Below are 57,316 nucleotides of genomic sequence, written 5' to 3'. Positions count from 1 at the left end.
AAAAATAAAATGAGTGTTTTAAATGCCGTGAGAAACAAAATAATCCATCGAGTTTTTGCGGTAATAAAAAACCAAACCTTTTATGAAAAAGATTTGGTTTTATCATAGAAATCAGGATGACAAAAAAGCGAACATAAATCTGCTTAATCTGTAAAATCTGCGAGATTAAAAAAACTTCGTGTCTTTGTGCCTTTGTGGCAAAACCTTAGTAAGTTTGTAATATGAAAAATTTCGACTTAAGAACAGTAAACGTCATGCGATATATAGCGCCACTGCGCGAAGGCGGTTCTTTACCCGCTTTGGCAGAAGCCGATGACGATTTTAAATATGTATTAAAATTTAGAGGAGCCGGACACGGCGTAAAAGCCTTAATAGCCGAATTAGTTGGCGGACAAATAGCAAAAGCCTTAAAATTACAATTACCAGAATTAGTATTCGCTAATCTTGACGAAGCTTTCGGAAGAACCGAAGCCGATGAAGAAATCCAGGATTTACTGCAAGGAAGCCAAGGATTAAATCTGGCACTTCATTTCTTATCTGGCGCCATTACTTTTGATCCTGCTGTAACCACTGTAGATGCTAAATTAGCTTCACAAATTGTTTGGCTAGACGCTTATATTACAAACGTAGACAGAACTTTCAAAAATACCAATATGCTGATTTGGCATAAAGAATTATGGCTGATTGATCACGGTGCATGTTTGTATTTTCATCATTCTTGGAACAATTGGGAACAGCATGCCAAAAGTCCGTTTGCGCTGATAAAAGATCACGTTTTATTGCCACAAGCTTCACTTTTAAAAGAAGTTGATGCAGAGTTTAAAGCGATTCTTACGCCAGAAATTTTAGAAGAAATTGTCAATACAATTCCAGTAGATTGGCTGCAATGGGAAGACGCAGACGAAACTCCAGAAGGATTGCGAAATGTTTATTTGCAGTTTTTAAAAACAAGATTAGAGAATTCAGAAATATTTGTAAATCAGGCTCAAAATGCAAGATAATCACCTATACGAATATGCTGTGATTCGTGTTGTGCCAAGGGTAGAACGCGAAGAATTCCTGAATATCGGAATCATTTTGTTTTGCAAAAAAGCCAAATTTATAAAGGTTCTTTTTCATTTAAATAAAGAAAAAATACAAGCCCTTTCTTCTGATTTTGACATCGAACAATTAGAATGTAATCTGACTTCGTTAGTAAAAATCGCCAACGGAGCAAAAGACGGCGGTCCAATTGCTGAGTTTGAGATTCCAGAGCGTTTTAGATGGTTAACCGCCATTAGAAGCTCGGCCATTCAAACCTCAAGACCTCATCCTGGTTTAAGTCAGGATTTGGAGAAAACCATTCAGCGTTTGTTTGAGGAGTTGGTGCTTTAGGGAAAGGTTCAAAGTTGCAGAGGTTCAAAGTTACAAAGTTTTTTCTGTAGAGAAGCACTGCAGTGCGTCTATTTGTTTGCCACAGATTAATAGGATTAAAATGATTTTTGTTTCACGCAGATTTTGCAGATTCACGCAGATTTGATTTAATTAATAATCTAATTTTAAATCTGCTTCAATCTTTTTAAATCTGCGTGAAAAATCTTTTCATCTTCCCTGCAAACACTTATAAAGATTACGAGATTAAAAAAAACTTTGTGCCTTTGTGTCTTCGTGGCAAAATAAAAAAATAAAAAACCACGAACTGCATCGCTGCAATCCGTGGTTCTAACTAAAAACTAACTTACTTTTTATTCTAATTCAATTTAAAAAGAGCCACAAACATTCCCACCTAAAGTAGGTCCTGCATTTGCAGAAATATCAGCTTTAACCGCAGTTTTATTCAATTTTACGATGGAGTAAGGCGGAGTAAAAGCAGTACCACTTCCAGCCTGAGTTCCTGTTACATTCGTAAATACGTTATCAGTAGAAGTAACGGCAGTAAAACCAGACATTAAATCGATTGGATTTTTTACACCTTCAAAAACATTGCTTTCTACGCGAATATTAGCTTCAAAACCTGCAGCAACACATTTGTTACTTACGGTGCTGTTAAATAAACTGTTTACAATATGCACTTTTCCAAAACGAACTCTTGGCATTCTTTCTTTACAGCCTGGAGCCCACCAGCATCTTGCAAAAGTAATTCTCAATTTACCGCGATCACCAGTTGCACCATCACTTGAACCAATTAAATTTGAATATCTATGATCATCTGATCCTCCAGAACCGCCTGCTTTAGGAGGTTTTAGGTAGTGGAATTTAGAATACGTAACCGAGATATAATCTGATTTGTTTTTGATGTCGAAGTTTCCATCAACACCATCTCTAAATTCGCAGTGATCTACCCAAACGTTTGTACATTCGTCAAGGATTGCATTATCCCATCCGTCAGTGTCATAAGCGCCTGGACCTTCAAAAATCAAGTTTCTGATGATGATGTTTTTACATCTTTTAATGTTGATGATTCCAGAACCATCTTTGGTTTGATTTGTCGAAACCAATTTTGCTCCACTTGCGCCATAAATTGTTTTCCCAGTTTGATCTTGAAAAGACAATCTTGTTGTAATTGTAATGGTTCCAGAGACTTTAATCACCTTTACAGATGTGTTCTCAATAGCCGATTTTAACTGAGCATAAGTAGTAACTGTAGTTTCGGCAGCAGAGCCACCACCAGTTGTACCTCCGTTTTGAGAAGCCCATCCTGGAACCTCAGCGCAGTTTCCAATTTTACCCGTCGGGTTGGTTGCAGCTGTTTCAACGGTTGTTTCATTGCTTTGAATCCCTGCTTCAGTGTTTGAAGCGATTTCTTCAGAATTACATGCTGTAAATCCGAAAATCAATGTTGCAGCGAACATTGAAAGTTTTGATTTTAAGTTCATATACGTTTGGTTATTTAAAAAAGTTTAACAGCGCAAAACTCAGTATTATTTGTAGGAAAAAAGTTGAACAAGTTCAAACTTTTACAAAAAAATCTACGAAATGTGTTTTTTTAACACTTGTAAATTTACAAAAATGCACAAATAGCGTATTTTTACGTAATCGATTACATTGGTTAAGCCCCTAATTAATGATGAATCGAAAAACAAACTTATTCCTTAAACAAAAACCACAAAAAAATGTACAACCTACTAAGAAAAAACATTGAAAGGAAAATTCCGCTCACGGATGAAGAATGGGACATTATTGTCTCTAAAGCCGAATTGATAAAGCTGAAAAAGAATCAGTTTTTGCAAATTCAAAATTCTCAGAATAGTTATGAGGGTTTCATTTTAAAAGGATCATTTAAAACCTACATTCTAAACGAAAACGGAACAGAAACGGTTATTTTCTTTTCTTTCGAAAACGAATGGATGTGTGATCTGGAAAGTTTTTATCATCAAAAGCCGACAACGTACAACATCAAAGCTATTGAAGACAGTGAAATAGTGGTCATCAATAAAATGCAAAAAGCGTATTTGTTTGCCGTAATTCCGAAACTCATTAAGTTTCATGTCCTGATGATTGAACGCGCTAATGTCGCCATTCAGCAACGGCTTTTAGATGTGCTCAACAAAACCTCCAAACAGCGTTATTTGGATTTTAAAGAACGTTATCCGCAAAAGGTAAGTTCTATAAACAATAAGAATCTTTCGTCGTATTTGGGCGTTTCGCACGAGTTTTTATCGAAGATAAAGAGAACGGTTTCTTGATTTTTTTAGGTTCAAAGATGCAGAGTAACAAAGTGACAAAGGTTTTTCTGTATAGACGCACTGCGGTGCGTCTAGGTATTTGCCACAGATTAAAGAGATTAAAATGATTTTTGTTTCACGCAGATTTTGCAGATTAAGCAGATTTAATTTAATAAATGATCTATTTTAAATCTGCTTAAATCTTTTTAAATCTGCGTGAAAAATCTTTGCGCCTCTGCTCTTAATAGCTATCAGAATTGCGCGATTAAAAAACTTCGAGTCTTTGTGCCTTCGTGGCAAGTATTAAAAATTCAACACTCCAAAAAGACATTCAGTAGAAAAATGAAGCCTTACATTTTCCTTTTCTTCATTTTCAATAACCAATACATCATAAGGTTCTACATGATACGGCTTTTCATTGATTGTAATAACGGTTGTATCTAAAGAAAATACAATTACGACTTCAGCATTACAATTCTGGTTACTATTAATTACTTCCAGTTTATGATGGGATATTTTTTCAGAAACCATCCAATTAAAATCAGTGCCTTTTGTGAAAGAAGTTACTTCATCATCCGAATTAAATTCCATGATTTCATATTTCTCGTATGCCTTTTTTTCTTTGTTTACCTCAACATTTAAGACATTATCAAGCATAACCAGATATCGATAATAACCTTTAAATTTGGTAAACTCTGAAGGCACTTCCTCTATTGTAGCACTGCTTATCCTGAACCCAAAATCTCTATCGGCATAAATGGCTGTTTTTGGATAAATCATATATTCGTATGTCAATCCGCCACTCCAAATAGAGGGTTTAGTTTTTTTTTTAGAGACAAGCTGTATGTTCATTTATTGAATATTTTAAAAATTTTATTCTCTTTTTTTGTCCTCCTGAGCGAAGTCGAAGGATTATAAGTAGCTCGACAAAGAAAAAAAACTTTGCTGAATAGTTTGGCGATCCTTCGACTTCGCTCAGGAAGACAAACCGTATAAAAAAAAAACTTCGCATCTCTGCTCCCGATAGCTATCGGGATTGCGAGATTAAAAAAAATTAGCGAATCTCTGCGTAGTTCTTTGCGAATCTTTGTGGTATAACCCTACAACACTTTCTCCAAATAAATAAACTCCAAAGGTTCAGCAGAAACAGTAGTATGAATTTCACTCTCAGGAAAAGCTTCACGTTTTCCAGTATCCACATAACCATGACGTTTGTACCACGCCACAAGCTCTTCGCGAACTGAAATTACCGTCATAATAATACTCGTTAATCCCAAAGATTTTGCATGATTTTCGGCTTCTGCCAAAAGCTTTTTCCCGATGCCGCTGTTTTGAAGTTCTGGCGAAACGGTAAGCATTCCTAAATACAATTGATGACCTTTCTCAACCAATAAAACCGAACCAATAATCTTGTCATTTTCTGTAAATTTTAGAATCGTATTTTTGGGATCAAGAAATATTTCAGTCATTTCTTGTTCGTCGGTTCTTTTTCCTTCTAGTAAATGCGCTTCGGTTGTCCAGCCTTTTTTAGAAGTTTCACCTCTGTATGCTGAATTTATTAAGATGGTTAATGCAGGAATGTCTTGTAGTAATGCTTTTGTAATCACGAGTAATATATTCTGAAATTAATTTTTCAAAGATAAAAAAAGCTGCAAAATTATAATTGCAGCTTTTAGTATATAATAAATGGTTGCTATAATTATCTAAGCGAATATGCTGCGATGGTTTTCTTGAAAAGAGAAGGGACATAGACTATTTTTTTCTCCTTGTCGAGTCCTATATCGGCTGTGTAATATTCTTCTTTTCTGGTATCTGAAAGGATTTCTTTTGAGCCATCTTTATGTACGTAATAAATAACTCCAGTCCAGCAGCTCACAATAAACGCATTGTCTGTTATTGGCTCAATTCCATCTGTGTTTTCATCCATGCCTTCTGCCAAAAGCTGTTTATTCTTTTTAGGATCTATTTTGTATAATGATCCGCTGTCTAAAAAATACAAATCGGTATCGATAGCTTTTAGGCCATTAGGCTTGTTTAGGTTTTCTAAGTAAACAGTTGCAATATCATTTTCTAATTTGAAAATTTTACCCACTTTTGGGTCAGACACATAAACAACACCTTTTTTATCAACAGTCACATCGTTTAATATTTTGGCAGCATCAACGGTTATTTTTTTCAGTATTTTTTGTTGTTTGATATCTATAATTACAATTTCTGTAAGGTCGGCTACAAATAACTTATTATTGAATTTTGCCATTCCTTTTGGAGCATTTAAACCTGATATCCAATTTAAATTAATGATTTTTCCATCGACAGTTAATTTTCCTATGCTTCCTTTCCCGTCACGTTCAGCTGGCGAACCATCCATTAAAGAGGTATATAAAATCTGATCTGCTTTGTCGAATAATACCGATTCAGGAATTGGTAAAATGCTATCGGTTATCCAAATTCTATTTAAAGAATGTTGAGCAATACTCGAAAAACTTATTGTAAATAGCACTAAAACATAATAAACTTTTTTTTTCATTTTGATTGGCTTTTGAATTTCTTTGTGTTCACGAATTGGATGCTCGCGCTAGCGAGAGGAAACTAAAAATTAGGAATTGGTAGTAACTCGTCTGTAAGGAAATAATTCATTTGCTCATTAGTTAGATTACAAATTTGTCTGCATGTTTCAATGTCATTTGGAGCAGGTTGATTTGGGAAGAAATATTCTTTATCGTACGTACTTGCAAAATTAAACTCAATTTCAGTTAAATTACCGTCTTCATTGTATGAAGCGCTAAAGACTTGAAAATCTTTGTCGAGAATTGTACCATCTTCTAAATTTGGAACACAATAATTATTGTAAATATTTTCACTATAGAAATATTTAACCGAGCCATCATGTAAAGGTTGGTTGCTAATGATGTCAATTTGATTATATGCTATTACTCTTCCTCGATTATCCCTTAACAGAGTGTTTTTTAATTCTAGAATCCCATCTTCAATATAATCTTCATTTTCTATAGTAAAATTATTTGAATTTTGTCTAGTTCTAATTCTAAAAACATTTGTGTCAGGATATTCTTTAGACAGATTTTCTAAAATATTATTTTCATTACTCTCTTTATAATAAGTAACATAAAGTTTTCCGCTTGCATAATTAGTTTCTATTTTCTTAACAATGTTATTAGCATGAAACTCTTTCTTATAAGCATTCATTTTTAATGCCTGATTTTCTGAAATTGATTCATTAAGAAAATTCTTGTATATAATTACCATAATTATTTTGTTTTTATTGTTAAAACCATTTGTAGTCACTGGCTAGCACTAGCGAAAAAGTTAAGATATGCTTGGCTCTATTTATCTTTTAAAATTAATTATAATATTATTGTTGTCTGTAATTCTTGACTCGTCAAGCCAATTTAAATTCATTCCCCTTGCTAGCGCGAGCGTCCCGCTCGTGCCCGTTCCAATTGGTTTTTGAATTTCTTTGTGTTCACGAACGTGACGCTCGAATTAGCGCGGGAGGTTGTTTATTTTTAATTAATAACTTAGGGTATTTTGTTTGACTTTTTCAATTAAGCTATTTTCTTTTTCGATTAATTTTTCAAATGGAGCTTTATTTGGAAGATGTTGCTTTTGATATTGTTCAATTAGCGGAATCGTTAAAACAATCTTTAAGGTGTTATAATAATCACTGATTTCAGTTCTTTTTTGATTGATCGTTTTGGTTAAATTCTCTACATTAGATTTTTGAATGCTATATTTTTCTTCACTTTTTGCAATCAGATTTGAGATTTTCTGCTTCATTACACTATCTCGTATACTATTAATATGTCTGTTTGCCGATGCATAATAATCTTCAGATTTTTGATTATAATTATAAAAAATATCTGTTGTATCTCTTGTTTTCAGTTCTTTTAATTCATTTTCTAGATTTTTCAGTTCAGGAGATTTGTCTACAAGTTCCTGAAACAAGTCTTCAACTAAATCATTACCACTTTTAAGTCTTCCTAAATCAATAGATTTTTCTTCGAAAGCTTTTGGTTCTTCATTATTTCTATGAACGGTTTCATTTTTTTGACAAGATATCAAGAGAATTAATGAAAGGGAAGCGATTTTTTTGAGCATAGTTTTAAATATCAAGTTGAACGAAAACGAAGCTACAAAAAAAGGACTCATTTCTAATTTATATTTGTAAGGAATTTTTGGTTGAAGAAATGTATAAATTGCATTATAAAATAGCTTTAACCTAATATTTTGTGTTTTTTGACTAAATTTGATTTTGTAAATTCGTACAAATTCCTAAAAAAGTATCTTACAAAAATGCTTTTGTTTTTTACAAGAATTTATTTTTGTTTAAGAATTTTAAATATCTTTGAATTATGAGTACAGCAACAAAACCAAAACATATCGGCAGAAATATAAGCCGTATCAGAGAGCTTAAAGATATGAAACAGGATGCCCTGGCACTGGCTTTAGGCATAAGCCAGCAGATGGTTTCGAATATTGAAAACAGCGAAACGGTTGACGAGCAAAGATTAATTGAGATTGCAAAAGCCCTTGGAGTTTCTGTTGAAGCAATTAAAAACTTTTCGGAAGAAGCGGTTTTTAATATTATTGGAAATACTTTCCAAGATCACGGTACTATTCCTATTATTACAACAGGTGATTACAATTGTACTTTTAATCCTTTAGATAAAGTTGTTGAACTTTACGAACGTTTGGTGCAAGCTGAAAAAGATAAAGTGGAATATTTGGAGAAATTATTGAATGGGAAATAAACGTTTGAAGATATATTAAATTGAGAAGAGACCTTTGATGAGGTCTCTTTTTTTTGTTCTATTGCTATTACAAGTACTGCGCTTGTGTTAACTGGAAGTTAAATAAAATGGAATACTACTTAAGGTTGTATTTTAATTTTGAAAAATAAGCAAATTTATTAAACTTCTTCTTCTATATTTTTGACATTAGAATATTTTTCCATATATCTAGATAGTTCTTTAAAAGCTAAAGGATATTTTCTTTTTCTTTCTTCTAAAGAAAATGGTATAATTACATCGTCTCCAATATATTTTTGGAAGAGATTATTTAAGATTTGATCTCCTTCATATAAACAATCAATTTCATATTCTCTAATAAAATGTATATTATTGGAATATTTGTTCAAAAAATCATCTTTTATTAAGCTTTCGATAGGATTGTCTAAATGTAAGCAAATGAAACCATTTCTCTCATTTTGGATTTTGCACTTGTTTTTTAACCACGTTGGTGCTCTTTTAATTTTGGAATTAAATAGAAAATTATATTTTTCTGACTTTATGAATATTCTTGAATTATAGGGAAGACTTTCGTAGGTCTCATCATTCCATGATCTAGCCTCTATTGCAGCTAAATAATCTGGAATTGAATTAGTTTTATTTTCTGAGAACAATGCAAATCTATCATCTAAGTCTAATTCTAAACCATCATCAGGTATCGAATCAAATTGAATCAATACAGCATTAATTTTATTTAATTTTTTAATGAAATAATTATAGTTTAATATAAAACCTTTTTTAGAAATAAGTATTGTGTTTAGAAATTCTTTTAATGAATAACTTTCATCAGTATATTGCAAAGTGCCGTATGACGCTTCATTTAATACTGATGTATTATATTCAATTGCACTTGGATGATTTAATTTCGAACTGTGTAAAAAGAGTTTACCATCATTTATATAGCTGTTATTGTTGAAAACTAATAAATATGCAATAAAATCTTTATAAACATCAACCAGTAAGTCATAATTAAAGCTAAGTCTTTCTGAAATTGAGTTACGATCAAGAGTTAGTGGTAAGATAGCATTATTATCAAAAACACTTACATGTGGAACGCTAAACAATAAATTTAAATACAATCCACTATTGCTATATGATCTAGATGGTATCAAAATTCCATTGCAAGTAAATTTTACATTAGCAAAACTTTTATCATATGTCCAAAGAATTTTATTATATCCTAATGAATCGATTGAATTCCATTCTATAGGCAAAAGATCATTATTTTCTGGATTTGTCTTTTTGTAGGGAATTAATTTTTTATTAAATAATGAATATTTAATTTCTGGCTTTGATAGAGTATACCATTTAGTCCATTCATGTCCTTTTTTTATAAATTCTTTTATTTTATTTTCATCAATTTTTATTTTTATAAATGTACCTTCAGTAATATTTGGATCTTTTAAAACATTAATCAATTCAGTATTAAGATTTGCGCTAAATTTATAACCTTGATGGCTTTCATTCTTTTTTGTTTCTATGTATATTTCTTTGCCAATTAAAAATGCAGAAAGAATACCAACCCCGAATCTACCACTCCTTCTGATTTTAGCCTTTCCTTCTTCGTCTAAAAATTCTTTTCTCCATTCTAGGCTTTTTCTATATGATGCACCCGCACTTAAGAAATAGTTCTTTATTATTTCTATATCCATTCCCAGACCATTGTCTGTTATTTTGAAATATGTAAAACCATCTTTTTCTTTTTGGATGTCAACAGTAATTAAAGATTTATATTTGGAATTACCTTTTTTCTCCTCAATAAATTCTCGTTCTTGACAAGCGTCTATTGAGTTTTGTAATAATTCTCTAACTCCGAAAGAAATATTATCTCCATATAATGGTGCAACTAAAAGTTTAATAATTTCATCATTAGTCTTAAAAAGAAAACTATCGGCAACGTAAACTTGTTTATTTATAAAATTAATTGTCTCTAAATTAGAAGTAATGCGCCTAAATTTTATTTTCGGTTTATCTCTTCCTTCTGAATTGCCATATAGTTCACCAAGTACTGCCCAAGAAATGTCAAATTCATATTGAATATCCTTAAAAAGTTTTTTCAATTTTATAAACATTTTACTGTCTTCAGGAGATGCAGTTACAAAAATTCTTTCAGGATCATCATGCCATTTATCATCAACATTGTCTATAGAATAATGCGCATAATTTTCCATTTTAGAAATAGGGCTTGAAAAAGTTTTAGACTTTAGAAGAACTTTTGAGATTCGTGAACTATCTATTTGAATATAATCGGCAATTCTTAAAATAATCATTAAATATGTTGCGTGAATTCCATTTGGAAACCTTTTACTTTCCCTTCCAAACGTATTTTCTATGTAATCTAAACATTTTCGAAGATTCATCCCATGGCTTCTTGCAATTAAGCCAATGATTGAGCGTGTTTTTAAGTTTAACGAATTTGCAAAATTAATCGAGTTAGGTTTTGCAGGAAAACCTTTGATAGCAATTTCATGTGCAATTCTTGCATGGTGCCTTCTAATAAATTCTCCAATAAGTCTTTTATCATTTTCAGTAATTTCACCGGGTTTTGAAAAGGGAGGCATACGTATAATTGTATCCTCATCTCCAAAAATTGAAATTAGTTGTTTACCACTAAACTTCCGAGCTTCATTAACGTAGTCTAACCATAAATCAGACCATTTTTGAGAGTCTAATTCTGTTATTAAAATGTCATCATGTTCCCCATTTATAAGGCATTTAAAACCTTCCAAATCTAAATGCATCCCAATATCATGAAGTATTACAGATAAAATATAATAGCCAATATCATTTACGCTTAATACATTTGAAAAAGTTTCATCTGTAATTAAATTGTCGGATGAAGCTAAAACATCCTCAATATGTTTAATCCCATGATTAGTATATTCATAAAAAAAGAATAGTTTGTTTTCTTTTAATATTTCACCAAAAGTAGCAAGTGTTGTTTTTATAATTCCATCTAACTCTTGATTCTTGTCAAGTACATTTTTAAATCTTTCAGGTAATTTTATATTAGCCATTAATTTGTATTATTTTGATTGGTTATTTCTGATTTTTTTGGTTATTTCAAACATAATAATTTATCTTACAAAAAACTAATTCCAATTAAAAAGAAAACCACAGATTAATACTAAAATGATTAGTATTAATCTGTGGTTTTCTTTTATAAGAAGTAAATAGATTACCTCAAGAAAGCTTTCAACTCCTCGTAAGTCCCAATCTTTACACTAACTTTCTCCTCATTAATAACACTCTCAATTTGAGCAGGAATAGGAAGTGTAATTCCTAGCGCCGGTTCAACAACATCTAAGAATTTAATAGGATGTGCTGTTTCTAAGAAAATACCAATTGCGTTGGGGTGTTTCTCTAGTTCTTTTTTCAAACCTAAATAACCAACAGCACCGTGTGGCTCTGCGATATAACCGTCTGTGTTGTAGATTTTCTTTAGCGCTTCAAGTGTTTCTTCGTCAGTATAACTATAAGAAGAAAAGTCTTTTTCGAAAGCTTTTAGGTCATTATTGTATAATTCCTGAATCCTAATAAAGTTACTTGGGTTTCCAACGTCCATAGCGTTAGAAATTGTCGCTTTAGAAGGTTTCGGGTCGTATTTTCCGTTTTCTAAGAATCTTGGCACCGTATCGTTTACGTTTGTAGAAGCTACAAAATGCTCAATTGGCAAACCTAATTTCTTTGCCATAATTCCGGCGCAGATATTCCCGAAGTTTCCGCTTGGGCAAGAGAAAACTAAAGGTTTGTTTTGGCTTTTTAATGCTTTGTAAGCAAAGAAGAAATAAAACATTTGCGGTAACCAGCGCGCAATATTAATAGAGTTGGCCGAAGTCAGGTTTTTGTGCGCCAAAGTTTCATCAAGAAACGCTTTTTTCACCATATCCTGACAATCGTCAAAAACACCGTCAACTTCAAGCGCTTTAATGTTTTGTCCTAAAGTAGTCAATTGTTTTTCCTGAATATCGCTCACTTTTCCTGACGGATATAAAATAACAACATCAACGCCGTCAACGCCAAGAAATCCGCTGGCAACGGCTCCGCCCGTATCTCCAGAAGTCGCAACTAAAACGGTGTTTTTAGCGTCTTTTTTGTCTTTATTGAAATAGCCCAAACAACGCGACATAAAACGCGCTCCAACGTCTTTAAAAGCCATTGTTGGTCCGTGAAATAATTCTAGCGAATAGATTCCGTTTTCGACTTTCACCACCGGAAAATCAAAAACTAAAGTTTCAGCAATGATTTCTTTTAGTTTGTCTGCTGGGATTTCGTCACCAACAAATTGTTTGATCGCTTCAAAAGCAATTTCTTCGTGGCTTAAACTTTCGATTTTATCAAAAAAGGAAGGATCAAGCGGTGTTATGCTTTCTGGGAAATATAATCCTTTGTCAGTTGCTAATCCTTGTATAACAGCTTCTTGAAAAGAAACTTTTGGGGCATTATGGTTTAAACTGTAGTATTTCATTTCTAAATTTTAGATTTTAGATTTTAGATTTTAGATTTTTTGGAGAGTAAATTCCAATACTAAAAAACCAAATTCCAATGGTTTGTGTTTATTTAACCGCAAAGAGCGCAAGGAATTGGTTTCTTTTGAAAACGCAGAGTTCGCAAAGCTTTGTGGTTATATTTTTTTATTTCAATAATTTATGTTTTCAATGATGTATTATTTCTGTCAGGCTGAGCGGAGTCGAAGCCCCGCAATGTATAGACATAAAGTATAAACGCACTATTTGTCATTTCGACGTAAGGAGAAATCTTCGCAAGTAACGTTATTCCAATCTTTGTCGAGCTTCTCGCGGAGATTTGCTTCGCCTGTTCGCTATCGCTCGGGTCTCCTCCGTCGAAATGACAAACTGCATGGTTATGCTTTGTGTTTGTACTTTGTCGAGCTCCTCGTGTGATCCTTCGTTCCTCAGGATGACAAACTGTGCGTGCAATACTTTGCGGGGCTTCGACGGAGTTTATCCTGAGGAACGAAGGGCTCAGCCTGGCAGACGTCTCGTATAAATCTTAATTCTTAATACTTAATACTTAATACTCTTCTACAAAATTCTTACACCATCAGGGTTTATCTTCGAAACATGAATTTCATACGGTAAATTCATTTTTTCGTAAACGTCGCTCATGGCTTTTGCGATTTGGTCGGCGGTTTCTTTTCCTCGGCTTAAAGCGAAGATTGATGGGCCAGAACCTGAAATTCCAGAACCTAAAGCGCCGTTTTCGTAAGCCGTTTGTTTGATTTGATCGAAACCTGGAATTAAAACACTTCTTAAAGGTTCTACAATTTCGTCATGAAGCGAACGACCGATTAATTCGTAATCTTTGGTGTAAAGACCTGCAACCAATCCGCCGACATTTCCCCATTGCATAATGGCGCTTTTTAGGGAAACGTTTTGTTTTAAAACCGAACGTGCGTCAGAAGTTTTCAATTCAATTTGCGGGTGAACCACCGTTGCGTACAATTCTTCTGGACTATCAATTCTGATAATATCAAGCGGAGCGTAACTTCTTACCAAAGTAAATCCGCCTAAAAGGGCAGGAGCAACGTTATCAGCATGCGCGTTTCCGCTGGCCAATTTCTCGCCCTGCATCGCAAACTGAACCAAATCTTTACGAGAATACGGTCTTCCTAATAATTCATTAATTCCGAAAACCGCTCCGGCAGAACTTGCCGCACTGCTTCCGATTCCGCTTCCGGCTTTTATGTTTTTATAAATTTCGATTTCAAATCCAAAATCTAGTTCGTCCAAAGTTTCAAGCATTGCCAAAGCCGCCACTCCAGAAACGTTTTTCTCGGTTTCTAAAGGCAAATCGGCACCAACAATTTTAGTGATTCGAACTCCTTTTTGATCGACTTTTCGAACAATCATTTCATCGCCCGCATTGTCTAAGCAAAGTCCGAGTACGTCAAATCCGCATGAGAGGTTGGCAATTGTAGCGGGACAGAATAATTTTATTTCTTTCATTTTTGGTTGGTTTTGCCACGAAGGCACAAAGTCACAAAGTTTTATTTTTTAATGCTTTGGTCTTTTTGCCACGAAGGCGCTAAGGCACAAAGTTTATTTTTATAGTTTCTGAGATACTAAGTTTCTAAGATGCTAAGTATAAAAAAAACTTAGGAACTTAGCGTCTTAGTGCCTTAGCGGCTAAACATTCCCAATACGAATAACGTCAGCAAAAATTCCTGATGCTGTAACAGCTGCTCCAGCTCCGGCTCCTTTGATCAATAAAGGCTGATCTACGTAACGATCTGTGTAGAACAATACGATATTGTCTTTTCCTTCTAGATTGTAGAAAGGATGATCTTTTGGGATGAATTGCAGACCTACGCTTGCTTTTCCGTTTTCGAATTGTGCAACGTATTTCAATCTTGAATCTTTGGCTAAAGCTTCTTTATAAATGCCTTCAAAATGAGCAGCGTGTTTGATTAACGATGCAAAAAAGTCTTCGTTGTTTGTTGTGGCTAAACATTCTGCAGGCAGGAACGATTCGTTTGCAATGGCGTCGATATCCATTTCGTAACCGCTTTCGCGAATTAAGATTAAGATTTTACGAGCTACGTCGATTCCGCTTAAGTCAATTTTTGGATCTGGTTCTGTGAAACCTTGAACTCCAGCTTCTTTTACCACGTCGTGGAAAGAGTTTTTTTCGTCAAAATTGTTGAAAATAAAGTTCAAACTTCCAGATAAAACCGCTTGAATTTTATGCACTTTATCTCCAGATGCAATCAGATTTTTTACCGTATCGATAATTGGCAATCCCGCACCAACATTCGTTTCAAACAAAAATGGAGCGTTGTATTGGCGAGATAAGCTTTTTAGTTTTTTATAATTATCGTAAGCAGAAGAACAAGCAATTTTATTACAAGTTACAACGGCAATACTTTCTTTTAAGAATTTCTCGTAAGCTTCAGAAACCGTTGCATTTGCTGTAATATCCACAAAAATACTGTTGCGTAAATTCAGTTCTTTTGCCTTTTTTATAAATTCTTCAATGCTTGCTGGTTCACCTTCGCTTAAAGCGGCATCCCAATTTTTTAATGAAATTCCGTCTTCATCAAATACCATTTTTCTAGAATTAGACAAAGCAATAACACGAACGTTGATCTTTAAATTATCTTTTAAGAACTTTCTCTGATTGTGAATCTGCTCAATGAATTTTTCTCCCACATTTCCAACTCCCATTACGAACAAGTTCAGCTGTTTTGTGTTTTCTTCGAAGAAATTCTCGTGTAAAGTATTCAATGCTTTTTTGACGTCTCTTTCGTTAATTACAGTCGAGATATTTCTCTCTGAAGCACCTTGCGCAATGGCACGAATGTTTACGTTGTTTTTTCCTAAAGTAGAGAACATTCTTCCGCTTAAACCTTGGTGGTTTTTCATGTTTTCACCCACCAAAGCAATAATGCAAAGATCTTTTTCTACATAACAAGGATCGATTTTGTTCTGCGAAATTTCGATTTCAAAAGCTCTATTAATCGCAATTTCAGCATTATCAGCATCCGAATTTAAAATTCCGATACAAATTGAATGCTCAGAAGAAGCTTGCGTAATAAAAATTACGTTGATTTTTTCTTGAGATAATACTTCAAACAAACGTCTAGAAGAACCCGCAACTCCAATCATTCCTGGACCTTCAAGAGTTAAAAGCGAAATATGATCGATATGGCTAATTCCTTTAACTACAGTGTCTTTAGATTGAATATGGCTAGAAATTAAAGTCCCTTCGGCTTCTGGCTCAAAAGTATTTTTGATTAAAATTGGAATGTTTTTTCTTAAAACAGGCTGAATGGTTGGCGGATACAACACTTTTGCACCAAAATGCGATAATTCCATCGCTTCTTGATATGAAATGTTTGCAATTGGCTGTGCTTGTTTTACAATTTTCGGGTTTGCAGTAAACATTCCGTTTACGTCTGTCCAGATTTCTAGTTGTTCAGCATCGATTGCACCAGCGATAATGGCTGCAGTATAATCTGATCCACCGCGCCCTAGAGTCGAAGTGATTCCGTCTAAAGTCTGCGCAATAAATCCTGGAAGTATATTGATTTTTGATTCATTCGAAGCAAAATATTCCTGAATTAATTGATTGGAAACTTCAAAGTTTACCACAGCTTTTCCGAAGTTACTATCCGTTTTAATCAATTCACGGCTATCTTTGTAAACCGCATCTTTTTCAGTTTGCTGAAATGCTTGAGCAATGATAAAGGAAGAAAGCAATTCTCCAAAACTTAAAATGGTATCGGCAGTTCTTGGAGATAGTTCGCCTAATAAGAAACAGCCGTCTAATAAAGTTTCTAAATGGTTGATGATTCTTTTTACATGACTCAACAAACTGCTTTGTTCGCTTACCGGAATAAGTTCTTTTAATGTATCAAGGTGTTTTTTCTCGATTTCGGCAACAACTTCTCTAAAGCTTTCATCGTTTGCTGCTGCTTTTGCCGCTGCCAATTGCAGTAAATCGGTCACTTTGCTAAGCGCAGAAACTACAACAACAAGTTTGTCATTTTTAGCTTTTTGGTTAACAATTTCGAGAACGAGTTTTATATTTTGAGCATTGGCAACCGAAGTTCCGCCAAATTTTAATACTTTCATTTTGTTTGATATTTTTTAATAAGGTGCAAAGATTTTGAGTGACAAAGGTTCAAAGGTTATCAACTGTGAACTGAAACTGAAAACTGCGACTATTTTTTTTGTAAATGTTTTTTATGTATCCAATAACTCTCTTCTTTCAAGAAAAAAGTATAGGTAACCTAGGATGATATGTAAAAATGTATACCCCTAAGGGGTAGTAGTTGTTGTAGTAGAAATAATGGTAGCAGCAATTGCAACTCTTGTTTGAGCTGTAATAATTGTAGATTGATATTTTATGCTGTTACTTTTCATTTTTGATTTTTCAAAAGTACAGCTTTTTATAAGAGTTAAAAACTTAAAAGGCTTTTTTACGAATATTTTAATAATTCAAATCTCTATAAATCAATATTGAGTATTTGTTAAAATTGAAGATGTTAAATTGATGTTTTAATATATTTAGGACAGCGTTTTTTTAAGATTTAACCCGCGCAAGAGATTGATGTTTAGCCCAAAAAGGCATGAAAAATGGGTAAAAATGAAATTTTCTGGTTCGAAAAGCAATTAAATGTATGTTAAGAGTTCTTATAGAAATTTTAATTATTGTGATAAAATGTTGCTTTTTAATATTGATTTGTTGAATTTTGGCGTTTAAAATTTACAATCATCATGAGAGAAATCCATTATATAAGTTCAGAAACCATCACTTTAGAAACGTTACAAGAAATCTTAAGTCAGAATAAAAAACTTGAATTATCTGAAGAAGCTAAAGTAAATGTTCAGAAATGCCGTGATTATTTAGATAAAAAAATGGCATCGCATACGGCGCCAATTTACGGAATCAATACAGGTTTTGGATCTTTATATAGTGTGAAAATCTCAAATGAAAACTTATCTAAGCTTCAAGAGAATTTAGTAAAATCACACGCCTGCGGAACAGGAGAGGAAGTTCCTGCAGAGATTGTGAAAATGATGCTTTTACTGAAAATTCAATCATTAAGTTATGGGCATTCTGGAATTCAGCTATTAACTTTAGAGCGTTTGGTTGATTTTTACAATAATGATATTTTGCCTATTATTTATACGCAAGGTTCGCTTGGGGCTTCTGGAGATTTAGCGCCGCTGGCACATTTGTCTTTGCCTTTAATTGGAGAAGGAGTTGTATTATTTGAAGGAAAAAAAGTGGCTTCTGCTGAAGTTTTAAAGCATTTTAACTGGGAACCAATTGTTTTGCAGTCAAAAGAAGGTTTGGCTTTACTAAACGGAACTCAGTTTATGAGTGCTTATGGAGCGCATATTTTAATTAAAGCATATAAATATTCGTATTTGGCAGATTTAATTGGAACTATTTCTCTAGAAGGTTTTGATGGAAGAATTGAGCCATTCAACGAATTGATACATTATATACGTCCGCACAAAGGACAAATCGTAACCGCACAAAGAATTACAGAATTTTTGGACGGAAGCGAAATCATTACTCAAGAAAAGAAACACGTTCAAGATCCGTATTCTTTCCGTTGTATGCCACAGGTTCACGGAGCTTCAAAAGATGCGATCGATTATGTTCGAAAAGTATTCAAAACAGAAATCAACTCGGTTACCGATAATCCAAATATATTTATAGAAGCCGATCAGATTATTTCTGGTGGAAATTTCCACGGACAGCCTTTAGCTTTAGCTTTAGACTTTATGGCAATTGCTTTGGCAGAATTAGGAAGTATTTCTGAAAGAAGAACGTATCAGTTAATTTCAGGATTACGTAATCTTCCAGCGTTTTTGGTTGATAATCCAGGATTGAATTCAGGTTTTATGATTCCGCAATATACTGCGGCAAGTATTGCAAGTCAGAACAAGCAATTAGCGACACCTGCTAGTATCGATAGTATTGTTTCTAGCAACGGTCAAGAAGACCACGTGAGCATGGGAGCAAACGGTGCTACAAAAGCCTTACGTATTTTAGATAATTTAGAGCGTATTTTGGCAATCGAATTATTAAATGCATCTCAGGCAATTGCCTACAGAGAGCCTTTAAAATCAAGTGATTTTATCGAAATGTTCTTAAACAGTTATAGAGAAGTGGTGCCTTTGGTAAAAGAAGACAGAATCTTACATAATGACATAGAAAACACGGTGTTATTCCTTGAGAGTTTTCAAATTGAAAACGATTTGTTAACAATGGCTTAACACTGAAACGTGTTATTGAAGGTAATTTTGCGCTATCAAAAATAAAACAATGTCAATAAACAGTATTTTCCAATTTTTAGTGCCGAAAGACAAAAAATTCTTTCCACTTTTTGAAGAAGCTTCAAGCAATTTAATTGAATTAGCTTCTAACTTACACGAAGCTGTAAATTTACCATTAAAAGAAAGAGAAATTCTTTTTCAAAAGATTGACGAATTAGAACAAAAAGGAGAAGACATTACACGTCAGACCAACCTTGAGTTAAGCAGAAACTTTATTACTCCATTTGATAGAGAAGACATTCACACCTTAATTACTTCAATTGACAACGTTGCCGATTACCTTCATGGTGCATCTAGCCGTATGAGATTGTATCAAGTTGATAAGATTACAAAATCTATCAGAAAGATGACAGAAATCAACCTTGAAGCTTGTCAAAACATTGACAGTGCGGTAAAAGAGTTGAGAAACTTACAAAACTTTAAAGTTATTAAAGACGCTTGTGCTAGAATCAACAAACTAGAAAACAAGTCTGATAACGTATATAACAAAGCAGTTTTTGAAATTTTTGAAAACGAAACAGACGCTAAAAATATTATTAAATATAAAGAGGTGTTATCTGTTTTAGAATCAGCAACAGACAAATGTAAGAGTGTTGCGAACATACTAGAATCTATTTCTGTAAAACATTCTTAATTCAATTTTTCAATCTGAAGTTATAATTTTATGACGCTACTTATATTAATTATAGTATTAGCCTTAATTTTTGATTACATCAATGGTTTTCATGATGCGGCAAATGCTATAGCGACTGTTGTTGCAACAAAGGTTTTGACACCTTTTCAGGCGGTTGTCTGGGCAGCATTTTTTAACTTTCTGGCTTATTGGGTTTTTGGATTTGGTGTTGCGGATACTGTTGCTAAAACAGCGCACACAATGGAAATTAACCTTGTTGTTATCCTAGCCGGAGTAATTGCAGCAATCTGTTGGAATTTATTGACTTGGTGGTTAGGAATTCCTTCAAGTTCTTCACATACCTTAATTGGAGGTTTCGCAGGAGCAGCTGTAGCGCACGCTATTGCAGTTCATGGTTTCTCTGGTTATGTTGGAGAAGATGGAGCAACTCACTACTGGTACGAAATTGTAAGCTGGTATAAGGCTGGTAAAGATGGTGGAATGCCCTCGGGAGTCCTCATTATTATTGCATTTATTGTATTGGCACCACTTTTAGGAGTTATTGCTTCTTATTTAATTTCTATTTGGCTGTTAAATGCTTCACGTAAAAGTATCGGACCGAAAATCTTTACTGTAGCTTTAATGCTTGCAACGATTTGGTTTGTTTACGTTCAAATGGTTTCTTATGAAGAAATTGTAGAGCACGGAAAACCTCGTTTCGAATCTCATTTTTGGAGCGTTGTATTCGATTCTCATAATATTAAATGGTTCTTAGTAGCCTTTATTATCTTGACAGTAAGCGCATTCTGTTTAATATTCAGCAGTTTGAATCTTCATCAGGCAGATGCAGCTTTAAAGAAAATGCAGTTATTATCTTCTGCGGCATTTAGTTTAGGTCACGGAGGAAACGATTCTCAAAAAGTAATGGGTATTATTGCTGCTGCTGTAGCGGTTTACATCAATACAAATCCTGGAGTTCATATGGATGCTTGGTTAGATGTTGTGCTTCCAAACGATGACGCAGGAATTAAAGGAGTAATGCCAAGCTGGATTCCGTTAGCGTGTTATTCTGCTATTGCGGCAGGAACTTTAAGTGGTGGATGGAAAATTGTAAAAACAATGGGGTCTAAGATCACTAAAGTAAGTTCGTTTGAAGGAGTTGCAGCAGAAACTGCAGGAGCTTTGACGCTTTACTTTACAGAGCACTTAAAAATTCCGGTAAGTACAACGCATACCATTACAGGATCTATTATTGGTGTTGGATTGACAAAACGTGTATCTGCAGTTCGCTGGGGAGTTACCGTAAGTTTAATCTGGGCATGGATCTTAACTATTCCAATTTCGGCTTTACTAGCTGGTTTGGTTTACTTTATTCTAAGCGTATTTATTTAGTGAAACGATTATTGTAAAATGTAAGATGTAAATTGCATTTTATTTAAATATTTAAAAAGCCGATTTCAAATTGAAATCGGCTTTTTTTATGGGGTTAAATTGATAGTTGATTATTGTCTTAAAGTGCAATTTTAAAAACTTTTCCGGCTCATTTTTATTGTTTTTGATGCTGACCTTTGCAAAAAATTTGGTAATAAACAATTATCAACAGTAACAGGTTTAAAAAGAAAATAATGAAAGGTGTTTTTGACAAGCCATTAATTCTTGATGGCGGAAAAGGAAATGTAGTATTACTATATTCTACTTATATAGTTGATGATGTTTCAAAAGAAGAAGCGGACTATATTATAAAAAAAATTGACAGCGATACGTTTAACACAGGTAATTATGAACTGGTTATTAACGTAAAAAATGTTTTTGAATACGAATTAGAATTGGATCATGACGCCTATATCACATTTGGCGTGAACAATGATGCAGAAACTCATTATAAAACTATTGATTTTAAAGACCCTGAAACTGCAAAAGAAGCTGAACAATTAATAAAAGAACAGTTTAAAAACTTAGGGCTTACCCGAAAAGAAGAGCAGATGTCGCCAATAAGTGCCGCAATTGTACCTCTAATAATTACTGGAGTTACGGCAATTATAGGAGGTTTGATAACCTGGTCTTCTTATGGTTTTCAGGACTGGGAGCCAAGTCGTACTCAAATTGTAAAATGGTATGTTTATTTATTTGTAAAAATTTCAAAAACTGTTGGATATCTTCCGTTTTTAATTGTATCAGTGCTTGCGGTTCTTTTTTGTTTATACAAAACATTTAAAAGAATGGTAAATCCACCATTTAAAGTTACTGCTTCGAAATAGGTGTAATTCCAAATAAAGAACCAGTTAAATAATCAAATTAAAGCTTCTTTTAAATTTATTTTTTAAATAAGATTATTGTACAAAATAATCGCTTTCGAACTGCCCCAATTAGTCTAACTTTTTGGGGCAGTTTAGTTTTAGATTAGGCTTTTTTACTGAATGTATAATTATGTCTTAAAATACAAGTTTAAAAATGTTTGCGGGTAATTGATTCTATTTAAAAATAAGATTTTCATGCATTATTTAACTAGAAATTTTATCAATGAAAAGTAGAATCGTTGTTGTTTGGTCTTGCCTTGTCTTTTTTGCAATTGCTTGTAATAAGAAGAAACCTATTACAAAGGATGAAAAGCCTACAACTGTTAAAAGTGAAACTTCAGACGTGCAGGAAGATTGCAATCAATCGCGAAAGGAAAAAATTATGTATGGAGCCATTGATAAATATGGTAAAGAAATAATACCTGTAATATATGATAATGATATGCATTTTTATAAGGGATATGCAACAGTTGAAAAAGACAAAAAATATGGGGTTATTGATTCGACGGGTAAAATAATCATACCTGTTATATATGATGAGTACTACGGTCTTTCATTTGAAGGAAATCTGGCGTGCGCAAAAACTAATGGAAAATATGCTCTTTTTAATAAAGCAGGAAAGCAGTTAACTCCTTTTAAATACGATGATTTATCCTATTTGGGAGAAGGGCTTTATAGTGGAGCATTCAAGGGTGAGTATAGTATTGTTAATGAAATGGGCAAGGAGATAACATCAATGAAATATCCGAAGCTAGTGTCAGGTTCACCTTTCTGGAGCTCTAGTGAAGGAATTACAATTGTTATTTTTCGTAAGAAATTGGGTTTTATAGATTCAAATGGAAAAGAAATTTGCCCGATAAAATATGATTTTTGGGGTACAGACAATTTTTATAATGGAATTGCAAAAATATGTATAAATGGTAAACGCGGTTTGCTTGATAAACGCGGGAAAGAGATTGTTCCGCCAATATATAGGGTATTACTGCGTCTGGATAATGGCCTTGCATATGTAGGTAATTATGATGCGAACCATATTATGAAATGGGGTGTAATTAATGTGCAAACAGGAAAAATAGTAATGCCTCTAATATATGATCCCTTAATTGCTTTTTCAGATTATATGGAAGAGCGTTTTTTAGATGAGCATGAAGATTTTGTTGACAAAGTGGCATTAGTTAAAAAAAACGAAAAATATGGTTTAGTTAATGAAAATGGAAAGTTTATTATACCATTAATATATGATAATATTTGCTCATTAGGTGAAACTTATTTAGTCATAAAAAATAAAAAATACGGATTTATAGACAGATTTGGAAAAATTATTATTCCGTTAAAATACAAATGTGAATCTAAATATTCAGATTATTATATGAGAAGCGATTTTACAATAAATAGCCCATTGTTATTGTTAAAATCTAATGGTAAATATGGTTTTGCAAATAGACAAGGCAAGTTAGTAACTCCAATAAAATATAATGAAATAACCCGTCTTGACACGGGAGGAATAATTGTATCGAACAATAAAAAATATGGTTTTGTAAATAAAAAAGGGGAGGAAATTATATCTGTCAAGTGTGATAGTATACTTACTGTCGATAATTCTCTCACTGGTTCTGATGTTGTAGGAATTGCAAATGAAATTATAGTTTTTAGTTTAAATAATAAATGGGGAGCAACAGATGTTAACGGAAGAAAGATAGCTCCTCCTATATATGATTCTATGACAGACTTTAGCGATGGTTTTGCGATTGCAGAAAAGGGTAAAAAAGTATTTATAATCAACGAAGATGGCAAAGTGACCAGAAGAAAAATTGAATCTGTTGGAAAATATGACCATGTAAGTAGTTTTTATGAGGGTCGTGCAATTGTAAGTATAAAGAGTTGGGAGTACTAAATGGAAAAGTCTCTTTTTTGATCTAGATATTTCATTTTAATAAATTATGTCTTAAAATAGAAGTTTAAAAATGTTTAGGAGTAATTAATAATGTTTAGTGAGACTATTTTTAGAGATTATTTAACTAGAAAATCCATCATGATAAAAAAACTTTTCCTGATAAGTTTCTATTGTTTACTTATCAGTTTCAATTACGTCAATGCACAACAAAAAATCTCTAAGAAACAAAAACGCTCCAATCAATTATTCATTGTTGTAAAAGATGATCTTTATGGTATTATTGATCAAAATCAAAGAGTAGTTCAGCCTATAAAATATTTTTATATAGAACACAGTGAAGGACTTTTTATTACAGAATTAAATCATGAAGAGTATGGTCTTCTGGATCGGACAGGTAAAATGATAATACCTTTTAAATATGACTACTTAAGTTCCATCCATACAGACTTATTTCGTTTAAAATTAAATGAAAAATGGGGTCTTATAGATGCAGAAGGTAAAGAAGTATTACCTATGATTTATGATGATATCAGCAATTTTTCAGAAGGTTTGATCTGTGTGCGGTTAAATAATAAATATGGATACACAGATAAAAACGGTAAAGAAATAATTTCATTTCGATTTGATAAAGCTTCAGATTTTTCAGAAGGATTAGCTTCTGTAAAATTAAATGGCAAATGTGGATTTATTGATAATAAAGGTAAACAAGTAATCCCATTTGAATTTGATGAGGCATCAGATTTTTCAGAAGGTCTGGCCTCTGTGGGATCAAATGACAAATGCGGAGTTATTGATAAAAAAGGTAAACAAGTTATCCCTTTTTTATACGATTATACAATTGATTTTCAAGAAAGAAAAGCGATAGTAAAGCAGAATAGTAAGGACGTGATTTTAAATAAAAAAGGAGAAGCCATTCTGTTGAAACAGCATTATGATTTTATTTTTCCCTTTTCTGAAAAAAGAGCAGCTGTACTTCAAAACAATAAATGGGGCTATATTGATGAAACGGGAAAAGAGATTGTCCCGCCTAAGTATGGTGACTTTGGAGAAGATTTTCAATCTAATTTTAAAGAAGGAAAAGCAGTTGTGGTTGATAGTATTGGTAAATGGGGTTTTATTGATAGGAACGGGAAAGAAATTATTTCTTTTAAATATGATTACGCACTACCTTTTTCTAAAGGAAAAGCATTGGTAACAATTGATTATGAGCGGTTTTATATTAATAAAAAAGGAAAAAGAATAAAGAATCCAAATTATAGTTTTAATGGATTTTTTCTCATACAAGTAGGTAAGAAGTGGGGAGTTGTAAACAAAAAAAATGAAATTATTATTCCTGCTGTTTACGATAATATTATTCAGGTTCAATAAATCAAATAATGAAAAAAAGATTTTTAATTTTAGGATGCTTTCTTATTGTGTTATCAGGTGAATTTACACATTCTCAAAAGCAAATTGATTCCCATAAAGTATCAGAGAATAAAATAGATAATAGCGATCAATTGTATATAGTCAGCGATAAAGATCGTTATGGAATTATTAATGGCGAAAATAAAATCGTTGTCGATTTGATTTACGACTATATGCACAAGAGTACTGAAAATCTAATACTTGTGGAGCTAAATGGAAAAAGAGGTCTCATAGATAAAAAAGGTAAAGAAATAGTACCTCCTATATACATAGATATTTATGATTTCATAAATGACAGAGCGTTAATAAGAACAGAAGAAAAATATGGTTTTATAAATACAAAAGGAATTTTTAAAGTGCCATTAAAGTATGACTGGGCTGATGATTTTTCAGATGGCAGGGCAATAGTAAGAGTAAATGAAAAATTAGGGTTTATAGACACAACCGGAACAGAAGTTATAAAACCAAATTATCTGGAAGCTATGAATTTTTCAGAAGGATTGGCAGCTGTAAAAATAAGGAAGCATTGGGGTTTCATTGATAAAACAGGAAAAGTAATTGTTTCTCCAATTTATGACTTTGATAGCTACGATGCGGTATTTGTTTTTTTGGAAGGTTTAGCCAGAGTTGTAGTTGATGATAAATGGGGTTACATCGATAAGACGGGTAAATATGTGATACCGCTTAGATATTCCTTTGCATACAATTTTATAGACGGTAAAGCTTATGTAGTATCAGAAAAGGGTGAGTCGCTATTTATTGATAAAACTGGAAAAATAGTAAGGTCAGGTGATGAATTATTTCCTGCTAAAGAGGCTGAGCCGTCTGAAGGTATGATTAAAATAGAAGTTAATGATAAATGGGGATTCAGCAATGAGAATGGTGACACAGTAATAACGGCAATTTATGACGATGTAAATGATTTTAAAAATGGAGTAGCCTGTGTCAAAATGAATGGAAAATGGGGGGTAATAAATAAAACGGGTGAAGTAATTATTCCCATTCAATATGAAATCATTATTCCAATTTATAACTAATTAACTTTAAAACTGCTTTTGCAGATTTTTACGATTATGCTTGCGCTTGTAATGCGTCTGCTTAAGCTGTTTCTGATCTTTCGAAATGATGCTTATAGTTCCGTCAATTTCTAGCATGGCGAGTTTAATATCAGTTAAATGCTCTAAACCATGTTCACGCGCAGCTTCTTTTAATTCTTCGTGCGAAACATCTAATCGGCTCAAAGTTTTAAAATCTAACACACCATCGTAAATTAATATTTCAGGTTTGTCAAGTAATAAGTCACCTAGAGTTTTGAATCTCTTTGTCAGTTTTTTGATGGCAAAGTTTATGGTAAACAAAACTAAAGCTGCAACTAGACCTCCAATAAGACTGGTGTCAGGACCAACCATTGCATTTTGAACGGAGTTGCTGATTAATAAAATCAAAATAATGTCGGCAGTGTTTAATTGCGAAAGTTCTTTTTTGCCAAAAACACGAAGCGCAATCGTCATGAAAAAATAAACAGCAACGCTTCTGATAATAATATCTAAATATGGAAAATGCATTTTTTTTATTTTAAAGTTAAATAAAAAAGCTTTGCCAAAGTTTTAAACTTTGACAAAGCTGCTAAATTATTTATAGGGAATTAAGTTTAAATGAACTTAATTATAATTTGAAATTCTTTTCAATCGCTCTAATCATTTCTCCAGCCACATCTTTGTTAGTTGCACCTTCAATTCCTTCTAAACCAGGAGAAGAGTTTACTTCAAGCAATAGCGGTCCTTTAGACGAACGGATAATATCAACTCCAGCCACTTTCAAATCCATTGCTTTTGCGGCTTTAATGGCGATTTTTTTCTCTTCGGCAGTTACTTTTATTACAGATGCTGTTCCGCCCAAATGAATATTAGCTCTAAACTCGCCAGGCATAGCTTCACGTTGGATTGCAGCAACCACTTTTCCGTCAATTACAAAACAACGAATATCTTTTCCGTTGGCTTCCTTGATAAATTCTTGAACCAAGATGTTGGCATTTAAACTTTTAAAAGCATTGATTACACTTTCTGCCGCTTTTTTAGTTTCAGCCAAGACCACGCCTTTTCCTTGCGTTCCTTCCAATAATTTTACAATTAGTGGCGAACCGCCAACCATTTTAATTAAATTGTCTGTATCAAGCGGAGAATTGGCAAATCCGGTAGTTGGAATATCTATTCCGCTATTCAGTAATAGTTGTAACGAATATAGTTTATCTCGAGATTGCGTTATGGCTGTAGCCGAATTTAATACAAAGACTTTTAACGCTTCAAATTGACGTGTCAAAGCACAGCCATAAAAAGTGATGCTTGGTCGAATTCTCGGAATAATAGCATCAAATTCATTTAAGATTTTCCCGCCTCGGTAATGAATTTCAGGTTTTTTAGCATCCAGTTTCATGTAGCATTCCTTGATATTTAAGAAATGCATTTCGTGCCCGCGCATTTCGCCGGCTTCCATAATTCTTTTATTGCTGTACAATTCTGGATTGCTGGCTAAAAGACCAATTCGTAAACCTGTAGTTGCTTTTTCTGAATTTTGATATAATTCTTTTAAAGATTCTGCTGTAGGCTGTCCTAAAAGATATTTTTGCTCAGGATCAACTAAAACCCTGCCGCTCATAGCTTCGCGTCCTAAAAGCATTCTAAAACCCATAGAATCGCGATTGGTCAAAGTCATTTCGATTGGCCATTTGGCATCACCAATTTTTAAGTTGGTTTGGATCACATAGCGATGTTCTCTAAATCCGCTCGAACTTTTTACAATTCGTTTATCAACCAAAGGCGCTTCACAATGAATAATGGTTTTGATATTATTCTGAATTGGATTAATATCGAATTTAACCCAATTGGCATCATTTTTTATAAAAGGAGCTATGTTTAAAGCGTGCATTGCCGAAGTTTTGGCACCAGAATCGACACGAGCTTTAATTGTCGGGATTCCAAGTTCTGGAAATGAGCACCATTCTTCGCTACCTAAAATGACTTTGTTTTGAAGCATATTTTGTTTTTTATTATAGAATTTAAATTCAAAAATAGCTATTTGCTTTTACTAAAGATAGTGATTTTTGATAAAAAAAATACCCGTTATGTTATGAAAACGTAACGGGCATATTATGAATGTTATAAATTTTGACTAATTTATTGATTCGTTGGCTCTTCGGCTTTATGAATCTCAACTGATAATTCTTGAGAATCTTCTTTTAAGTCCATCATAATTTCATCACCAGAATGTATTTTTGAAGTGATGATTTCTTCAGCCAGCAAATCTTCAACGTATTTCTGAATCGCTCTTTTCAGCGGTCTTGCTCCAAATTGTTTGTCAAAACCTTTTTCAGCGATAAACGCTTTTGCTTTATCAGTTAAGCTCAATTTGTAGCCTAACTCTGCAATGCGAGAATACAGTTTTTTCAATTCGATTTCAATAATCAAATCAATATCAGCTTTTTCTAATGCATTAAATACAATTACATCATCTATTCTGTTTAAGAATTCAGGAGCAAAAGTTTTCTTCAAAGCGTTTTCGATAATGCTTTTTGAGTTTTCATCGGCCTGAGCTGTTCTTGCGGCAGTACCAAATCCAACACCTTGTCCGAAATCTTTCAACTGACGAGCACCAACGTTAGAGGTCATGATAATGATAGTGTTTTTAAAGTCAATTTTACGACCTAAACTATCTGTTAAATATCCGTCATCTAAAACTTGAAGCATCATATTGAATACATCTGGGTGCGCTTTTTCGATCTCATCTAAAAGAACTACACAGTACGGTTTTCTACGAACTTTCTCCGTCAATTGACCACCTTCTTCGTATCCAACGTATCCTGGAGGCGCTCCAACTAAACGAGAAATCGCAAATTTCTCCATGTATTCACTCATATCGATACGAACTAAAGCATCTTCAGAATCAAATAATTCTTTTGCTAATACTTTAGCCAACTGTGTTTTACCAACACCAGTCTGGCCTAAGAAAATGAATGAACCAATTGGTTTGTTCGGATCTTTAAGTCCAGCTCTGTTACGCTGAATAGAACGAGCGATTTTTAAAACAGCTTCATTTTGACCAATTACTTTATTCTGAATCAATTCAGGCAATTGCGCCAATTTGTTGCTTTCTGTTTGAGCAATTCTGTTAACAGGAATTCCAGTCATCATAGAAACAACATCGGCTACATTATCTTCTGTAACTTCAATTCTGTTGTTTTTAGAATCTTCTTCCCATTGCTCTTGTGCTGTAGCAAGATCTTTTTCGATACGTTTTTCATCATCGCGAAGTTTGGCTGCTTCTTCATATTTTTGTTTTTTAACAACCATATTTTTCATCTCGCGAACTTCTTCTAACTGACGTTCTAAATCCAAAATTTGTTTTGGAACATCGATGTTAGTAATGTGTACACGTGAACCTGCTTCGTCCATTGCATCGATAGCTTTGTCTGGTAAGAAACGCTCAGACATATATCTGTTTGTTAGCTTAACACAAGCTTCAATAGCTTCTGGAGTGTAAGTTACGTTGTGGTGATCTTCATATTTATCTTTTACGTTGTTCAAAATTGCGATTGTTTCTTCAACAGAAGTTGGTTCTACAATTACTTTTTGAAAACGTCTTTCTAAAGCACCGTCTTTTTCAATATACTGTCTGTACTCATCAAGAGTAGTAGCACCAATACATTGAATTTCTCCTCTTGCTAAAGCAGGTTTGAACATGTTTGAAGCATCAAGCGAACCTGTTGCTCCACCAGCGCCTACAATAGTGTGGATTTCGTCAATAAAAAGAATAATATCGTCATTTTTCTCCAGCTCGTTCATTACGGCTTTCATTCTTTCCTCAAACTGTCCTCTGTATTTCGTTCCAGCAACTAAACTTGCTAGATCAAGAGTTACAACACGTTTGTGGAAAAGAATACGCGATACTTTCTTTTGGATAATACGTAGCGCCAGTCCTTCTGCAATTGCAGATTTACCAACTCCAGGTTCTCCAATAAGAAGCGGATTGTTCTTTTTTCTACGGCTTAAAATTTGCGATACACGCTCAATTTCTTTTTCACGTCCTACAACAGGGTCTAATTTTCCTTCTTCGGCCATTTCTGTTAAATCTCTCCCAAAATTATCTAAAACCGGAGTCTTAGATTTTTTGTTTGACTTATTGGCGGGATTATTAAAACTGCTTTCTTTAAGACTGTCATCTTGTCCTGAATCATCATTATATGATTCGTTTCTTGGCAAGTTTTCTAAGAATTCTTCTTCGTTTGGAGTCATATTTAAATACTGTTCTTTAGCTACATCATAATCTATTTTTAGTTTATTCAATAGCTTGGTTGTTGGATCGTTTTCGTTTCTCAAGATACATAACAGCAAATGTGCCGTGCTTATCGATGAACTTTGAAATACTTTTGCTTCAAGAAAAGTGGTCTTCAGGGCTCTTTCTGCCTGTCGGGTAAGATGAAGGTTTTTCTTTTCTGCATTTACTTCAACGCTCAAGTTGGCAGGGCTAAGCACTTCTACTTTTCTGCGTAAATGATCTAAATCGACAGCTAGGTTATTAAGTATATGAATAGCTTTTCCGTTACCATCTCTTAAAATACCTAGCATAAGATGTTCTGTACCAATAAAGTCGTGCCCTAAACGAAGAGCTTCTTCCTTACTGTACGTAATTACATCTTTTACTCTTGGTGAAAAATTATCATCCATAATATATAATTGGTATTGTAAATTTAGTGAATTACTGTTTTAAAAACAAAAACCGTACCTTCAAGAACTACTGTCAGCTAATAGACGAAAAAAAAGAGAATAAAAGAGTTAAAAAACGCTTAATTTATTAACTAAAAGCGGAAATAAAGTTGTTAATAAATCATTTAAATAAGTGTAAGGAAATAGCTGAAAAAATTTTAAAAAAACGTATCTTGGCACGCTTTGAAACTAATGTAATTATTAAAACATAACAACTTATGTCTGAAGGAGAAAAGTTAATTCCTATTAACATTGAAGATGAAATGAAATCAGCTTACATCGATTATTCGATGTCAGTAATTGTATCGAGAGCGCTTCCTGATGTTAGAGATGGCTTGAAACCAGTGCATCGAAGAGTTCTTTACGGAATGTATGATTTAGGTGTAACATCAAGATCTGCCCACAAAAAGTCTGCGAGAATTGTAGGGGAGGTTCTGGGTAAGTACCACCCGCACGGAGATACTTCTGTATATGATGCAATGGTACGTATGGCTCAGGAATGGAGTATGCGTTATTTATTAGTTGATGGTCAGGGTAACTTTGGTTCTGTCGATGGAGACAGTCCTGCAGCAATGCGTTATACTGAGGCCAGAATGCGTAAAATCTCAGAAGATATTATGGCAGATATCGAAAAAGAAACAGTTGATTTTCAGCTGAACTTTGACGATACTTTATATGAGCCAAAAGTAATGCCTACACGAGTTCCTACTTTATTAGTAAATGGAGCAACTGGTATTGCGGTTGGTATGGCGACTAATATGCCACCACACAATTTAACAGAGGTTATCAATGGTACTTTAGCATACTTAGATAATAATGATATTGAGGTTGATGAATTAATGACACATATTAAAGCTCCTGATTTTCCAACGGGAGGTGTGATATATGGTTATGAAGGCGTTCGTGAAGCTTTTAAAACAGGTAGAGGACGTATCGTAATGCGTGCTAAAGTTGGTTTTGAAGAAGTGGACGGAAGAGAGTGTATCATTGTTACTGAAATTCCATATCAGGTTAACAAAGCCGAAATGATCAAACGTACGGCTGATTTGGTTAACGAGAAAAAAATTGAAGGTATTGCGAACATTCGTGACGAATCTGATAGAAATGGTATGCGTATCGTTTATATCTTGAAACGAGATGCTACGCCAAACGTGGTTTTAAATACCTTATATAAATATACTTCATTACAATCTTCTTTTAGTGTAAATAATATTGCATTAGTAAAAGGGCGTCCGCAAATGTTGAATCTGAAAGATATGATTCATTATTTTATTGAGCACCGCCACGAAGTTGTAGTTAGAAGAACACAGTTTGAATTACGTAAGGCAGAAGAGAGGGCCCATATCTTAGAAGGGTTAATTATTGCTTCTGACAATATCGATGAAGTAATTGCGTTAATTAGAGGTTCTAAAAACACAGATGAAGCTAGAGAAAAATTAATCGAAAGATTTAAATTATCAGATATTCAAGCTCGTGCTATTGTTGAGATGCGTTTACGTCAGTTAACAGGTCTGGAGCAAGATAAATTAAGAGCTGAGTTTGAAGAATTAATGAAGTTAATTGAGCATTTGAAAGCTTTATTAGCAGATGTTAATTTGAGAACAGATTTGATTAAAGAAGAGCTTACAGAAATTCGTGATAAATATGGTGATGAAAGACGTTCTCAAATTGAATATTCTGGAGGAGATGTGAGTATTGAAGATTTAATTGCTGACGAAAATGTGGTTATTACAATTTCGCACGCAGGTTACATCAAACGTACAAACCTTACAGAATACAAAACGCAAAATAGAGGAGGGGTTGGACAGAAAAGTGCCGGAACAAGAGATCAAGATTTCTTAGAGCACATGTTTGTGGCAACAAACCACCAATATATGATGTTCTTTACCCAAAAAGGAAAATGTTTTTGGATGCGTGTTTACGAAATTCCAGAAGGAAGTAAAACAGCAAAAGGTAGAGCAATTCAGAACTTGGTAAACATTGAAAGTGATGATAAAGTAAAAGCTTTCATTTGTACACAAGATTTAAAAGACAAAGATTATATCAATACGCATAATCTTGTAATGGTTACCAAACAAGGTCAGGTGAAGAAAACTTCTTTAGAGAAATATTCTAAACCAAGAGCAAATGGAGTTGCTGCCATTACAATTAAAGAAGGAGATGAGTTAATTGGAGCTCAGTTGACAAACGGAGAAAGCCAAATTATCTTAGCGGTTAAATCTGGTAAATTAGTTCGTTTTGAAGAAACGAAAACACGTCCGATGGGAAGAACAGCCTCTGGAGTTCGTGGAATTACCTTAAAAGATGAAACTGACGAGGTAATCGGAATGGTTACGGTTGATAAAAACGATATTTCTACCTCTCAAATCTTAGTTGTAACTGAAAATGGATACGGAAAACGTACTAAATTGGTTGACGACGACGGAGAAGACGTGTACAGAATTACAAACCGTGGAGGTAAAGGGGTTAAGACACTTAATATCACGGATAAAACAGGTAAATTGATCTCGATCAACGCTGTTACTGATGCAGATGACTTAATGATTATTAATAAATCTGGATTAACAATTAGAATGGCAATCGAAGATTTACGTGTTATGGGACGTGCAACTCAAGGTGTTCGATTAATTAATCTTAAAGGAAAAGATTCTATCGCTGCAGTAACAACTGTAATGAAAGATGATGCGGAAGAAGTAGAATTGGATGAAGATGGAAATGTAATCGGTGCAATTGAGAGAGTTAAACCAGATTTGGAGGTTCTAGAAGATGACGGATCTGTAGAAGAGGAAGACGACTCTGATGATGAAGTAGAAGAGGAAGACGATGCTGAAGCAGAAGATGAAGAGTCTGAAGAATAATTGAAAAACAGAAAATTAAATACAAACAAATACCATTATGAAAAGTAAATATGTAATACTTGCATCAGCATTACTGATCTCTGTAGCTACGTTTGCTCAGAAAGATCAAATTAAGAATGCTGAAAAGGCATTAAAAGGCGGAGACGCGCAAGGCGCTATTGCTCAATTGAAAGATGCAGAGAACTTAATTGCAAATGCTAAAGATACAGAACAAGCACAATACTATTTCGTTCAAGGAAATGCTTTTCTTGACCTTGCAAACAAAAAGGTTGAAGAAGGTAAAAACTTATTAGCAGCAGCAGATAGCTACAAGAAATTAATTGATGTAGAAAAAGCTTCAGGAAAACAAAAATATTCTACACAAGCAGCAGCGTCAATTACTAACATTAAAGGATTGTTAATTAATTCTGCAATTGCTGACACGCAAGTAAACAAACATGCTGAAGGTGCAAAGAAATTGTATGAAGCATATGAGTTAGACAAGAAAGATACAATCAACTTGTATTATGCGGCTTCTACAGCTGTGAATTCACAAGATTATGATCTTGCTTTACCAATGTATGAAGAGTTGAAAAAATTAAACTTTTCTGGAAAAGGAACTTTGTACTTAGCTGTAAACAAAGCTAACGGAAGCGAAGATAACTTTGCTAATGCTAAAGAAAGAGATTTAGCTATTAAATTAGGAACTCACGAAAAACCTAAAACAGAGGCTATTCCTTCTAAAAGAGGTGAAATCTACAAAAACTTAGCCTTAATTTTAGTTCAAAAAGGACGTACTGAAGATGCTAAAAAAGCAATCTCTGATGCTAGAAAAGCAAACCCAGAAGATTCTTCTTTAATTCTAACGGAAGCAAATTTATACTTAGAAAGTAAAGATTACGAGACATACAAAAAATTAGTTGGTGAAGCTTTAGAAAAAGATCCAAAAAATGCTGATTTAGTATTCAATTTAGGAGTAATTAGCTCTGGAGCTAAAAACACTGCTGACGCAGAGAAATATTACTTAAAAGCAATTGAAATCAATCCTGAGTATACAAATGCTTACTTGAATCTTGCTGCTTTAAAATTAGAAGCTGAAAAACCAATCATCGACGAGATGAATAAATTAGGTACTTCTGCTAAAGACATGAAACGTTACGATGTTTTAAAAGCACAAAGAGAGGCTGTTTTCAAAGGAGTTATTCCTTACCTTAAAAAAGCAAACGAATTAGATCCTAAAAACGAGGATGTTTCTAAAACATTATTAGGAGTTTACAACGCTCTTGAAATGACTGCAGAAGCTAAAGCTTTGAAAGCAAAAATGTAATTACAAGCTTTTTAAAATATAAAAAAAAACCATTCACCGCGGTGAATGGTTTTTTTTATGCTTTTTAGCTGATTAATTCAGCAGATAAAGTAATGGTGGTATTTAATAGTTTTGAAATCGGACAGATTTCTTTTGCTTTGTTTGCAGTTGCTGTAAATTCTTCTGCAGAGATTGAAGGAACTTTACCTTTTAAATCTAAATGAATTAAAGTAATTGATCCATCTTCAAAAGTTACTGTCGCTTCTGTAGTTAAATCATCGGCTGTAAAGCCTGCTTCATTCAATAAAAAACTTAATTGCATTGTAAAACAGCCTGAATGGGCTGCAGCAACCAATTCTTCTGGATTTGTACCAACGCCATCAGCAAATCTTGTTTTAAAAGACAGTTGTGCATTATCTAAAGTGGTGCTTTGCGTGCTTATTGTTCCTTTTCCTTCCATACCGGTTCCTTGCCAGTTGGCGTGTGCTTTTCTTGTAAATTTCATATTCTCCTTATTTAAAAAATTAGTATTAAATGTTATTTGTTTAATTACCAGTTAATAGTGGTAACTCAAATATAATCAATATTTTGCAGAATAGTTTTATGAAATTTAATGAGATTGTTAAGTTTTGGGTTTTAGGCTGTAGTGAGTTTTAACCGCAAAGTGCGCAATGTTTACGCAAAGCACGCAAAGTTTTTAAGTTTGTTCGAGGTTTTATAATCTTTGTCAAAGTTTGAAACTTTGACAAAGTTTTACATCATAAAAAAAAGACACAATGATTGTCATTGCATCTTTTTTAAATTATAAAAAAAAAACCAAAATCCAATTAAGCATTGTTAATTGGAATTTGGAATTTAAAAAATTGGAATTTCTAGCGCTTATTCTTGCCCCAAGTTCCTTAATTGTTTCAATTTATCTTTCCAAACGTCAAGGCTTTCTTTGTGAATGGCAATGTTTTTACGAACTTCTGTAACTATTGAATTCTCTTTTTTAGCATTTTTAGTATTGGCAAAGAACTGAATGTTGTTTTCTAGTTGGAAAATTTCATTTTGAACTTCCTCAATTTTACGCATAATAAAGATTTTTTCATTGTCTAATTTGCGCGTGTCGTTGCTGTCAGATAAAGAATCAATACGATTTGCAAAACGCATCATTTCAGATTCTTTTTTGCTCAAACTTAATTTTTCAAAAAGGGCATCTAAGATTTTATTGAACTTCCCTTCGATATGTCTTCTAGAGAAAGGAACTTTTCCAAATCCTTTCCAAGTTTCAATATGTGCTTTTATGGCATCTAAATCTGTTTTGTGATCTCCAGTCAATTGGAAAGATCTTAAAGTGTCTAAGTATGCTTTTTTGTTGTCAAAAGCGGCAACTTCTTCACTGTTTTCTTCTGATTTATGCTCTTTTAATTTGTCAAAATAATGGTTGCAGGCATCCTTAAATTCTTTCCAGATTTTATCGGAATATTTTTTAGGAACATGGCCAATTTGTTTCCATTCTTCCTGGATCTGTTTCATTACAGGAGTTGTAGCAGAGAAATCAGTGCTTTCCTGTAATTCTTTAGCTTTTGCAACAAGAGCCAGTTTTTTATTTAAATTATGGTTTTGGTCTTTTTTGATATCCTTATAAAAAGAATTTTTGAAAGCGTTGAAATTTCGAACAGCTGTTTTAAATGCTGCCCAAGTTTCTTCATTTACCTCAGAAGGTACTTTTCCTGCAGCAAAAAACTCGTTTCTTAACTCTTCTACTTTCTGAATCTGAATAAGCCATTGCGAATGAGAATTTACTTTTTCGCTTCCAAGCACTTCAATTTTAGCAATAATTTCTTTTTTGGTTTCAAGATTTTTTTGCTCGTTTGCTCTTTGGCTTTCAAATAAAAGTTCTCTTTTATCGTGTATTTTTTTAGTCAATTCGCTAAATTGATTCCAGATGGCATCACGGTGCTCTTTAGAAACGGGTCCGATTTCTTCCTTCCAGATTCTGTGCAAATCCTGTAATTCGCGGAAAGATTTGCTTACATCGGTATCATTTACCAATTCTTCAACGCGCGCTATAATCTTTTGTTTTAGTTCTAAATTATGTTTAAAATCTAAATCTCTAGCCTCGCGATCTAAGTGTAGATAATCGTAGAAGTTTTCTACATGAAAATGGTAATTGTTCCAAACGTGATTGTATTTGTCTTTTGGAATCGCTCCAGCATTTTTCCATCTTTCTCTTAATTCATTAAAATGCTTAAGAGTGTCTTTGATGTTTTCTTGCGGATTGATCAATTCCTTTAATTCTTCAACAATAGCCAAACGATTCTCTAAATTGCTTTTTAGATTGGTTTGTAAATGTTTAAAATGAGCATTTCTTTTATCTCTAAAAACATTATAATATTCGTCAAATTTTGATTTTAAAGGAAGATGATATTCAAATTCTTCATTAGGATCTGGATTAGAAGCTAAAAATTCTTCTTTTTTCTCCTCTATAAGATGGTGATACTGTAGTAAAAAAGCTTTTTTGATTTCTTCAATATGATCTTTTACAGACATTACTTTGTCTATATTAACCAGCTTTTTAAGTTCATCAACAAGAGCGTCAAGTGAGAAAGTGTTGTAATCCTGCATAGGAATGTCATGACGATCTTTTAAAGTTTCGTCCTCACTTTCAGCAGCATTTGAACTTGTAATGACATCTAATGCTTCTTGATGATCATTTTCTTGTTTTTCTACTTCATTTTCAGTTTCTGAGACCAAATCTTTGGTCAAATTTTCAGAATCTGATGTTTCGATTGCATCATTTGCTACAGAATCATTTATTTCGATTCCAGATTTTCCGTCTGCTTCATGCAGGTTATCATTCTTTTCTTCTAACATCTTTAAAATGTATAAGGTTTTTATTTTTAACAATGCGAAAGATAGTAAAGGTGTTTCTAAATACAAAATAAATCACTTGTTTATACGGTATTTTACGATGAAATTCCTATTCTTTCTGAAAGTTTTCTAGTATGTTGAATCTGTTTTTAGCGAATTGCTGAAGGATATATAAATTCAAAATTGGCATTTTAAATAAAATAGACTTTCAATAATCTAATTTTTTAGGACTTATTTTGCATTCTTTTAAATTAAAAAAGAATCAATACTCCAACTTCCATTCCCCAATTATAGGTTCTGTTAGGGCCGAAACCAGCGCTCGGGTGTATGTAAACAAGATTTGAAGGTGTAATTTTTCGTCCAAATTCAATAAAAGCGTTATTTTGAAAGCCTTCAATAACAGTATTGTATCGAAGTGCTACATCTCCAGAAATCCAGTTTTTCCCAAAAAAATGCATCAACAGATTTTCTAAAAGTGCAGTGCTAATGTCGGAACGATCACTATTTCCAGCAAAACTCTGCTGATATTCAACCGTAGTCAGTAGCAGAAACTTTTTTTGATTGAAGTATCTTCCGTAAACCATAGCGGGCATGACAACCCATTTTCCGGTTCCAAAATTTGGATCTTCGGCTGTGTTAGAATAAACTCGGGTTCTTACCGCAATACCGTTGTTATTTCTTAAGTAAGGAATAAAACTGATTCCGCCTCCAACATCGCCAATGGCCGTCTTGTTGGTTGAAGTCGTATTAGTAGAAACCAAAGGAAGATCAAAACGCAGATTCCAGGCTTTATTGCCAATTGGCAGTAGAAAACGAACTTGAGTTGTGTTAAAAGATCCTTTTTCGGTATCTAAATACTCATTATAAAACAAAATTGTTTTAAGAAAATAATGATAGCGAGGCTCAGATAACGGACTTTGTATAGTGTCTGCGTTTTGAGCTGAAAGTAGGTTGTGTAATAAAAAAAATAAAATGCTAAGTAATTGTATTTTCTTCATAACCACTTGTTAGTTAGTGGATTAAAAGTACGAAAAATACATTAACATTTTATTTTTTGATACTTATTTTATTTATTCCAGATTTTCCATGCTTTTTCAGCTTGAAAAATAAGCATATCGTGACCATTTTTAATGACAGCGCCCATTTCTTTTGCTTTTCTTAAGAAAGTGGTTTCTGCTGGATTATAGATTAAATCGTAAGCAATGTGTTTTTCTGTGAAATACTCGTATGGCAAATTCGGACAAGCTTCAATATTTGGGCTTGTTCCAACTGGCGTACAGTTGATTATAATTTGAAAATTGTCAAAAGTAGTAGCATTGATCAAATCATAGTCAATGATGTTTTCTTTTGCTTCTCGAGAAACAAAAGTGTACGGAATATCCAATTCGTCCAAAGCAAAAGCTACACCTTTAGAAGCGCCTCCTGTTCCTAAAATAAGCGCTTTTTTATGATGCGGTTCTAATAATGGCTTAAGAGACTTTTTGAATCCGTAATAATCGGTATTGTATCCTTTTAATTTGCCGTTTTTAGTGAATTTAATGGTATTAACAGCGCCAATTAAAGTAGCTTTTTTTGATAGTTTATCTAAGAATGGAATAACTTGTTCTTTGTACGGAATAGTAACATTTAAACCCTTTAAATCAGGATTGTTTTTAATTAATTCTGTGAAGTAATTAATCTCAGAAATGTCAAAATTCTCATAGCTGTTGCCAGCAAAAACTTCATTATTAAATTTTTCTGTAAAATAACCTTTTGAAAAAGAGTAGCTTATGTTGCGTCCTAATAATCCAAAACGTCTTCTTAATAAAATATCAACCATTCTTATTTACGATGTTTTTCTATATAATTTTTTACTGTTTTTTTTGCCCAAACAACTGGGAATAAGTCTTCAATTAAGATATAATTATCAAAATTTAGACGTAAGCCATTGCTTAAGTGGAATTTCGCTTTTGTGTTATCTTGAATCATAAAATACAATCCAGCCAAACGATATTCGATTTCGTTTTCTTCCGGGAAATATTCTGAAGCTTGCAATAAAGTTTGAATAGCCGTTTCAAATTCTCCTAAAAACTGAAGAATATCAACCCAGTACAACCAAGTGTCTAATGCATAATCTCCAAATTCAACCGCTTTTCTAAAACCGAATTCGGCTTCTTCAAAGAAATTCATTTGTTTGTTGATTGTCGCATATCTTTTCCAGTACAAACGATTCTGATTGTCAATCGCTAAAGCTTTATTCACAAAAAATAATGCTTTTTGATAGTTTTTCTGGCGAAGATGAAAATCTGTAATCGCAATCCAACCTTTGTCTAAAAGTGGATCTTCATGAACGGTTTGGTTATAATATTGGATTGCTTTCGCTAAGTTTCCAAGTTTTTCATAACATTTTCCAATTCGAAGAAGGGCATATGAAGTCGCATCGTCCAATTCGATGGTTCTGTTATAACTTTCTATTGCTTCATTGTATTTTTTTAGACGCTCGTAAGCTTTTGCTTTCTCCATAAAAGCGCCTAAAAATTCATCATCAATCAGAGTTGCATAATCAAATGCACGTATCGCCGCTTCATATTCTTTTATGCCATAATGAAGGCGTCCAAGCTGATGCCAAGCGATTTCGCTGTAAGGGTTTCTGTTGATGTAATCGTTTAGATAAACAATAGCTTCTTGATTTTGGTCTAAAAACTCAAAGCAATACACTACGTTATAGAGAGCAGATTGATCTTCTAAGTCTTCTTCAAGACATTTGATAAAACTGTCCTTTGCAAGCTCAAGGTTATCCATAAAAAGATATTCCATTCCGATCAAATTGTACACATCAGCGTAATCATCAGTGTATTGAAGCGCGATTTTTAACAGTTCAACCGCTTTTTCGTGCTGATCTCTTTTCGAGCAGATATTGGCTTTCTGGATATAGATTTCCTCGTTGTTGGGTTCAATTGCGTATAACTCATTCAAAAGCTTTTCAGCAATGTCGAGTTTGTCATCATAAACCAGCATTTCTACTTGTACTAACTTTAAGCCTGTAGATTTCGGGTGCTGGTCTAATGCAAGTTTTAAGGCCTTTTTTGCTAAATTAGCCTTACCTATGTCTAAATAATGAAGAATAATTTCCTCAAATTCTTCAGAATCAAAAAAGAGCACTTTGTTAGTTTTTAACATCGACTCAAATTTGGATAGGGATAGGTTATAATCTTCTTCTTCGTTGCTTAATTGCATACTTCGTATATTTGAAATTAGCCTGTTATAAATTTAGGCAACCATATAATCGCTGTAAGGATAAGAAATTAATTGTTTTGAACAATTTAATTAACAATATATGGCGTTTTTTATTCTATTTTGGGAAGAAATCTCCTTTGTTGTAAAGGGATTAGCTTCGGTTTTGTCATTTTTTTATTGGTATCGGAAGACTTTTTTGAAATAGAAATGGAGCTTTAATTTCTGTCAGTTTTATTAAAACAGCGCTCCAAATAGTTTTGTATTTTAGTTATTGCTCTTCTTCATTATTTCGTCCATCACGTCTAAAATAATGGCACAACCTTCTCTAATTTCGTCTTCAGAAATAGTCAAAGGAGGTGTAATTCGTATCGCGCATCCTTCAAATAAAAGCCAGAATAAAATAAGTCCTCTGTCTTGACAAGTTAAAATGACTTCGTTTGTAATATCTGCCGATTCTGTCATAGCGGCAAGCATTAATCCTTTTCCTCTAACTTCTTTAATCAAAGGATGTACCAAAAGCGATCTGAAGAGTTTTTCCTTCTCCAACGTTTCTGCCATTAAATTTGTTTCAGTTAATTCTTGCAAAGTAGCCAAGCAAGCTGACGCAATGACAGGGTGACCTCCAAAAGTGGTAATATGTCCTAGTTTTGGATTTTCTGTTAAAAGATCCATTTTTTCGGCAGAAGCAGTAAAAGCACCAACCGGCATTCCGCCGCCCATTCCTTTACCCATAACCACAATATCTGGAACAACATCATAATTTTGGAAGCCAAAAAGTTTTCCTGTTCTTCCAAAACCTGGCTGAATTTCATCTACAATCATTAAGGCTCCAACTTCATCACAGCGTTTACGGACTTTTTGAAGGAAATTATCTTCTGGCTGAATAAAACCGGCGCCTCCTTGAATGGTTTCTAAAAGAATGGCTGCCGTTCTTGTAGTTATTTTTTGCAGATCTTCTTCGTTATTGAAAGTAATAAAATCAACATCTGGAAGTAAAGGTCTAAAAGCTTGTTTTCTTTCTTCAAATCCCATAACGCTCATTGACCCCATGGTGTTTCCATGATAAGCATTATGACATGAAATAAGTTGACTGCGTCCTGTAACTCGTTTGGCCAATTTTAAAGAGCCTTCAATCGCTTCTGTGCCTGAATTGACCAAATAGGTTTTGTTTAAAGATTCTGGAAGCAGAGAAGCCATTAATTTGCAATATTGAACGGCTGGACTCTGAGAGTATTCTCCGTAAACCATTACATGCGAATATTTGTCTAATTGATCTTTTATCGCCTGATTTACTCGCGGATGCTGATGTCCTAAAGTACACGCTGAAACTCCAGCAACAAAATCTAAATATTTTTTATCGTTTGTGTCGTATATGTAAGAGCCAATGGCATGCGAAACTTCCATTCCGAGTGGGTAAGGAGAGGTTTGCGCTTGGTATTTTATAAAATCTGGATTCATTTTTTAAGTTGCTAAGGTACTGAGATACTAAGATTCTAAGGTTTTTTAACTTTACGCTTAAGTTATCTTTTTTTGAGGTTCAAAGTGGCAAAGGTACTGAGATTCTAAGGTTTTTTAGCTTTACGTTTAAGTTAACTTTGTGGTTTAAACAATCGCAAAGCACTGAAAACTGTGACTGCGACTGAAAACTTTTTAATGGTAAACTTAAATTAACTTTATGGTTAAACAACCGCAAACCACTGTAAACTGTAACCGCGACTGAAAACTGTCACTGCGACTGAAAACTACTTAATTTTAGGCTTCGGTTCCGCTTTTGCAGCTGGTTTTTTCTTATCGTAATTCAACGTTTCTTTCCTGACTTTCAACGGAACGTTTTTGCCTTTTTCTTCTTGTTCTTTTCCTTCTTTAATCAGTTTTTCATTCAGTTCATTATCTTCTGCTGTAAAAATATCATCTTTAGACTTTATTCTTTCATCACCTCTCCATTTCATTCCTCGAAGTTTTCGAGCGTTTTCTGGAAGTTCGTCTTCAGGAAAAATATCGCCATCAACTTTATTGAAGAAAGTAATGGTTTCAATCGCATTATTTTCCAATATCATGTTGATTTTACTGCTGACATTTTTATTGATACCAATTAATTCGTTGGCATCATTTCTCATATAATAAATGACTTCGGTGTTTTTAATGACATCAACATCATGCAATTTCCCATCCCGGAATTTTCCAAACAAATTAATTCCCTTGACCTGATTGAAACCTGTTCCGAGCGTATCCTTGGAGAGGACGAATGTATTATTTAGCACCTTTAAAGAGTCAATTTTTCTTGTTTTATTATCTCCAATTAAATGCATTACGTCGCCTGTAATTTGGTTGTCACCATTCCAAAGAATCGGATTTCCTATAAGCTTTGTCAAAGCGCTTTTAGAATCGGAGTGTATAGAATCGCACTTACCGCTCATATCTGTTTTATAAAAACGAACATTGTTAAAAGCGCGCAGAATTCGTTCTCCTTCTTTTCCTGTTACCATTAATTTTTTTCCGTGAATGTAAACCGAGTCATTCTCAACTAAATTGATGGCAACAGCTCTTTTGGTTACAAACATCGAGTCTTTGAGTTTGTAAAGCTCTGCGTAATGGCCTTTTACAATTCCTTTGTTAATCGAATCGGTAATTTTTACATTCCGCGTTGCCGATGCAAATTCAATATTTCGATTATAATACAAACTATCGCCTTCTATAAGCCGGTCATCGTACTTAATGTAGGATCTTCGTAAAAAATGGGCTAGGTTTTTCTTCGTATCATAAAAACCTTTTTCCGTATATATGTAATTGGCTTTACTTGTAATAGTTGAAGGTCCAAGAAGATAGGTATGTCCAGAATTACTGTAATAATCCAAGTGGTTTGATTTAATCACATATTTCGGATTAGTAATCGTAACTTCAGTCAAAAACTGAAATTTCTTTTCTTTTACATAATACCTTCCAGATTTGCTGACCAAAGTATTGTCTTTGTTTACGATTGTCCCTTTTGTATTGTAAAATGCTTCCTGAACATTTCTGTCAAAATTAATAGTATCAGTTTGCAAAGTGGCATCAGGAGAAGTTAAAACCGCATTTCCTGTAGCAAAAGCTTTCTTTTCATTTCCGCTATACTCAGCATATTTACTATTCAAGAATAAAGTATCTCCTTGTACTAACTGTACATTTCCGAATGCTTTTAAATAATTTTCTTTTTGAAAAAAGTAAGCTTTGTTGCAAGTTAGCACAACGCCATCATGATTCACTTTTACATTTCCAGTAAGTAAAAGCGCATCAGGTACATTAACTTGATCCACATCAGAAAAGTCGGCATTCTCGATGACAATTGTTTTCGGAGATTGAGCAGGTTTTTTTGCTTGCGCGAAAGTGAATTGAACGCTTAAAAAAGACAGACAAGTAAATATGAAAAAGAGTGATTTCTTCAACTGATTAAATTTTTGTCAAATTTATAAAAAAGGATAGAACCTGTGGCGGTTATTAGCATTAATTTATAATTAGTCATTAACAGTCCAAAGTTGAATTTGGGCATTATTTAATTTTTCAACAAAATAGCAAACTCTCACGTTGTAGTAGTTGTGTTTTGAGCTGAAAACGGTGTAAATTAAATAAATCGTTTTCGAAGTTTTAAAAAATGAGCTATTTTTAGAAAATTGTTTCCATTCTTTTTAGAAATGGAACGAAAGAAACAAGATAAGAATAGCCTAAAAATATGATAAGTAAAAAAATAATTGCAGCTGGAATTACATTAACTGTGCTTTTTTCGGCCTGTAAAACAAAAGATTTAAAAATGAGTACTGCAAACGAAAATGCTACAACAGATAAAAAAGTTGTAGTCTATCAAGTATTTACACGCCTATTTGGAAATAAAAATACAACCAACAAACCATGGGGAACTATTGAGGAGAACGGTGTTGGAAAGTTTAATGATTTTACGGATAAAGCCCTTCATGAAATAAAAGATTTAGGGGTTACTTACATTTGGTATACGGGAGTTCCGCATCATGCTTTAGTACGTGATTATACGGCGTACGGAATTTCAAATGATGATCCAGAAGTGGTAAAAGGGCGTGCAGGTTCTCCTTATGCCGTCAAAGATTATTATAATGTAAATCCAGATTTGGCTGTAAATCCTGAAAATCGATTAGAAGAATTTGAAGCTCTAATAAAACGTACTCATAATGCAAATCTGAAAGTATTAATTGATATTGTTCCCAATCATATAGCGAGAAAATATGAAGGAAAATCAAATCCAGAAGGGGTGAAGGATTTTGGAGCAGATGATGATGTTACGGTGGAATATAAACGAGACAATAATTTTTACTACATTCCGCAGCAGCATTTTGAAATTCCTGACGGAGATATTCCTTTAAACGGAGAAAAAAATCCAATGATTGATGGTTTTTTTGATGAAAATCCGGCAAAATGGACAGGGAACGGTTCTCGTAAAATTAAACCAGATCAAAACGACTGGTACGAAACGGTAAAAGTAAATTACGGAGTGCGTCCAGATGGAACTAAAGATTTTCCTGAACTTCCTGCTGGTTTTGATCAGAAATCCTATCAGGAACATTTTGCTTTTTGGCAAGACAAAGAGGTTCCCGATTCTTGGAAAAAGTTTAGAGACATTGCGTTATATTGGACGGGAAAAGGTGTTGACGGATTTCGTTACGATATGGCCGAAATGGTTCCCTACGAATTCTGGAGTTATATGAACTCTTCGATTAAAATGAAAAATCCAAAAGCATTTTTGTTGGCTGAAGTTTACAATCCGAATGAATATCGAAATTATATTCGCTTAGGAAAAATGGATTATCTGTATGATAAAGTAGAGACGTACGATAAGCTGAAAGATGTTATTCGCGGAAAATCTTCACCGGATGAATTAACAAAAATCCAAGACGGAATGGCAGATATCGAGCATCATATGCTTCATTTTCTTGACAATCATGACGAACAGCGTTTAGCAAGTCCAGAATTTGCAGGGACTCCAGAAAGAGGAAAGCCTTTAATGGTGGTTTCGGCAACAATCAGTACTTCACCAACAATGATTTATTTTGGACAAGAAGTAGGAGAGGCAGGGAACGAAGATGCAGGTTTTGGAAAACGATCAAGAACCTCGATTTTTGATTATATTGGAGTTCCAAATCATCAGCGCTGGATGAATGACGGTAAATTTGACGGAGGAAAGCTTTCTAATTCAGAGAAAGAATTACGTGATTTTTATAAACGTTTGCTCAATTTTACAATCAAAAGCAGCGCTTTGATGGGAAGTTTTGAAGAGATTCAATCTGCAAATAGACAAAATAATGAGGGTTATGATGCGCTGTTGTATTCTTATGCACGTTGGTCAGAAAATCAAAAACTGATTGTAGTTGCTAATTTTTCTTCTGAGAAGGGAAATGAATTCAATTTAAAAGTTCCGTCATCCCTTATTTCAAAATGGAATTTAAAAGATGGAGAATATCAATTGAAAGAGCAATTGTATCAAAACAAAACATTTGTATTGAAAGTGCAAAATGGAGAAGGAGTGGCTAAAGTTTCCGTTCAGCCTTCCGAATCTTTGATTTTGGAATTAAAATAAACTAGCTCATCTTTTGAGTTAATTTTTAACACATAGAAACATAGCTTAGAAAACTTGAAAAAGGCGTTTCACTAGTTTAAATACACATAGCGTCTATGTGTGGAAACTAGTTTCTTTAATATTTTTTTTTTTGTATTAAAATCTATGTTTCTATGTGTTAAATATTTTTTTGTTTTAAATTTTTTTAAGCAAAGAAAGAATCTCTTTAATAGAAAATGTTGCACCGCAGACAAATTCATCCGAAGCGCCGTAATAAACAGTTAGTGTATCGCCATCTGGATCAAGAATATGACCGTTTGTGAAAACGACATTTCCAAAGAAACCGCTCAGTTCGTAACTTGTTTTAGGAAACATAATAGGAGTTTCGGTTCTCGAAATCACTTTTGTGGGATCTTCTAAATCCAATAAAAAAGCGCCTAAAGAATATTGATGAAATTCGTTGGCTCCATGATAAATTTCTAGCCAGCCTAATTCTGTTTTTATCGGTGCGGCTCCCGCGCCAACTCTTTTGCTGTCCCAACTATCTTTTCTGGTTTTGATAATGCATTTATGATTTCCCCAATGAATTCCATCTGGAGAAGAAGCAATCCAAATGTAGTTTCCGCCTATATCTACACTGCTAGGACGATGCAAGGCATAAAACAAGCCGTTTATTTTTTCTTCAAAAATGGCACAGTCTTTATTGTGGGGAGGGAATATCAGTCCATGTTTTTCGAAATTTTTCCAATCGATTGTGGTTCTTAAGCCAACGCCCACACCACTAGGAGAAACAGATGTAAAAGTGAGGTAATATTTTCCTTCAATGAGAGCAACCCGACAATCTTCAATTCCGAACGTTTCTAATATTCCTTCGCCAACTAAATGCGGATAATCTTCTGGTTCATAAAATCGTTGTCCGTCTTCGCTGCATAACAATCGAATATGTGATAATGTGGTCAAATAATCAATGCCTTGATAATTAATTACGCGTGCATCTGTAGCAATAAGTTCAGGATGATCTTTTAAAATTTCAATAATCTGAATGGTTCCTGCTTCTGTTAATATCGGAAAAGAAATAATGTTTTCAATTTGTTTTGGTCTTTCGGCGACACGAACCGCTAACCAGATTTTGTTTTGAAATCGAAACACGCCCGGATTCAATAGGCAGGTAATTTCTAGGCCTTCTTTGCTAGGTGGTATATCCGATGGCGATAATATTGGGTTTTCTGTAAAACGATTGGCAATGTCTTTCATAATCTTCGTTTAAGTACCTAAAAGGTATAAAAAAAAGCTGATACATAAATTGTATCAGCTTCGTTTCTATACTTTTTTAACCTTCTTGAGTGCTTCAATGTAATATTCGTTTACTTTTTCCCAATTGATATGATTGTAAAAAGCGTCAATATAACTGCCTTTTCGGTTTTGATAATCTAAATAATAAGCATGTTCCCAAAGATCAATTCCCATAATCGGAGTTCCTGGAATCAAAGCATTCTTCATTAATGGATTATCTTGGTTGTCGGTTGTGGTGATTTGCAATTTACCATATCGATCTACAACCAGCCAAACCCATCCAGAACCAAACTGCTTTTCAGACTGCGCTTTAAATTGATTGGTCAGATTATTAAAAGAACCAAATTCTTTATTGATAGAACCTGCAAGCGTATCTTTTGGAGTCTGCTCTTTTGGTGTCAGAATATTAAAATAAAGCGTATGATTATAATATCCTCCAGCATTTTGACGGAGTTTTAAATTCGTAAGAGGCATTTTTTTTAAAATGTCTTCAAGAGGCATATTTTCAAACTCAGTCGAAACAATTTCTTTATTAAAAGCGTTGGTATACGATAAGTAATGTTTAGAATAATGCGTTTCTAAAGTTAAGGTTCTAATGTCAGGAGCAAGAGCGTCATAATTAAATGGCAGTTTCGTCATTTCAAAAGAGCCTGGATCAGCTTTAACATCATTTGGCGAACCAATAGTGATTTTTTCTTCTTTTGTTGGAAGAGGAACTTCAACTACTTCTGTCAGTTTATCTTCTTTACAAGAAAATAATAGTAAAAATGAAGTTAAAGTGCTTAAAATAACAACGTTTTTCTTCATAATGTTTTATTTTGATGTTAATGAATTGATGATTTCGATATAATTTTCTTTGGCTTCGTCTACAGACATATGGCTTATCTGCATCCAGGCATTGGTTTTAAAAGCATTTCGCAAATCAAAATTTTCAGATTGATTGTAAACAGCCGTTCCAAAAGTAGCCTGTTTGTAAAAAGCATAAAGTCTTAACTGCACATCTTGCGGAAGTGAAGCCTGAGTCATTGCCATTGCGGTTTCTACGGCTTTAGTGAAGCGAATATCTAAATCTTTATCAGCCATTTATGCTTTTGTAGCAATAATTGTTTTTCCTCCAATCGCTTTTTGGTTTAATTCCACATTGATTGGTGTACCTAAAGGTAAAAATAAATCGACTCTTGATCCAAATTTAATGAAACCAGCGTCAGTTCCTTGAACAACCTGCATTCCTTCTTTAGCGTAGTTTACAATTCTACGAGCCAATGCACCAGCAATTTGTCTGTATAAAATAGCGCCGAAAGTTTCATTTTCGATTACTACTGTAGTTCTTTCGTTTTCTTCACTTGCTTTTGGGTGCCAAGCAACAAGGAATTTTCCAGGGTGGTATTTGCTAAATTTAATGATTCCATCCATTGCGTAACGTGTTACGTGCACATTGATTGGCGACATAAAAATAGAAACCTGTAAACGTTTATCTTTAAAATATTCTCCTTCATAAACTTCTTCAATAACCACCACTTTTCCATCTACTGGAGCAAGAATATGATCACTGTTTCTAATTGCAATTCTTTTCGGATTTCTGAAGAATTGTAAAATAATAATTAAAATTACAAGCGCTGCAAATTGCACAAGCATTCTCAGCCAAGCAATATCAATGAATTTATCAGCAATTAAAAGTACAGCTACAGTAAATACAGTACCTAATAAAATGGACGGGCCTCCCTCTTTATGAAACATAATATAAAATTTGATAAAATAAAAATATAATTGGTGCTACAAATATAACACTATCTAATCGATCTAGAATACCTCCGTGACCAGGCATTATCGAACCGCTGTCTTTTATACCTGCAATTCGTTTAAATTTGGATTCTATTAAGTCTCCAATAGTTCCAAAAATGCTCACAATTAATGCGATAATAGTCCAGATTAAGATCGATGTGTTGCTAAATTCAGGTTTGGGCTGAATATAGAGTTTAGAAATCAAAAAACCAGCAAAAGCAGCAAAGACAACACCACCCAGAAAACCTTCAATTGTTTTTTTAGGAGAAACTCGTTCAAATAATTTGTGTTTTCCCATTGATTTTCCAACTAAATAGGCAAAAGTATCGTTGGTCCAGATTAGAACAAATAAACCAATAATAATTTTCGGATTATAATCATTTGTTCCAAAAGAGATTTTTACGATAAATACAAAAGGAAGCGTAATATATCCAAGCAGGTATAAATATTTTGAAGAAGTGCTTACTTTTTGAACCGAATCGTAAAATAAGAATATGATGCATTTTATTGAAACAACAATAGTTATAGCTAGAAGAATTAAATCGAGCTGTTTAATGTTGGTTTCTAAGCTGATGTTAGTGTTAAAGGTATCATTAAGAAACTTGGTTGTCTGTTTGTTGTAATGACTTACCAAAACAATTGAAGCATAAACTAAAGTTCCAAAAAGGATAGAAAACACTTTGTTTAAGTTTACGATATTAGAAAACTCGTATATAGTGATAATTAAGAAAACGCCAAAAAGAGTAATGAAGCTTTCGGTAGAAAACAATATCGAAGTTAGTAATAAAGCGATATAAACAGCACCAGAAATGGCCCTCTTCAGTGTTTCGTTCATCTTAAAGATCTTCTAAAAGCAGTAAATAAAGGTTTTTCGCAACACTTCCGTATTGTGTAAAATCTTCGTCTTTCGCTTTTTCGAAATATTTTATTGTAGTGATATTAGTAGGATAGTCTCTTTCGTATTTTCGTTTTATAGCGCTTAATCCGTCGCTTTTCATTGGAAGGATTTGGCTTGTGGTTGCTATAATAACAATATTTGCAGGTAATTCGTTTGGTTTATTTTGTCTAATTTGTTTTGATGAAAATAAGATAGAACCTTCATCGGCTATAAGGTTTTCGCAACTAGCCAATAAAAATTTTGGGTTAGTTGGAGCGATATAAAATAATTTATTTTCTTCCAGTAAGCCAAATAAGCCTTGCTCATAGCATAAAACTTCATTCTCGAACCAGTCGTTTTCTTCTAAAATGTTTTCAAACTGTTCAGCAACTTCTCCCATGTTTTCGCAATACAAGAACTTTCCTCCATTTTTTTTGAAGTTGAAAATAAATTGCTCGTCTAAAGATAAATGACTGTTCTGCGCAGATGAACCTGCATATTCGCTTTCGTTCTCTTCGTCAGAAGCGGCTTCACTAGAGCCAAATATTTTTTTGAAAAAATTCATTTTTTATATGAAATGCTTTACATGTTAGTTGAAAACGTTCAAAGATAAAAAAATCTTAATTCAAAAGGGACTTTTGAATTAAGATTTTAAAAATTTATTACGTTTTTCGTAATTATTTATGAAACTACTTCTTCTAAATTTTTGTCAAAAGTACGTTTTCCGAATATGTTTTCTAAGTCATCTTTAAAGATTACTTCTTTTTCAATCAGAATATCAGCAAGTTGGTTTAACTTGTCTTTGTTTTCCTCTAGAATCTGAATCGCTCTTTGATATTGACCTTCGATTAACTCTGAAATTTCTTTGTCAATAATTTTTGCAGTTTCATCAGAATACGGCTTAGAGAAGTTGTATTCATTTTGTCCAGTTGAATCGTAATAGGTAACGTTTCCAATTTTATCGTTCAATCCGTAAATAGTTACCATTGCACGAGCTTGACGTGTTACCTTTTCTAAGTCGCTTAAAGCACCAGTCGAAATTCTGTCGAAAGTTACTTTTTCAGCAGCTCTACCGCCCATAGTAGCACACATCTCGTCTAACATTTGATCTGTTCTTACGATTTGTCTTTCTTCTGGTAAATACCATGCGGCTCCTAAGCTTTGCCCACGAGGAACAATTGTAACTTTAATAAGTGGCGCAGCATGCTCCAGCATCCAACTTACAGTAGCGTGACCAGCTTCGTGAATTGCGATTGCTCTTTTTTCGTCTGGAGTAATGATTTTGTTTTTCTTCTCAAGACCACCAATAATTCTATCTACAGCATCAAGGAAGTCTTGTCTGTCAACAGCCGCTTTGTTGTTACGAGCAGCGATAAGTGCAGCTTCGTTACAAACATTAGCAATATCAGCACCAGAGAAACCTGGAGTTTGTTTTGCTAAGAAATCTAAATCAAGACCTTCAACTTTTTTGATAGGAGCTAAGTGTACTTTGAAGATTTCTGCTCTTTCGCGAATGTCTGGTAAGTCAACAAAAATTTGTCTGTCAAAACGTCCTGCACGCATTAAAGCTTTGTCTAAAACGTCAGCTCTGTTTGTTGCTGCCAAAACAATTACGTTAGAGTTTGTGCCAAAACCATCCATTTCTGTTAGTAATTGGTTCAAAGTGTTTTCTCTTTCGTCGTTTCCGCCAGACATATTGCTTTTTCCTCTCGCTCTACCAACAGCATCGATCTCATCAATGAAAATGATAGCAGGAGATTTTTCTTTAGCTTGTTTAAATAAGTCACGTACACGTGAAGCACCAACTCCAACAAACATCTCAACGAAGTCAGAACCTGATAAAGAGAAGAAAGGTACTTGCGCTTCACCAGCAACAGCTTTTGCCAATAAGGTTTTACCAGTTCCAGGAGGCCCTACAAGTAAAGCACCTTTTGGAATTTTACCTCCAAGGTTGGTGTATTTTTCTGGGTTTTTAAGGAATTCAACAATTTCCTGAATTTCTTCTTTAGCACCTTCTAAACCAGCCACATCTTTAAACGTAGTTTTGATATCTGTTTTTTCGTCAAAAAGTTTTGCTTTAGATTTTCCGATATTGAAAATCTGTCCGCCACCTCCAGCGCCTCCGCCAGACATTTTACGCATAATAAAGATCCATACACCAACAATGATGATGATAGGAAGTAAGCTGATTAAAATATCGCTCCAGTTATTTTTTTGAAGGAAGTTGAAATCTTTCAATTTCCCCTCATTAACTGCTTTTTCTAATTTAGTCTGAAAGATTTGATCATTACCAATTTCCAGCGTATAGTGCGGGCCTTTGTTTGGTTGTTTGAAAATATCTTCAGCTACTTTTTTGTTTGCTGGGTCTTTAAGAGCCGCAGCATTTAAATACACCTCAGCTTCTGCTTTATTGTAAACAATTACTTTTTCAATCTGGCCTTTTTCCAAAAGCGTATTGAACTTAGAAGATGTTAATTGAGCAGGTTCGCTTAGGCTTGATCCTCCTGTAGCAAAACTTATGAATAAAAAAACTAAAAGTATTGCGGTATATATTAACCAAGGACTTATTTTAAATTTATTCGGATTTGGATTATTATCTTTAGCCATTTAATGAAAGTTTCTTTAGTATTTGTTCTCGATTGAAGTTATTTTGGCATCGCCCCAAAGGCTTTCGATGTTGTAATATTCGCGAATGTGCTTCTGGAAAACGTGTACTACGATGTGTACATAGTCCATAAGAACCCATTCTGCATTATCTGTTCCTTCTACGTGCCAAGGTTTATCTTTTAAGTCTTTTGATACAATTTTTTGAATTGAGTTTACGATGGCGTTAACTTGGGTGTTTGAGCTACCGTTGCAAATAACAAAATAGTCGCATACAGCTGTATCTATTTCTCTTAAGTCAAGAATATCGATATCATTTCCTTTTACTTCCTCAATCCCTTTGATTATGTTCGCCAGTAGAACATCATTATTAATAGTCTTTTTCGCCATGAATTATTTTATATGAATTTGTAAAGTTACCAAATTTTGTGATTATTTTTGAACCTTAACAAAATATTAAATTAAGATATTTAAATTATTTAATGAAACTAATCAAACTCGATGCCATAGATTCTACAAATGACTTCTTAAAAGCTTTGTCAAGTCAGGATGAACTGGAGAATTTTACAACGGTAACAGCTGAAAATCAGACAAAAGGGAAGGGACAAGTTGGAGGCTTATGGAAGACTGAAGCTGGTAAGAACTTAACTATGAGTGTCTTGGTGAAAGATTTCCTGTTTAATAACGACGAAGTTTTTAATTTAAGCGTCTTGGTTTCTCTATCGGTTGCGGAGGTTTTAAAATCGTTAAATATTCCTAATATATGTATTAAATGGCCAAACGACATTCTGTCATATAATAAGAAGTTGGTTGGCATATTAATCGAAAATACCTTAAAAAGCGATGGCAGAATCGTGTCAGTTGTCGGAATCGGAATCAATGTCAATCAAACCGATTTTGACGAATTGCCAAATGCTTCTTCGTTGGCAGTAATCTCAGGAAAAACTTTTGACAAGGAAGAATTGGCAATCTTAATCGTTGAAAAACTAAAAGAGAAAATTCAATCTTGGAACACCTCAGCACCAATTTTTTGGGAGGATTATTTTAATTTTTTATTTAAAAAAGGAATTCCAACTGCATTTAGAGACAATAATAACCAAGATTTTATGGGAATCATTCAAGGCGTTTCTCCAATAGGAAAACTGCAGGTTTTATTAGAAGATGATTCTGTTGCAGAGTTTGAGATTAAAGAAGTTAAAATGCTTTATTGAGAGTTGCAAAGTGACTGAGAGACAAAGTGACAAAGGTTTTTTGTAGATGCGCACTGCAGCGTCTAACTAAGGAGCTAAGGTTCTGAGATGCTAAGATTCTAAGTTTTTTTTTACGAAGTTTTTTGTAGAGACGCACTGCAGTGCGTCTAACGTATTGGTGAAATCTCGCAAAGACGCGAAGTCGCAGAGTTTTTTTACAGATTTATTCAGAAAACAAAGTGTGAAAATGACAAACTGTATGAAGCTTTGCTAAAAAAGAAACTCTGCGATTTAGCGACTTTGCGAGAAATAAATCAGCAAAATCTGCGTAAAAAAACTTTGTGTCTTAGCGTCTTCGTGGCAGAAGAAACAAAAAAAAAGCCCGATCGTTAAATCAGGCTTTCATTTATAATTCACAATTAATAATTTACCATTATTAAAGCTTGTTCATATTGTTTGCTAAAGTTTCAATAAACTTACTAATTGGACCTTTAACCATCATTGCCATCATAGCGTTGAATTCACCTTCAAAAAATAACTGAACTGCACTTTCTGAATCAGAAATAGTATCAATGTTTGAAGTTAGTGTAAACGGAAGTTTATCACTTGCAGCACCCAAAACAATTTTGTTTGGAGCTACTTTATCTTTCATTTTCAATTTGATTTCAGGCATTCCTTTCAATCCAAAAATAAAAGCGTCTTCGCCAGTCACTTCAAATTTAGCGATATTGTCTGGCATTAATTTTTCGAAATTCTTTACATCAGTCAATTGATCGAACAAATCTTGAGCTGATTTCTGAACTGTAACTTTTGGACTTTCTAAGTTCATATAGTGTTTTTTGTTTTGTTTTTTACTGCAAATGTTTTTTTACCGCAAAGGGCGCAAGGTTTTTTTATATACTTTGGCTTTATTTAAGTTCGCAAAGCTGAAATTTTAAATAAAATCCCAATTTTTTAAATTCCAAATTCCAAAAGGAGCAAAGCGACTTTAAAATCTAAAATCTAAAATCTAAAATCTAAAATCTAAAATCTTACTCTTGTCCCCAAGTAGATGGGCTTACGCTCCATTCTTGAAGGGTAGATTGTTGATCTTCTGTAATATATTGTTTTTGAACTGCTAAGTCTAATAGGTTTTCGTAGTTGCTTAAGGTGAATAAATCAACATTAGCTTCTTTGAAGTTTTCTTCGGCAACGCCAAAACCGTAAGTAAAGACAGCCGCCATACCTTTAATGTTAGCACCTTCGCTTCTTAAAGCTTCAACAGCCATCAAACTGCTTTTTCCGGTACTAATTAAATCTTCGACAACCACAACATTTTGTCCTTTTTGTAAAAAACCTTCCACTTGGTTTTGTCTACCGTGTTTTTTTGGCTCCGGACGAACATATACGAACGGAAGACCTAAACTTTCGGCAACCAAAATTCCAACTCCAATGGCTCCAGTAGCAACACCAGCGATCACATCAGGTTTTCCAAATTGTTTTTCGATGTTCTTAGCAAACTCATCACGAACATAGTTTCTGATGCTCGGAAATGAAAGAATTAACCTATTATCACAATAAATAGGAGATTTCCAACCAGAAGCCCATGTAAAAGGATTTTCGGGATTCAATTTAATTGCATTTATTTGCAAAAGCAATTCGGCTGTTTTTTCGGCAGTATCTTTATTAAAAATCATAGTACAAATGTATAAAGTTTTTGTAAACGACAAACCACTTTTTTTGACAAATGAAATCTCGCGCGAAACAGATTTCCAATTGTTCTTGTTGGAGAGTATTGATATCGAACAGCTTATTATAAAAATTTTTCAAAATAAAATTCAAAAAGCCATTCTATATCATCCCGACGAAAGTGAGATCATGAAAACCCTTAAAGCCAAGATTCCGGTAAATAAAGCGGGCGGAGGCTTTGTCTACAATAAGAAAGGCGAAGTCTTGTTTATCTTTAGAAACGGAAAATGGGATCTGCCAAAAGGCGGAATCGAGAAAGGGGAAGACATTGAAGCGACGGCTATGCGTGAGGTAGAGGAGGAGACAGGAGTAAACCAGCTTCGTATTACGAATAAACTTCAAAAAACCTATCATATCTTTAAACGCAACGGAAAATACAAACTCAAAATCACGCATTGGTTCGAAATGCAGTCTGATTTTGAAGGAACGCCACACGGACAAATAGAAGAAGGAATCGAAAAAGTAGCGTGGTTAAACCCAGAACAAATCAAAGAAGCACTTAAAAACTCATACGAAAACATTAAATTGTTGTTTGAAGAGGAAGAAGTTTCAACAGAAAAAATTGCACCGCCTGTTCCTTATCGTTCAAGTCCAAATTCCAAATAAATAGATATTTAGAATTTTTTGGAATTTGGATTTTAAAAAATTGATAATTAGCCATTCGGGCGTGCCACCAATAAAAAAAAGACCCAATAAACTTTGCGTTCTAGACTGCACCCAAAAGTTTAGACAAATTAATAACTAAGTTTTATAATAATGAGCTCGATATTGTATCGGGCTCATTGCTTTTAGATTAAGTTTTATTCTGTCATTATTATAATAATTAATATACTC

47 protein-coding genes are annotated in these 57,316 nt (G+C 33.7%); 16 read left to right on the top strand and 31 right to left on the bottom strand.

Annotated features, from left to right (window positions below; all coding sequences use genetic code 11):
* Window positions 1–221 precede the first annotated feature (221 nt).
* Window positions 222–1,001 carry a HipA family kinase gene (locus ACFO3N_RS24215; RefSeq protein ID WP_379801410.1) on the top strand — a complete coding sequence of 260 codons (780 nt, stop codon included), beginning with the start codon at window positions 222–224 and terminating at the stop codon, window positions 999–1,001.
* Window positions 991–1,374: a DUF3037 domain-containing protein gene (locus tag ACFO3N_RS24210; RefSeq protein ID WP_248726265.1), complete on the top strand. Its 384-nt coding sequence runs from the start codon at window positions 991–993 to the stop codon at window positions 1,372–1,374. The genes ACFO3N_RS24215 and ACFO3N_RS24210 overlap by 11 nt, the downstream gene beginning before the upstream one ends.
* 365 nt (window positions 1,375–1,739) lie before the next feature.
* Here ACFO3N_RS24210 and ACFO3N_RS24205 read toward each other — a convergent pair whose 3' ends face one another.
* Window positions 1,740–2,855: a pectate lyase family protein gene (locus ACFO3N_RS24205; protein ID WP_379801409.1), complete on the bottom strand. Its 1,116-nt coding sequence runs from the start codon at window positions 2,853–2,855 to the stop codon at window positions 1,740–1,742.
* A 237-nt stretch (window positions 2,856–3,092) separates the two neighbouring features.
* On the opposite strand from ACFO3N_RS24205, the gene ACFO3N_RS24200 reads away from it, so the two are divergent.
* Window positions 3,093–3,665 (top strand): Crp/Fnr family transcriptional regulator, encoded by a 573-nt coding sequence (locus ACFO3N_RS24200; protein ID WP_229352141.1) that lies wholly within the window; start codon window positions 3,093–3,095, stop codon window positions 3,663–3,665.
* Window positions 3,666–3,947: 282 nt separating this feature from the next.
* Here the strand turns inward: ACFO3N_RS24200 and ACFO3N_RS24195 are convergent, their stop codons facing one another.
* The 5 genes from ACFO3N_RS24195 to ACFO3N_RS24175 form a co-directional block, all read right to left on the bottom strand.
* The gene (locus ACFO3N_RS24195; RefSeq protein ID WP_379801408.1) at window positions 3,948–4,496 is read right to left on the bottom strand and encodes a HutD family protein; all 549 of its coding nucleotides are present in this window, start codon (window positions 4,494–4,496) and stop codon (window positions 3,948–3,950) included.
* Between the two features lie 248 nt (window positions 4,497–4,744).
* Complete coding sequence (locus ACFO3N_RS24190; RefSeq protein ID WP_379801407.1) at window positions 4,745–5,251, bottom strand: GNAT family N-acetyltransferase; 507 nt, start codon at window positions 5,249–5,251, stop codon at window positions 4,745–4,747.
* A 92-nt stretch (window positions 5,252–5,343) separates the two neighbouring features.
* Entirely contained in the window at window positions 5,344–6,171 is an 828-nt protein-coding gene (locus ACFO3N_RS24185) for an SMP-30/gluconolactonase/LRE family protein (protein ID WP_379801406.1), read from the bottom strand.
* A 62-nt stretch (window positions 6,172–6,233) separates the two neighbouring features.
* The gene (locus ACFO3N_RS24180) at window positions 6,234–6,908 is read right to left on the bottom strand and encodes a hypothetical protein (RefSeq protein WP_379801405.1); all 675 of its coding nucleotides are present in this window, start codon (window positions 6,906–6,908) and stop codon (window positions 6,234–6,236) included.
* A 264-nt stretch (window positions 6,909–7,172) separates the two neighbouring features.
* A complete protein-coding gene (locus tag ACFO3N_RS24175; RefSeq protein WP_379801404.1) occupies window positions 7,173–7,760 on the bottom strand; it encodes a hypothetical protein in 588 nt (195 codons plus the stop codon).
* Between the two features lie 254 nt (window positions 7,761–8,014).
* Between ACFO3N_RS24175 and ACFO3N_RS24170 the strand changes: the two genes are divergently transcribed.
* Window positions 8,015–8,413 carry a helix-turn-helix domain-containing protein gene (locus ACFO3N_RS24170; RefSeq protein ID WP_274256179.1) on the top strand — a complete coding sequence of 133 codons (399 nt, stop codon included), beginning with the start codon at window positions 8,015–8,017 and terminating at the stop codon, window positions 8,411–8,413.
* Between the two features lie 158 nt (window positions 8,414–8,571).
* Here ACFO3N_RS24170 and ACFO3N_RS24165 read toward each other — a convergent pair whose 3' ends face one another.
* The 4 genes from ACFO3N_RS24165 to thrA all read right to left on the bottom strand — a co-directional run bounded on the left by ACFO3N_RS24165 (window position 8,572) and on the right by thrA (window position 17,046).
* Window positions 8,572–11,466 (bottom strand): HD domain-containing protein, encoded by a 2,895-nt coding sequence (locus tag ACFO3N_RS24165; protein WP_379801403.1) that lies wholly within the window; start codon window positions 11,464–11,466, stop codon window positions 8,572–8,574.
* Window positions 11,467–11,627: 161 nt separating this feature from the next.
* Entirely contained in the window at window positions 11,628–12,917 is a 1,290-nt protein-coding gene (gene thrC / locus ACFO3N_RS24160) for a threonine synthase (protein ID WP_379801402.1), read from the bottom strand.
* A 577-nt stretch (window positions 12,918–13,494) separates the two neighbouring features.
* Complete coding sequence (locus ACFO3N_RS24155; RefSeq protein ID WP_379801401.1) at window positions 13,495–14,418, bottom strand: homoserine kinase; 924 nt, start codon at window positions 14,416–14,418, stop codon at window positions 13,495–13,497.
* Between the two features lie 180 nt (window positions 14,419–14,598).
* Window positions 14,599–17,046 (bottom strand): bifunctional aspartate kinase/homoserine dehydrogenase I, encoded by a 2,448-nt coding sequence (gene thrA / locus ACFO3N_RS24150; RefSeq protein ID WP_379801400.1) that lies wholly within the window; start codon window positions 17,044–17,046, stop codon window positions 14,599–14,601.
* 645 nt (window positions 17,047–17,691) lie between these two features.
* Between thrA and hutH the strand changes: the two genes are divergently transcribed.
* From hutH to ACFO3N_RS24115, 7 genes are all read left to right on the top strand, one after another.
* The gene (hutH, locus tag ACFO3N_RS24145; protein ID WP_379801399.1) at window positions 17,692–19,206 is read left to right on the top strand and encodes a histidine ammonia-lyase; all 1,515 of its coding nucleotides are present in this window, start codon (window positions 17,692–17,694) and stop codon (window positions 19,204–19,206) included.
* 49 nt (window positions 19,207–19,255) lie between these two features.
* Window positions 19,256–19,900, top strand: a complete 645-nt coding sequence (locus ACFO3N_RS24140; protein ID WP_008462731.1) for a DUF47 domain-containing protein — start codon at window positions 19,256–19,258, stop codon at window positions 19,898–19,900.
* Between the two features lie 30 nt (window positions 19,901–19,930).
* On the top strand, window positions 19,931–21,271 hold the full coding sequence (locus ACFO3N_RS24135; RefSeq protein WP_343543531.1) for an inorganic phosphate transporter: 1,341 nt from the start codon (window positions 19,931–19,933) through the stop codon (window positions 21,269–21,271).
* 233 nt (window positions 21,272–21,504) lie between these two features.
* Window positions 21,505–22,137: a hypothetical protein gene (locus tag ACFO3N_RS24130; protein ID WP_379801398.1), complete on the top strand. Its 633-nt coding sequence runs from the start codon at window positions 21,505–21,507 to the stop codon at window positions 22,135–22,137.
* 262 nt (window positions 22,138–22,399) lie between these two features.
* The gene (locus ACFO3N_RS24125; protein WP_379801397.1) at window positions 22,400–24,070 is read left to right on the top strand and encodes a WG repeat-containing protein; all 1,671 of its coding nucleotides are present in this window, start codon (window positions 22,400–22,402) and stop codon (window positions 24,068–24,070) included.
* A 138-nt stretch (window positions 24,071–24,208) separates the two neighbouring features.
* Complete coding sequence (locus ACFO3N_RS24120; RefSeq protein WP_379801396.1) at window positions 24,209–25,438, top strand: WG repeat-containing protein; 1,230 nt, start codon at window positions 24,209–24,211, stop codon at window positions 25,436–25,438.
* A gap of 8 nt (window positions 25,439–25,446) precedes the next feature.
* Window positions 25,447–26,514, top strand: a complete 1,068-nt coding sequence (locus ACFO3N_RS24115; RefSeq protein ID WP_379801394.1) for a WG repeat-containing protein — start codon at window positions 25,447–25,449, stop codon at window positions 26,512–26,514.
* A 6-nt stretch (window positions 26,515–26,520) separates the two neighbouring features.
* Here the strand turns inward: ACFO3N_RS24115 and ACFO3N_RS24110 are convergent, their stop codons facing one another.
* The 3 genes from ACFO3N_RS24110 to ACFO3N_RS24100 form a co-directional block, all read right to left on the bottom strand.
* Window positions 26,521–27,042: a DUF421 domain-containing protein gene (locus ACFO3N_RS24110; protein WP_379801393.1), complete on the bottom strand. Its 522-nt coding sequence runs from the start codon at window positions 27,040–27,042 to the stop codon at window positions 26,521–26,523.
* Window positions 27,043–27,142: 100 nt separating this feature from the next.
* A complete protein-coding gene (gene rimK, locus ACFO3N_RS24105) occupies window positions 27,143–28,510 on the bottom strand; it encodes a 30S ribosomal protein S6--L-glutamate ligase (RefSeq protein WP_095930862.1) in 1,368 nt (455 codons plus the stop codon).
* Window positions 28,511–28,650: 140 nt separating this feature from the next.
* Window positions 28,651–31,197 carry an ATP-dependent Clp protease ATP-binding subunit gene (locus ACFO3N_RS24100; RefSeq protein WP_095930861.1) on the bottom strand — a complete coding sequence of 849 codons (2,547 nt, stop codon included), beginning with the start codon at window positions 31,195–31,197 and terminating at the stop codon, window positions 28,651–28,653.
* Window positions 31,198–31,454: 257 nt separating this feature from the next.
* Between ACFO3N_RS24100 and gyrA the strand changes: the two genes are divergently transcribed.
* Both gyrA and ACFO3N_RS24090 read left to right on the top strand, forming a co-directional pair.
* The gene (gyrA, locus tag ACFO3N_RS24095) at window positions 31,455–34,094 is read left to right on the top strand and encodes a DNA gyrase subunit A (protein WP_379801392.1); all 2,640 of its coding nucleotides are present in this window, start codon (window positions 31,455–31,457) and stop codon (window positions 34,092–34,094) included.
* 37 nt (window positions 34,095–34,131) lie between these two features.
* Window positions 34,132–35,400, top strand: coding sequence for a tetratricopeptide repeat protein (locus ACFO3N_RS24090; protein WP_379801391.1), 1,269 nt, complete (start codon window positions 34,132–34,134; stop codon window positions 35,398–35,400).
* 64 nt (window positions 35,401–35,464) lie between these two features.
* On the opposite strand, the gene ACFO3N_RS24085 is transcribed toward ACFO3N_RS24090, so the two are convergent.
* The 7 genes from ACFO3N_RS24085 to ACFO3N_RS24055 form a co-directional block, all read right to left on the bottom strand.
* Window positions 35,465–35,884 (bottom strand): OsmC family protein, encoded by a 420-nt coding sequence (locus ACFO3N_RS24085; RefSeq protein ID WP_250835592.1) that lies wholly within the window; start codon window positions 35,882–35,884, stop codon window positions 35,465–35,467.
* A gap of 374 nt (window positions 35,885–36,258) precedes the next feature.
* Window positions 36,259–38,238 (bottom strand): DUF349 domain-containing protein, encoded by a 1,980-nt coding sequence (locus ACFO3N_RS24080; protein WP_379801390.1) that lies wholly within the window; start codon window positions 38,236–38,238, stop codon window positions 36,259–36,261.
* A gap of 248 nt (window positions 38,239–38,486) precedes the next feature.
* Entirely contained in the window at window positions 38,487–39,233 is a 747-nt protein-coding gene (locus ACFO3N_RS24075) for a lipid A phosphoethanolamine transferase (protein WP_379801389.1), read from the bottom strand.
* A gap of 68 nt (window positions 39,234–39,301) precedes the next feature.
* A complete protein-coding gene (locus tag ACFO3N_RS24070; protein ID WP_095930855.1) occupies window positions 39,302–40,054 on the bottom strand; it encodes a shikimate dehydrogenase family protein in 753 nt (250 codons plus the stop codon).
* A gap of 2 nt (window positions 40,055–40,056) precedes the next feature.
* Complete coding sequence (locus ACFO3N_RS24065) at window positions 40,057–41,451, bottom strand: tetratricopeptide repeat protein (RefSeq protein ID WP_379801388.1); 1,395 nt, start codon at window positions 41,449–41,451, stop codon at window positions 40,057–40,059.
* Between the two features lie 264 nt (window positions 41,452–41,715).
* Window positions 41,716–42,909 (bottom strand): aspartate aminotransferase family protein, encoded by a 1,194-nt coding sequence (locus ACFO3N_RS24060; protein ID WP_379801387.1) that lies wholly within the window; start codon window positions 42,907–42,909, stop codon window positions 41,716–41,718.
* 284 nt (window positions 42,910–43,193) lie between these two features.
* Window positions 43,194–44,873 carry an OstA-like protein gene (locus ACFO3N_RS24055; protein ID WP_379801386.1) on the bottom strand — a complete coding sequence of 560 codons (1,680 nt, stop codon included), beginning with the start codon at window positions 44,871–44,873 and terminating at the stop codon, window positions 43,194–43,196.
* 284 nt (window positions 44,874–45,157) lie between these two features.
* Between ACFO3N_RS24055 and ACFO3N_RS24050 the strand changes: the two genes are divergently transcribed.
* Entirely contained in the window at window positions 45,158–47,029 is a 1,872-nt protein-coding gene (locus tag ACFO3N_RS24050; RefSeq protein WP_379801385.1) for an alpha-amylase family glycosyl hydrolase, read from the top strand.
* A gap of 174 nt (window positions 47,030–47,203) precedes the next feature.
* On the opposite strand, the gene ACFO3N_RS24045 is transcribed toward ACFO3N_RS24050, so the two are convergent.
* The 8 genes from ACFO3N_RS24045 to rsfS all read right to left on the bottom strand — a co-directional run bounded on the left by ACFO3N_RS24045 (window position 47,204) and on the right by rsfS (window position 53,954).
* A complete protein-coding gene (locus tag ACFO3N_RS24045; RefSeq protein ID WP_379801384.1) occupies window positions 47,204–48,262 on the bottom strand; it encodes a glycoside hydrolase family 130 protein in 1,059 nt (352 codons plus the stop codon).
* A 66-nt stretch (window positions 48,263–48,328) separates the two neighbouring features.
* Window positions 48,329–49,108: a superoxide dismutase gene (locus ACFO3N_RS24040; RefSeq protein ID WP_379801383.1), complete on the bottom strand. Its 780-nt coding sequence runs from the start codon at window positions 49,106–49,108 to the stop codon at window positions 48,329–48,331.
* A 6-nt stretch (window positions 49,109–49,114) separates the two neighbouring features.
* The gene (locus ACFO3N_RS24035) at window positions 49,115–49,384 is read right to left on the bottom strand and encodes an acyl-CoA-binding protein (RefSeq protein ID WP_379801382.1); all 270 of its coding nucleotides are present in this window, start codon (window positions 49,382–49,384) and stop codon (window positions 49,115–49,117) included.
* The gene (locus ACFO3N_RS24030; protein WP_320492463.1) at window positions 49,385–50,038 is read right to left on the bottom strand and encodes a phosphatidylserine decarboxylase family protein; all 654 of its coding nucleotides are present in this window, start codon (window positions 50,036–50,038) and stop codon (window positions 49,385–49,387) included.
* Window positions 50,028–50,918, bottom strand: coding sequence for a phosphatidate cytidylyltransferase (locus ACFO3N_RS24025; protein WP_379801380.1), 891 nt, complete (start codon window positions 50,916–50,918; stop codon window positions 50,028–50,030). Before ACFO3N_RS24025 ends, ACFO3N_RS24030 begins: the two co-directional genes overlap by 11 nt.
* Window position 50,919: 1 nt before the next feature.
* Window positions 50,920–51,525, bottom strand: coding sequence for a lactate utilization protein B/C (locus tag ACFO3N_RS24020; RefSeq protein WP_095930846.1), 606 nt, complete (start codon window positions 51,523–51,525; stop codon window positions 50,920–50,922).
* A 116-nt stretch (window positions 51,526–51,641) separates the two neighbouring features.
* Window positions 51,642–53,567: an ATP-dependent zinc metalloprotease FtsH gene (gene ftsH / locus ACFO3N_RS24015; RefSeq protein WP_250835603.1), complete on the bottom strand. Its 1,926-nt coding sequence runs from the start codon at window positions 53,565–53,567 to the stop codon at window positions 51,642–51,644.
* 15 nt (window positions 53,568–53,582) lie between these two features.
* Window positions 53,583–53,954 (bottom strand): ribosome silencing factor, encoded by a 372-nt coding sequence (rsfS, locus tag ACFO3N_RS24010; RefSeq protein WP_095930844.1) that lies wholly within the window; start codon window positions 53,952–53,954, stop codon window positions 53,583–53,585.
* A 92-nt stretch (window positions 53,955–54,046) separates the two neighbouring features.
* Here rsfS and ACFO3N_RS24005 point away from each other — a divergent pair, with 92 nt between their 5' ends.
* Entirely contained in the window at window positions 54,047–54,775 is a 729-nt protein-coding gene (locus tag ACFO3N_RS24005; RefSeq protein ID WP_379801379.1) for a biotin--[acetyl-CoA-carboxylase] ligase, read from the top strand.
* 415 nt (window positions 54,776–55,190) lie between these two features.
* Here ACFO3N_RS24005 and ACFO3N_RS24000 read toward each other — a convergent pair whose 3' ends face one another.
* Both ACFO3N_RS24000 and pyrE read right to left on the bottom strand, forming a co-directional pair.
* Window positions 55,191–55,583 carry an SRPBCC family protein gene (locus tag ACFO3N_RS24000; RefSeq protein ID WP_289058314.1) on the bottom strand — a complete coding sequence of 131 codons (393 nt, stop codon included), beginning with the start codon at window positions 55,581–55,583 and terminating at the stop codon, window positions 55,191–55,193.
* Window positions 55,584–55,785: 202 nt separating this feature from the next.
* The gene (gene pyrE / locus ACFO3N_RS23995) at window positions 55,786–56,430 is read right to left on the bottom strand and encodes an orotate phosphoribosyltransferase (protein ID WP_095930841.1); all 645 of its coding nucleotides are present in this window, start codon (window positions 56,428–56,430) and stop codon (window positions 55,786–55,788) included.
* Between the two features lie 7 nt (window positions 56,431–56,437).
* Here pyrE and ACFO3N_RS23990 point away from each other — a divergent pair, with 7 nt between their 5' ends.
* The gene (locus ACFO3N_RS23990) at window positions 56,438–57,088 is read left to right on the top strand and encodes an NUDIX hydrolase (protein WP_379801378.1); all 651 of its coding nucleotides are present in this window, start codon (window positions 56,438–56,440) and stop codon (window positions 57,086–57,088) included.
* 135 nt (window positions 57,089–57,223) lie between these two features.
* Here ACFO3N_RS23990 and ACFO3N_RS23985 read toward each other — a convergent pair whose 3' ends face one another.
* Window positions 57,224–57,310, bottom strand: coding sequence for an IS3 family transposase (locus tag ACFO3N_RS23985; RefSeq protein ID WP_379796460.1), 87 nt, complete (start codon window positions 57,308–57,310; stop codon window positions 57,224–57,226).
* Window positions 57,311–57,316 lie beyond the last annotated feature (6 nt).

Source organism: Flavobacterium chungangensis (assembly GCF_042654045.1).
GTDB classification, from domain to species: Bacteria; Bacteroidota; Bacteroidia; order Flavobacteriales; family Flavobacteriaceae; genus Flavobacterium; species Flavobacterium chungangensis.
The sequence above is the reverse complement of the archived record's forward strand: the minus strand, read 5'-3'. Positions and strand labels throughout refer to the sequence as shown.

What these genes read in the sequence shown, in the direction of transcription:
- ACFO3N_RS24215 (WP_379801410.1), top strand. Translation starts at nt 222, where the DNA reads ATGAAAAATTTCGACTTAAGAACAGTAAACGTCATGCGATATATAGCG.
- ACFO3N_RS24210 (WP_248726265.1), top strand. Translation starts at nt 991, where the DNA reads ATGCAAGATAATCACCTATACGAATATGCTGTGATTCGTGTTGTGCCA.
- ACFO3N_RS24205 (WP_379801409.1), bottom strand. Translation starts at nt 2,855, where the DNA reads ATGAACTTAAAATCAAAACTTTCAATGTTCGCTGCAACATTGATTTTC.
- ACFO3N_RS24200 (WP_229352141.1), top strand. Translation starts at nt 3,093, where the DNA reads ATGTACAACCTACTAAGAAAAAACATTGAAAGGAAAATTCCGCTCACG.
- ACFO3N_RS24195 (WP_379801408.1), bottom strand. Translation starts at nt 4,496, where the DNA reads ATGAACATACAGCTTGTCTCTAAAAAAAAAACTAAACCCTCTATTTGG.
- ACFO3N_RS24185 (WP_379801406.1), bottom strand. Translation starts at nt 6,171, where the DNA reads ATGAAAAAAAAAGTTTATTATGTTTTAGTGCTATTTACAATAAGTTTT.
- ACFO3N_RS24180 (WP_379801405.1), bottom strand. Translation starts at nt 6,908, where the DNA reads ATGGTAATTATATACAAGAATTTTCTTAATGAATCAATTTCAGAAAAT.
- ACFO3N_RS24175 (WP_379801404.1), bottom strand. Translation starts at nt 7,760, where the DNA reads ATGCTCAAAAAAATCGCTTCCCTTTCATTAATTCTCTTGATATCTTGT.
- ACFO3N_RS24170 (WP_274256179.1), top strand. Translation starts at nt 8,015, where the DNA reads ATGAGTACAGCAACAAAACCAAAACATATCGGCAGAAATATAAGCCGT.
- ACFO3N_RS24165 (WP_379801403.1), bottom strand. Translation starts at nt 11,466, where the DNA reads ATGGCTAATATAAAATTACCTGAAAGATTTAAAAATGTACTTGACAAG.
- thrC (WP_379801402.1), bottom strand. Translation starts at nt 12,917, where the DNA reads ATGAAATACTACAGTTTAAACCATAATGCCCCAAAAGTTTCTTTTCAA.
- ACFO3N_RS24155 (WP_379801401.1), bottom strand. Translation starts at nt 14,418, where the DNA reads ATGAAAGAAATAAAATTATTCTGTCCCGCTACAATTGCCAACCTCTCA.
- thrA (WP_379801400.1), bottom strand. Translation starts at nt 17,046, where the DNA reads ATGAAAGTATTAAAATTTGGCGGAACTTCGGTTGCCAATGCTCAAAAT.
- hutH (WP_379801399.1), top strand. Translation starts at nt 17,692, where the DNA reads ATGAGAGAAATCCATTATATAAGTTCAGAAACCATCACTTTAGAAACG.
- ACFO3N_RS24140 (WP_008462731.1), top strand. Translation starts at nt 19,256, where the DNA reads ATGTCAATAAACAGTATTTTCCAATTTTTAGTGCCGAAAGACAAAAAA.
- ACFO3N_RS24135 (WP_343543531.1), top strand. Translation starts at nt 19,931, where the DNA reads ATGACGCTACTTATATTAATTATAGTATTAGCCTTAATTTTTGATTAC.
- ACFO3N_RS24130 (WP_379801398.1), top strand. Translation starts at nt 21,505, where the DNA reads ATGAAAGGTGTTTTTGACAAGCCATTAATTCTTGATGGCGGAAAAGGA.
- ACFO3N_RS24125 (WP_379801397.1), top strand. Translation starts at nt 22,400, where the DNA reads ATGAAAAGTAGAATCGTTGTTGTTTGGTCTTGCCTTGTCTTTTTTGCA.
- ACFO3N_RS24120 (WP_379801396.1), top strand. Translation starts at nt 24,209, where the DNA reads ATGATAAAAAAACTTTTCCTGATAAGTTTCTATTGTTTACTTATCAGT.
- ACFO3N_RS24115 (WP_379801394.1), top strand. Translation starts at nt 25,447, where the DNA reads ATGAAAAAAAGATTTTTAATTTTAGGATGCTTTCTTATTGTGTTATCA.
- ACFO3N_RS24110 (WP_379801393.1), bottom strand. Translation starts at nt 27,042, where the DNA reads ATGCATTTTCCATATTTAGATATTATTATCAGAAGCGTTGCTGTTTAT.
- rimK (WP_095930862.1), bottom strand. Translation starts at nt 28,510, where the DNA reads ATGCTTCAAAACAAAGTCATTTTAGGTAGCGAAGAATGGTGCTCATTT.
- ACFO3N_RS24100 (WP_095930861.1), bottom strand. Translation starts at nt 31,197, where the DNA reads ATGGATGATAATTTTTCACCAAGAGTAAAAGATGTAATTACGTACAGT.
- gyrA (WP_379801392.1), top strand. Translation starts at nt 31,455, where the DNA reads ATGTCTGAAGGAGAAAAGTTAATTCCTATTAACATTGAAGATGAAATG.
- ACFO3N_RS24090 (WP_379801391.1), top strand. Translation starts at nt 34,132, where the DNA reads ATGAAAAGTAAATATGTAATACTTGCATCAGCATTACTGATCTCTGTA.
- ACFO3N_RS24085 (WP_250835592.1), bottom strand. Translation starts at nt 35,884, where the DNA reads ATGAAATTTACAAGAAAAGCACACGCCAACTGGCAAGGAACCGGTATG.
- ACFO3N_RS24080 (WP_379801390.1), bottom strand. Translation starts at nt 38,238, where the DNA reads ATGTTAGAAGAAAAGAATGATAACCTGCATGAAGCAGACGGAAAATCT.
- ACFO3N_RS24075 (WP_379801389.1), bottom strand. Translation starts at nt 39,233, where the DNA reads ATGAAGAAAATACAATTACTTAGCATTTTATTTTTTTTATTACACAAC.
- ACFO3N_RS24070 (WP_095930855.1), bottom strand. Translation starts at nt 40,054, where the DNA reads ATGGTTGATATTTTATTAAGAAGACGTTTTGGATTATTAGGACGCAAC.
- ACFO3N_RS24065 (WP_379801388.1), bottom strand. Translation starts at nt 41,451, where the DNA reads ATGCAATTAAGCAACGAAGAAGAAGATTATAACCTATCCCTATCCAAA.
- ACFO3N_RS24060 (WP_379801387.1), bottom strand. Translation starts at nt 42,909, where the DNA reads ATGAATCCAGATTTTATAAAATACCAAGCGCAAACCTCTCCTTACCCA.
- ACFO3N_RS24050 (WP_379801385.1), top strand. Translation starts at nt 45,158, where the DNA reads ATGATAAGTAAAAAAATAATTGCAGCTGGAATTACATTAACTGTGCTT.
- ACFO3N_RS24045 (WP_379801384.1), bottom strand. Translation starts at nt 48,262, where the DNA reads ATGAAAGACATTGCCAATCGTTTTACAGAAAACCCAATATTATCGCCA.
- ACFO3N_RS24040 (WP_379801383.1), bottom strand. Translation starts at nt 49,108, where the DNA reads ATGAAGAAAAACGTTGTTATTTTAAGCACTTTAACTTCATTTTTACTA.
- ACFO3N_RS24035 (WP_379801382.1), bottom strand. Translation starts at nt 49,384, where the DNA reads ATGGCTGATAAAGATTTAGATATTCGCTTCACTAAAGCCGTAGAAACC.
- ACFO3N_RS24030 (WP_320492463.1), bottom strand. Translation starts at nt 50,038, where the DNA reads ATGTTTCATAAAGAGGGAGGCCCGTCCATTTTATTAGGTACTGTATTT.
- ACFO3N_RS24025 (WP_379801380.1), bottom strand. Translation starts at nt 50,918, where the DNA reads ATGAACGAAACACTGAAGAGGGCCATTTCTGGTGCTGTTTATATCGCT.
- ACFO3N_RS24020 (WP_095930846.1), bottom strand. Translation starts at nt 51,525, where the DNA reads ATGAATTTTTTCAAAAAAATATTTGGCTCTAGTGAAGCCGCTTCTGAC.
- ftsH (WP_250835603.1), bottom strand. Translation starts at nt 53,567, where the DNA reads ATGGCTAAAGATAATAATCCAAATCCGAATAAATTTAAAATAAGTCCT.
- rsfS (WP_095930844.1), bottom strand. Translation starts at nt 53,954, where the DNA reads ATGGCGAAAAAGACTATTAATAATGATGTTCTACTGGCGAACATAATC.
- ACFO3N_RS24005 (WP_379801379.1), top strand. Translation starts at nt 54,047, where the DNA reads ATGAAACTAATCAAACTCGATGCCATAGATTCTACAAATGACTTCTTA.
- ACFO3N_RS24000 (WP_289058314.1), bottom strand. Translation starts at nt 55,583, where the DNA reads ATGAACTTAGAAAGTCCAAAAGTTACAGTTCAGAAATCAGCTCAAGAT.
- pyrE (WP_095930841.1), bottom strand. Translation starts at nt 56,430, where the DNA reads ATGATTTTTAATAAAGATACTGCCGAAAAAACAGCCGAATTGCTTTTG.
- ACFO3N_RS23990 (WP_379801378.1), top strand. Translation starts at nt 56,438, where the DNA reads ATGTATAAAGTTTTTGTAAACGACAAACCACTTTTTTTGACAAATGAA.